Here is a 57,039-nt window from a genome sequence, read left to right as displayed (position 1 = left end):
GTCGCGGGTCCTTGACCTGAGCCATCACCTCGACTCGACGATCGAGGTTGCGGTGCATCATGTCCGCGCTACCGATCCAGAACTCGTCGGCACCCTGGAAGTGCAGCACTCGAGAGTGCTCGAGGAACCGGCCGAGGATGGAGCGAACCTCGATGTTCTCCGACAGCCCGGCAACACCCGGCTTGAGGGCGCAGATTCCGCGAACCACCACCTTGACCGGAACACCGGCGATGGACGCGCGGTACAGCGCATCGATGACCTGCTCGTCGACCAATGCGTTTGCCTTGAGGCGAATTCCGGCCGGGCGGCCTGCCATGAGGTGCCCGACCTCCGCCTCGATACGTTCGACGATTCCGCGGCGCACTCCGTACGGAGCCACCAGCAGGTTGCGGTACTCGGACTTTCGCGAGTAACCGGTGAGCGAGTTGAACAGGTCTGTCAGGTCGGCACCGATCTCGGGCGACGACGTCAGCAAGCCGACGTCCTCGTAGATGCGTGCTGTCTTGGGGTTGTAGTTGCCGGTTCCGATGTGGCAATAGCGACGAATGACAGATCCTTCTCGGCGTACCACGAGACACGTCTTGCAGTGCGTCTTGAGACCGACGAGGCCGTACACCACATGTACGCCTGCCTTTTCCAGCTTACGAGCCCACTCGATGTTGGCCTGTTCGTCGAAACGTGCCTTGATCTCCACCAGTGCGACGACCTGTTTACCCGCACCGGCAGCATCGACGAGCGCGTTGACGATCGGCGAATCTCCCGACGTGCGGTACAGAGTCTGCTTGATGGCAAGTACTTGAGGGTCTGCTGCCGCTTGCTCGATGAAGCGTTGGACGCTGGTGGAGAACGAATCGTAGGGATGATGTACCAGGACATCGCCGTCGCGCAGCGTGGAGAAGACGCTCTTGGGAGTTTCGCGCTCACCGAACGCCGGGTGGGTCGCGGGTACGAAAGGTGCGTCCTTGAGATTCGGACGGTCCACGCTGTAGACCTGCCACAGGCACGACAGATCGAGCAGTCCAGGTACCTGAATGACGTCGCCGGGGTCGACATCGAGTTCGCGCAACAACAATTCGAGCATGTGCTCGGTCATGTCGTCGGCGATCTCGAGACGGACCGGCGAGCCGAAACGCCGACGGGCCAGCTCACGCTCGAGTGCCTGCAGCAGATCCTCGTCGCGGTCTTCCTCGACCTCGAAATCGGCGTTGCGCGTGATGCGGAACGCGTGGGACTCGACGACCTCCATGCCGGGGAAGAGCACGTCGAGGTGCGCCGAGATCAGCTCTTCCATCGACAGGAAGGCGTCGATGCGGTGGGAGCCTTCGCCGCGCTTGACGCGCACGAAGCGATCGACGTTGTCGGGGACCTTGACGCGCGCGAAGTGTTCCCCGGTCGTGGAGTAATCCTTCACCGTCACAGCGAGATTGAGGCTCAGGCCGCTGATGTAGGGGAACGGGTGAGCGGGGTCGACGGCCAGCGGTGTCAGTACCGGGAAGACCTGTTCGGTGAAGTACTCCGACAGGCGGGCACGTTCGTCGTCGTCGAGATCCGACCACCGGATGATGGCGATGCCTTCGGCGGTGAGCTCGGGGAGGATCGAATCCAGCAGCACGCGCGCGTGTTTGAGCGCCAGTTCCTGGGTACGTTGGCCGATCACTGCGAGCTGTTCGCGGGGGGTCATTCCGTCGGCGGATCTGACCGAGAGCCCGGTTTCGTCGCGACGTTTGAGACCGGCCACTCGAACCATGTAGAACTCGTCGAGATTCGAGGCGTAGATCGCCAGAAACTTGGCCCGTTCCAGCAGCGGGAGCGACGAGTCCTCGGCCAGAGCGAGAACACGCGAATTGAAATCGAGCCAGCTCAATTCCCGGTTGAGGTAGCGATTTTCGGGGAGCACGGTGGCGCTGTCCACCGATTCCGGTGTGGCAGCCGGCAGTGCCGAGGGAATGCTCGGCATCGTTGCTGCGATCGGAGCGCTCCATACCGCTTCCGAACCGGGCTCGATCGACGAATCTTCGTTCGTTGGTTGTGCGTCGTCTCTGCTCACCGGACGATCATCCCCCATCGGCGGCGTGCGTGAAACTCCGATGGGCCAAACTCGATCACGCCGTTGTCGCCGATGCGTCGTCGACCCAACCGAGCGAACGCAGGACGGCCGCTGTCGCAGGTCCGACGCCGAGCCGGTGGGCTCTGCGGACGTCCACTGCGGTATCGACGTCGAGCCGTAGACCCGGCCAGTGGCCGTCGAGTTTCGGTGCGCCCGATTCGGCGTGTCGGCGGGCGGAATCGAGACCGAACAGCGGTTCGAGCTCGCCGGGAGAGTCCTTGAGTATCAACGCTGCGGTTCCGGTGCCGTGATGATCGACCACCAGTGATCTACCGCCCCGGTGGGCATCGGCATATGCCTGAGCGAGTTCGGCGGGACGCATGGCCGGTAGATCGGCTTGCAACGCGATGATGTCGACTCGGTCGTCGTGCCTGGATCGACCACCGCCGAGCGTCTCACGACGCACCACAGCCGCCGCAGACGCGAACGCGTTGTTCAGTCGCGCGTCCGGTGGCAGCGCCGGATCGCCGATCGGTTCGTCGAGCACCCGGGCACCGATTCTTCGGGCGGTGTCTGCGACGAGCGGGTCCGGAGTGACCACCGTCACCGAATCGACCACCGATACCGCGCCTGCGGCGGACACGGTGTCGCTGAGCATCGCGAGCACCAGTCGTGTCCGCTCGGGACCGGAGAATTCGGCGGACAGACGCGACTTGGCCGTCGCCAGATCCTTCACCGCGATGAGGACAGCGACGACGCTGCGGGCAGGGTCGGACGACGCGGGCTCTCGGCCACTGTCGTCGGATCGTGTTGCACCCATGATGGTCGATCCTGCCAGCGTGGTCGGATGTGTGCCGACTCCGACCGCCCGGGCGGGTCTGCGAGTTAGGGTGATGCGCGCGTGGACAGGGCATCGGCGAAGTAGGCGAGGGGTTGGCGGAATGAGCAGAGCAGCGGTACTGGGGTCGGGTTCGTGGGGGACCGCATTCGCCAAGGTATTGGCCGATGCCGGAACGGACGTCACCATGTGGGCCCGCCGCGAGGAACTTGCTGCGTCCATCACCGACGACCACGAGAACAAGGACTACCTGTCGGGAATACAGCTGCCGTCGTCGATCCGAGCCACGAGCGATCCCGTCCAGGCACTCGACGGAGCCGACATCGTGGTGTTGGCCGTACCGTCGCAGAGTCTGCGAGCCAATCTCGCGGTGTGGACCGACTCCATTCCCCAGCACGCGACGCTGCTCTCCCTGGCGAAGGGAATCGAGACCGGAACTCTCATGCGGATGAGTCAGGTGATCTCTCAGGTCACCGGCGCGGATCCCTCGCGGGTCGCGTGCCTGTCCGGGCCGAATCTAGCGCGTCCGATCGCCGAGGGGCAGCCCGCCGCGACCGTCATCGCGTGCGCCGACTCCCAGCGTGCCCTCGAGGTTCAGAAGTCCTGCGCGACCGGATATTTCAGGCCCTACACCAACAGCGATGTCATCGGTGCCGAGATCGGTGGTGCCTGCAAGAACGTCATCGCTCTCGCGTGCGGGATGGCCAGTGGTGTCGGATACGGCGAGAACACCCTCGCGTCGATCATGACCAGGGGTCTGGCCGAGATCATCCGCCTCGGCGTGGCGCTCGGTGCCAAGCCGTCGACGCTGTCGGGACTGGCGGGCGTGGGCGATCTGGTCGCCACCTGCTCGTCGCCGCTCTCGCGCAATCGCACGTTCGGAGAACGCTTGGGTTCGGGTGGCTCCCTCGAAAGTGCCCAGGAAGCAGCGCACGGACAGGTTGCCGAGGGCGTGAAGTCCTGCACCTCGGTGCGTGCGCTCGCCGAGAGCTACGACGTCGAGATGCCGCTCACCGATGCCGTCCACCGGGTGTGTCATGGGGGTATGTCCGTTCCTGACGCGGTCGGGCACCTGCTGGGACGGCGTATCAAGCCCGAGTGAGGCAGTGATCGCGGTCTGGCGACGAACAGGGCGAATCCGCGTTTCATGAGCCGCGGCGGTACGGTTTCTCATCGTGAGTACTCCCCGCATCAAAGTTGCCGTCGTCTTCGGTGGCCGCAGCAGTGAGCATGCTGTGTCCTGTGTATCGGCAGGTAGCGTGCTGCAGAACCTCGATCCGGCCAAGTACGAAGTGGTTCCGGTGGGGATCACCGCGGACGGTGCTTGGGTACTCGGCTCCTCGGATGTCGATGCGCTGACGATCCGGGACCGGGTGTTGCCGACCGTGGACAAGACTGGATCAGCGCTTGCCCTCAGCACGGACCCAGGCCACGCCGGCGCTCTGCTCGACCTCGGCGAGGGGGGAGGCGGGGCAGTGCTCGCATCCGTCGACGTCGTGTTCCCGGTTCTGCACGGACCGTACGGCGAGGACGGCACCCTGCAGGGTCTGCTCGAAATGGCCGGCGTCCCGTATGTCGGGCCGGGCGTGCTGGCGAGCGCTGCGGGGATGGACAAGGAATTCACCAAGAAGCTACTCGGTGCCGAAGGATTGCCGATCGGTCGGCAGGTAGTGTTGAGGCGCGCCGTCGACGACCTGACGGCGGCCGAGCGTGACCGAATCGGGCTGCCCGCATTCGTCAAACCGGCCCGAGGCGGGTCGTCCATCGGAATCTCGCGCATCACTGCGTGGGACCAGCTCCCGACCGCGATCGCCATCGCGCGCGAACACGACCCCAAGGTGATCGTCGAAGGCATGATCCACGGCCGTGAGGTCGAGTGCGGGGTGCTGGAATTTCCCGACGGCACCGTGCGTGCCAGCGCTGTCGCGGAGATCCGAATCCCCGACGCGGACATCGACGATCATGCGTTCTACGACTTCGACACCAAGTACCTCGACGACGTCAGTGAGTTCGACATCCCGGCTGCCCTCGACGACGCCACGAGCGACCGTATTCGTGAACTCGCCGTCGCCGCCTTCCGTGCGTTGGACTGTCAGGGCCTCGCGCGCGTCGATTTCTTCGTCACCGAGAACGGCCCGGTCATCAACGAGATCAACACGATGCCCGGGTTCACCTCGATCTCGATGTACCCCAAGATGTGGGCGGAATCCGGTGTCGACTATCCGACGCTCATCGCCACGCTGATCGACACCGCTCTCGCCCGCGGTACCGGTTTGCGTTAGAACTCCTGCCGCGCAGGGCTATCGATACGGCTCGGCGCTACTGCAACGGTGCCGGGTCGAGAGGTTGCTGGGGCAGCGTGTCCGACACTGCCGAGGACGCGTCCTGCAACGGAGTGGGACCCGAGTCGCCGGGAATCGTCAGAGCAACGTACACGCCGCGATCGACGACGAACCATGTGCTGGCATCGATTCCGTCGTCTGCACCGGACACCTCGAACCATTGCACGCCGTTGATCACCTGTAGCGGCGCAGCCACATCGAACCCGATCGGGCGGGGCAGACCGCAGCGCAGTACGACCGGCTCGGCGTTCTCCTCGTCCGACGCCCACGCACGGACTCCGACCGGTGCCGGGTCGGCCAACTCCGCTTGCGCGTAGTCGCCGAGGTTCTCGGGCAGGGCGTCGAGTAGGGATGTGCACTGCGCACTCGCGGCATCAGGGGAGTCGACCGGGCCCAGAGCGACCGGATCGCGGACCGGCGAACGGTTGACCGCAATGGCGGCGACCAGAACTCCGACGACCAGCGCGACGGGCAACGCGATCGCGGTGGCGATCACGGCAGGGTGTCGTTGTTCGCGAGTGCCTTCGGTGTCGTCGGTGCCTTCGGTGTCGTCGTGGGCGTCGGTGTCGTCGTTGCCGGCCTCGGTGGAGCTCACGAGTTATCCGACCGACGCGGTCGGCCGGGGAGCGACCGGGCAGGTGAGAGTACGGGTGATGGCATCCACCTTCTGGATGCGGGAGACGATCTCGGCGACGTCGGAGTCGGATGCACCGTCGGCGCGCGCAATCACGTCGTAGGGCCCGACCACGGCCTCCGCGGAGACCACTCCGTCCACGGCCTCGATCTGCTGCGCGACGGCGGTCGCGCGGCCCACCTCGGTCTGAACGAGAACGAATGCTTGCACCATCGGTGGTCCCTTTCCCTGCCGGACTTCTCGACTGTAAATTGGGGCGGCTACGTTCTGTGGGGACGTAACCTGCAGCGTCGGTGCTGTCCCGGCCGCCTCTGAAAGGTACCGCAGGCGGACTGCGTGCTCCGCGTGAGTCGGTCGCGTACGCACCGCTTTCTCGAGGAGGATCATCATCGACGACCACGGCATCGAGTCGGCCGCAGGCACCGAACGTACCGTCGCGCAGGTCGGCGAATTCGAGGTGATCGCCCGTGCCGTCGCCGACCGCGTTCAACCTGCGTCGACCATCGTCGGGCCCGGTGACGACGCCGCCGTCGTCGCTGCACCCGACGGAAGGATCGCTGCGACGACGGATATGTTGGTGCACGGCAGGCACTTTCGACTGGACTGGTCGAGTCCGGTGCAGATCGGACGGAAGGCGATCGCGCAGAACGGCGCGGATATCGCCGCGATGGGCGCTCGGTGTTCGGGCTTTCTCGTCTCTCTCGGATGTCCGGCGGAGACGCCGGTGCGGGTGACTGACGGTCTCAACGAGGGAATGTGGCTCGAGGCAGTGGCCGCGGGAGCACCCATCGTCGGTGGCGATGTGGTGCAGTCACCGGAGTTGGTGATCTCGATCACCGCGCTCGGTGATCTCGAGGGCAGGGCTCCAGTCCTTCGATCGGGAGCACGCGCCGGTGATCTGATCGCCTACGCCGGCCGCCTGGGCTGGTCTGCCGCCGGACTGGCCCTTCTGCTCGCAGACCGGGACGCGGCGGGCCACGATGCCGTGCTCGACGCGCACCGCGTTCCCGTCCCGCCGTATCGCGCCGGGATCGAGGCCGCCGAGGCGGGCGCGACGTCCCTGACCGACGTTTCCGACGGATTGTTGTCCGACCTGGGCCACATAGCCGATGCCTCGAACGTCGCGATGGCCGTCGATCCCGAGCTGTTCGACATCCCGGACGAATTGCATTCGGCAGCACAGGAAATGGGAGTGGATGCGTTGGATTGGATACTCACCGGCGGTGAGGATCATGCACTCGTCGGCACGTTCGGCAATCTCGACGCCGTTCCGGCGCACTGGACTGTCATCGGTCGCGTCGAGCATGCCGGTGACGATTCGGCGAATCGGGTGACCGTGGGCGGACGCGTCCACTCGGGCCGATCGGGATGGACGAGCTTCGAAGGTGAGTGAACGAGGTCGATCCCATTGCGTCGGCTAAGTTGCAGAGATGGCAATCTACGCACTCGGTGATCGCGAACCCGACATTCATCCCGACGCCTACGTCCATCCCGACGCGGTCGTCATCGGCGCGGTGACCCTGGCGGCCGGGTCGTCGGTGTGGCCCAACGCCGTTCTGCGGGGGGACTACGGCACCATCTCCATCGGCGCAGGAACCAACGTCCAGGACGGCACCGTGGTGCACTGCACCCCGATCGACGCGACCGTGATCGGCTCCGGATGCGTCCTCGGGCACAACGCGCACGTCGAAGGTGCGGTCATCGGAGACAATTGCCTGATCGCTTCGGGCTCGGTGGTGCTCAACGGCTCGAAGATCGGGGCGGGCTCGATCGTGGGGGCCGGCGCGGTGGTGCCGTTCAAGTTCGTGGTGCCCGAACGTTCGATGGCGCTGGGTGTGCCGGCAAAGATTCGGGAAGGGTTCCAGGTCCCCGAAGGCCACGTGGACATCAACGTACAGATGTACTCGGCGAACGCCGCCTACTACCGAGACGCGCTGCGTCGGATCGACCGGTGACGGCCCGGCCGTTGGCCGAGAGCGTCGAACCCGGGTGGGCTCGTGCGCTGGCCCCCGTCGAGACGAATGTTGCTGCGATGGGCGACTTTCTGCGAGAAGAGCTCGCCGCCGGAAGGCATTACCTGCCTGCGGGTGAGAACGTTCTGCGCGCGTTCCAGTATCCCTTCGACCAGGTGCGGGTCCTCATCGTCGGCCAGGATCCGTACCCGACACCGGGACATGCAGTAGGACTGAGCTTTTCCGTCGCACCGGACGTCAGACCCGTTCCCCGTAGCCTGAGCAACATCTTCAAGGAGTACTCCGACGACCTGGGGTTGCCCACGCCGAGTTCCGGTGACCTCACCCCGTGGTCGGACCGCGGCGTGATGTTGCTCAACAGAGTGCTCACCGTCGAACCCTCGCAGGCCGCATCGCACCGAAAGAAGGGCTGGGAAGCGGTGACGGAGCAGGCGATTCGCGCGCTCGTCGCCCGAGCCGAGAATCCGGACGCACCTGGTCTGGTCGCAGTTCTCTGGGGGCGAGATGCGGCGACTCTGAAGCCGATGCTCGGATCCGTGCCGTACATCGAATCTGCGCACCCATCACCGCTGTCCGCGTCACGAGGGTTCCTCGGGTCCAAGCCCTTCAGTCGCGTGAACGAGTTACTGGTCGAAGGTGGGGACGAACCGATCGACTGGACGCTGCCCTGATCGGATCAGGAAAAATCGGGTCGCCGCTTCTCGACGAACGCGTCGACGCCTTCTCGTCCGGTCGGTGACGATGCGGCCGCCGATATCGACGCGGCCTCCGCGTCCAACTGCTGTGTCAGAGTGGCCGATTCGGATGCGTGCAGCAGCGACTTGATCCCCCGGTACGCGGAGGTCGGACCGACGGCGAGGGTTCGAGCGAGGCGCTCTGCCTCACTGTCGACGATGTCGTCGCCCACCAGCCGGCTGAGGATGCCGAGTCGAACGGCTTCCTCCCCGTTGATGATCGAGTCGTTGATGAGAATGTCCATCGCGCGGCCCGAACCGACGATGCGGGGGAGCGTCCACGACATTCCACCATCGGGGGTGAAGCCGATCGACGGATAGGCGGGTCGCAATTTGGTGGACGGTCCGCCGATGGCGATGTCGGTGAGACACACCAGGCTCATCCCAGCACCGGCCGCCCAGCCGTGTACACCGGCGACGATCGGCACGGTGACGGACGCGAGTTCACGAACGAAAGCGTGGAACGCGTCTGCGACCGCACCTACGAAGGCACCGCGATCGTCCGCACCGGCGAAATCGCGCACGTTGCCGCCGGCGCAGAAGTTGGATCCGCGACCGATCAGCAGAACGCTTCCGATCGCAGTGGTGCCGGCATTGACGGACCGGAGAACCGAGGTGCCCTCCTCGATGCCTTCGAGATCGAGCGAAGCGCCGCCCGCTTCGGTGGCGACGACGACACGCAGTACGCCGTCCTCGATGCTCACTTTGTTGGACATGTCGGTGTCGGAATAACTCACCCGAGGAACTCTAATGGACGTCCGACTATTCGTCGCGCACATGACTGTGCCCCGCCCCCCATAACTCGGGGGCGGGGCACAGTTCTCGCACGCAGTCGAAGCCGTGGAGGAAAACGAAGAGCGAGGCTCGAATCAGCCCCGGACCACCTTGCCTGCCTTCAAGCAGGAGGTGCACACGTTCATGCGCTTGGAATTACCAGGCGCAACCTGAGCGTGCACGGTCTGGATATTCGGGTTCCAACGACGGTTGGTCCGTCGGTGCGAGTGCGAGACCGACTTACCGAAGCCGGGCCCCTTGGCGCATACGTCGCAGACGGCAGCCATAGTCGCGAACTCCTTGATAGATGTTGATCGATACATGTGGTCGAAGACATCGAAACGAACTGCGTGCAGATGCAAGGATTGCAATGCGTGAAGATCGCCTCGAGGCAACCCTGCAAGAATAGCGGCGCTGCACGCAATCACCAAACTGCCACCGCAGACGCTGCGCCGGGCTCACTGACAGCGCGCGCGAGTTTCCTGCCCGACTAAGCTCTGGGCACTGTCTGCGTCCGGAACACGGGCCAGGTTATCGGGTGCAACGGGGGGAGGCTGCTCGAGGTGGTCGACGTTCTCGATTCGATCGACGCCGCAGCCCTGCGCCGGTGGGCCTACCGATGCGTCGATTCTCTGACCGCGCGGTGCGACGAGATCAACGCACTCAACGTCTTTCCGATCCCCGACTCGGACACCGGTACCAATCTGATGTTCACGTTCCGGGCCGCGGTGGAATCGATGCGAGAAGCAGGGCCGGCAGCGGACACTCGCGCCATCGGGCGTGCATTGGCCGTCGGCGCGGTGGCGGGTGCCCGCGGCAACTCGGGGGTGATCCTCTCCCAATTACTGCGTGCAGTCGCCGAGGCTGCAGCGGACGGCCCACTCGACACCGTTTCCATCCAGGCGATGTTGCGACGCGCGCAGGTCCTGGTCTCGGATGCGGTGAGCGTTCCCGTCGAGGGCACGATGCTCACCGTTCTCGCCGCCGCCGACCGCGATGCCGCGGCGCACGACGCCAATGTCGACCTCGCCGCATTGGTCATCGACATCGCCGAGGCCACTGCTCGAGCCCTCGACAGCACGACGGACCAACTGGCGGAACTGCGCGAGGCCGGGGTCGTGGACGCCGGAGCGCTCGGGCTGTCGGTCGTGTTCGATGCGTTGGTGGAAGTGGTGACCGGTCGCATTCCGCCGCGCAGGCGGTACCGTCGCCCTCGCGATCGGACATCGGCACGTGCGTCCGATGGGTCGATCTCGGTGCACGATTGCACCGGCGGGCCCGAGACGGTGGTTCCCACACACGGCCGGCCCCTCGGATACGAGGTGGTCTATGTGGTCCACGGAATCGACGACGCGCAGGCCACCGCATTACGCGCAGCTCTCTCCGATCTCGGCGATTCGGTGGTGGTGGCCGGTGACGGATCGGGGGCCTGGTCCGCGCACGTCCACACCGCCGATCCAGGCGGTGCCGTCGAACTCGGCATCGGCACCGGAGCAGTCCGCGGGGTGCGCATCTCCTGTTTCGGTCTTGTCGACGTCAGGTCCGGGGTCGACGGTGACACCCGCCGCGCACCGGCGTTGTCGGTGGGTCGCGATATTTTGGCGTTGGTGGCCGGCGACGGTGCAGCGGATCTCTACGTTCGGGAGGGTGCGACGGTGGTGCGATGCGATGAGCCGATCGACTCCTCTGTACTGCTGCGAGCAATCGTCGCCGCGAAGCACCGCGAAGTATCGGTGTTGCCGAACGGAGCGTTGTCGGCGCAGGAACTCGTCGCTGTCGGTGCTGCTGCCCGCGCCGATGGGAAGGACGTGGTCATGCTGCCGTGCTCGGCGATGGTGCAGGGATTGGCCGCGCTCGCCGTGCACGATGCGGGCAGGGCCGCTGTCGACGACGCGTTCACGATGTCCGAGGCCGCAGCAGGCACGAGGTGGGGTTCATTGCGCATCGCCCGAGAGCGAGCACTCACCTGGGTCGGAACCTGTGAGCCGGGAGACAGCATCGGCCTGGCAGGCCAGGAGGTGGTGATCGTCGCCGCCCGTCCACTCGACGCGGGGTGCCGTCTGCTCGATCAGCTTCTGGCCACCGGCGGGGAGATGGTGACCGTACTGGTGGGGGCACTGGCGTCGGAGGATTTCGGTGATCGACTGGCCGAGTACGTGACCGGCGCACACCCCGGGGTCGACGTGGTGGTCTACGCGGGTGGGCAGCCGGGAGACCTCGTGCAATTCGGAGTGGAATAGGGAATTTCGGCTATGGCAACGCTGGTGGACCGGCTCGATCACGTTCTCGGAGTCGCGGCGGCGACTCCGCTCGCAGACACCTTCGGCATTCACACGGTCGAGGATCTGCTGCGGCACTACCCACATCGCTACATGACGCACGGTTCCGAGCTCGGCGAAACCGAGCCTCCCGAGGGCGACCACATCACCATCGTGGCCACGGTCGAGTCCGCGACGCTGCGCTCGATGAAGAATCGCAACGGGCAGTTCCTCGCGGTGACGCTCGCCGCCGACGGACAGCGGATCGACGCGACCTTCTTCAGTCCACACAAGCTCAAGCATGTTGTCGTGCCTGGTCGTCGGGGAATGTTCTCCGGCAAGGTGAAGTACTTCGGCAAGCGTTGGAACCTCACGCACCCCAGTTACGTCATCCTGGGCGGAGACGACAACGATGGGGCCGTCGTACCCGCGGGTCGCATCGTCGGCGGCGGAACCCTGGCCGGTCTGGCCCGCGGTGCGGTCGACGCGTCGGGAGCGGTCGACATGTCGGTGTTCGATCGGGCGTTCGTGCCCATCTACGCGGCGACCAAGGATGTCGAGAGCTGGACGTTCATGCGCTGCGTGCGTCAGGTTCTCGACCAGCTCGACGATGTGACCGATCCGCTACCCGAGTCGGTCCGTCGAGAACGCGGACTCGTCGACATCGACACCGCGCTGCGATCGGTTCATTTCCCGGATACCGCGCAGGACAAGGACTCCGCGCGTGAGCGGCTCAAATTCGACGAGGCGTTGGCCGTTCAGCTCGTGCTCGCGGACCGTCGACGCGACGCATCTACCCGGCTGGCCGCGCGCTGCCCACCGATCACCGACGGCATCGCGGTCGAATTCGATCGCCGACTGCCGTTCGAGTTGACCGCCGGTCAACGCGACGTCGCGGCCGAGATCGCCAACGATCTGTCGGCCCCGCAGCCGATGTCGAGACTGCTGCAAGGCGAGGTCGGTTCGGGCAAGACCATCGTCGCGTTGCGGGCGATGTTGCAGGTGATCGACGCCGGTCATCAATGTGCGCTGCTGGCACCGACCGAAGTGCTTGCCTCGCAGCACGCTCGGTCGATCAGATCGATGCTCGGTAGTCTCGCGGCCGGCGGGGAACTCGGCTCGCACGAGCTCGCGACCAAAGTCGCTCTGCTGACCGGTTCGATGTCCACCGCGGCCAAGCGGTCTGCGCTCCTCGACGCCGTGACCGGAGACGCCGGGATCGTGATCGGTACTCACGCCCTCATCGAGGATCGAGTGGAGTTCCTCGATCTCGCGATGGTCGTCGTGGACGAGCAACACAGATTCGGTGTCGAGCAGCGAGATGCGTTGCGAGCCAAGGCCCGCGGCAACACCAGTCCCCACTTGCTCGTGATGACGGCGACGCCCATCCCGCGCACCATCGCGATGTCGACACTCGGCGACCTCGAAACGTCGGTACTCACAGAACTTCCTCGTGGTCGATCACCGATCATCAGCAACGTGGTGCCGGCCCGAGCCAAGCCCGCGTGGGTGGATCGCGCGTGGCAACGCATCAGAGAGGAAGTCGCTGCCGGACGTCAGGCCTACGTGGTCTGTTCCAGGATCGGCGACGGCGACGACGCCGAGACGGGCAAGAAGAAGACTCCGAAACCGGAGGACGGACCCGAGACCACGGCCGCTGTGGACATGTACGACACCCTCTCGTCCGGGCCCATGCACGATCTGAGGGTCGGGTTGCTGCACGGGCGGCTCTCCGGTGACGACAAGGACATCACGATGTCCGAGTTCAACTCGGGCGAGATCGATGTACTCGTGTGCACGACGGTGGTCGAAGTGGGCGTTGACGTTCCCAATGCGACGGTCATGGTCATCATGGACGCCGACCGATTCGGGGTCAGTCAGCTCCATCAGCTGCGTGGTCGAATCGGTCGTGGCGGGCACCAGGGTCTGTGCATCATGATCAGCTACCTCAGCCCGATGGGTGGATCGTTCGCTCGGCTGGAGGCGGTGGCGGCGACCAACGACGGCTTCGAACTCGCGAAACTCGACCTCGCCACCCGGCGGGAAGGCGACGTGCTCGGGGCCGCGCAGTCCGGCTCGGTCAGCGGCCTGCGGCTGCTCTCGTTCATCGACGACGAAGAGATCATCGCCGACGCGCAGGACTGCGCGCGAACGTTGTTCGCACAGGACCCGTCGTTGGCCGACAACCCTGGAATCGCGTCGATGATGCGGTCGGCCTGGCGATCGGATCGCGTCGACTACTTGCAGAAGTCCTGAGGCGCGCTCGGTTCGGGCACTGCACCGTTTCAGTCGTCGAAATCGCACAATTCGTCCCGCATACTGGGATCAGTACGCCTCGGAGCACCACGCTGCCAGGTAAGTTGAGCCAATGTTCTCCAAAGTTTTGGTTGCCAACCGCGGCGAGATCGCCATCCGTGCCTTCCGCGCCTCCTACGAACTCGGTGCGTCCACCGTTGCGGTGTTCCCGTTCGAGGACCGAAACTCGGTGCACCGGACGAAAGCCGACGAGGCATATCAGATAGGGGAGAAGGGGCATCCGGTACGGGCGTATCTTTCCGTCGACGAGATCGTCGCAGCAGCCAGGCGTAGCGGTGCCGATGCGGTGTACCCAGGGTACGGATTCCTCTCCGAGAACCCCGATCTGGCCGCAGCGTGTGCCGACGCCGGCATCACCTTCGTCGGACCGTCCGCGGATGTACTGGAGCTGACCGGAAACAAGGCACGAGCGATTGCGGCAGCGAAAGCTGCAGGTCTACCGGTGCTGGCGTCGTCGGACCCCTCGTCCGACATCGACGAACTCGTCGCGGCGTCGGAATCGATGACCTTCCCGCTGTTCGTCAAAGCGGTGGCGGGCGGCGGTGGCCGAGGTATGCGTCGTGTTGCCGAAGCATCTCAGTTACGCGAGTCCATCGAAGCTGCTGCGCGCGAAGCGGAATCGGCTTTCGGAGACGCGACGGTATTCCTCGAGCAGGCCGTGATCGACCCCCGGCACATCGAGGTTCAGATACTCGCCGACGGCCAGGGCAACGTGGTGCACCTGTTCGAGCGTGACTGCAGCGTGCAGCGTCGCCACCAGAAGGTCATCGAATTGGCACCGGCACCGAACCTACCTGCGGAACTGCGGGAGAGAATCTGCGCAGACGCCGTGGCGTTCGCGAAGCAGATCAACTATTCCTGCGCCGGTACCGTGGAGTTCCTTCTTGACACCCGCGGCAATCACGTCTTCATCGAGATGAATCCGCGAATTCAGGTGGAGCACACAGTCACCGAAGAAGTGACCGATGTGGACCTGGTGCAATCCCAGTTGCGAATCGCCTCCGGCGAGACGCTTGCAGATCTCGGTCTGCAGCAGGAGAACATCGTTCTGCGCGGTGCGGCGCTGCAATGCCGCATCACCACCGAGGATCCGGCGAACGGGTTCCGGCCCGACGTCGGCCGCATCACCGCCTACCGCACTCCCGGCGGTGCCGGGGTTCGGCTCGACGGCGGCACGACACTGGGCGCGGAGGTCGGCGCGTACTTCGATTCCATGCTCGTCAAGCTCACGTGCCGTGGCCGTGATTTCGACACCGCCGTGGCGCGGGCCCGACGTGCGGTGGCAGAGTTCAGAATTCGCGGCGTCGCCACGAACATCCCGTTCCTGCAGGCGGTTCTGGTCGACCCGGACTTCACCGCAGGCCGGGTCACCACCTCGTTCATCGAGGAGCGACCGGAACTGTTGACGTCGCGATCCTCGGGCGACCGTGGCACCAAGATCCTCACCTATCTGGCCGATGTGACGGTCAACAAGCCGCACGGTGAGCGTCCGTCCCCGGTGTACCCCCACGACAAACTTCCCGCGGTCGATTTCTCCGCGCCTGTTCCCGACGGTTCGCGGCAGCGCCTGCTCGCCCTCGGGCCAGAGGGCTTCGCCCGAGATCTGCGCAACCAGAAGGCCCTCGGCGTTACCGACACCACCTTCCGCGACGCACACCAGTCGCTGTTGGCGACGCGGGTGCGCACGAGCGGATTGCTCGGTGTCGCCCCGTACGTGGCGCGTACGACGCCGCAGCTGCTCTCCATCGAGGCGTGGGGTGGCGCCACCTACGACGTGGCATTGCGATTCCTGCACGAGGATCCGTGGGAGCGACTGGCGAGCCTGCGAGAAGCGGTGCCCAACATCGCGATTCAGATGCTGCTGCGCGGGCGGAACACAGTCGGCTACACCCCGTATCCGGAGAAGGTGACCCGCAGCTTCGTTGCCGAGGCCACCGACACCGGGATCGACATCTTCCGCATTTTCGACGCGCTCAACAACGTCGATCAGATGCGTCCGGCCATCGACGCCGTGCGCGAGACCGGCACGGCGCTCGCCGAGGTGGCCCTGAGCTACACCGGTGATCTGTCGAACCCGAACGAGAAGCTCTACACGCTCGACTACTACATGAAGTTGGCCGAGCAGATGGTCGACGCAGGCGCGCACGTGCTCGCCATCAAGGACATGGCCGGACTGCTTCGCGCCCCCGCTGCCAAAACCCTGGTGACGGCGCTGCGGTCGAACTTCGATCTGCCCGTGCACGTCCACACGCACGACACACCCGGTGGTCAACTCGCGACGTACCTCGCGGCCTGGGAGGCCGGGGCAGACGCTGTCGACGGTGCCTGCGCCGCGATGGCAGGCACCACCAGTCAGCCTGCGTTGTCCGCGATCGTCGCGGCAGCGGCACACACCGAGCGCGACACAGGTCTGAATTTGCAGGCCGTCTGCGACCTCGAGCCGTACTGGGAGGCGGTACGAAAGGTGTACGCGCCGTTCGAGTCCGGGCTGCCGGCACCGACAGGTCGCGTCTACACCCACGAGATCCCCGGCGGACAGCTGTCCAACCTGCGGCAGCAAGCTATTTCGCTCGGACTCGGTGATCGTTTCGAGACCGTCGAGGCCAATTACGCTGCAGCCGACCGCATGTTGGGCCGCCTGACCAAGGTGACCCCGAGCTCGAAGGTCGTCGGAGACCTGGCGTTGGCTCTGGTCGGTGCCGGGGCTTCCGCGGAGGAGTTCGCCGAGAACCCCGGCAGCTACGACATCCCCGATTCGGTGATCGGATTCCTCCGCGGAGACCTGGGCACGCCGGCGGCCGGATGGCCCGAGCCGCTGCGCACGAAGGCGCTCGAAGGTCGGGGCCCCGGAAAGCCGGTCACGCCGCTCACCGAGGACGACGAGAAGAGCCTCGACGGCACGTCGGCTCAGCGCCGTGAGACTCTCAACCGTCTGTTGTTCCCCGGTCCCACAGCAGAACTCGCTGCCCATCGCGAGAAGTACGGCGATACGACGCGGTTGTCGGCCAATCAGTTCTTCTACGGCCTACGGCAGGGCGAAGAGCATCGGGTGGCACTGGAGAAGGGCGTCGAACTGCTCATCGGTCTCGAAGCCATCTCCGATCCGGACGAGCGGGGTATGCGCACCGTGATGTGCATTCTCAACGGTCAGCTGCGCCCGGTGTCGGTGCGCGACCGATCGATCTCGAGCGAGGCCCCCACGGTCGAGAAGGCGGATCGATCGAATTCCGGTCACATCCCGGCACCGTTCGCCGGAGTCGTCACGCTGTCCGTCGAAGAGGGGCAGAAGATCTCGGCCGGCGACACCATCGCCACGATCGAGGCGATGAAGATGGAGGCGGCGATCACTGCTCCCCGCGGAGGCACGGTGACTCGACTGGCGATCTCCGGCGTTCAGCAGGTCGAAGGCGGCGATCTGCTCGTCGTCGTCGGTGGGGGGTCGACGGGCGAGGAGGCCGGGAACGAATGACGCGGATCGTGGCCGGTACGGCACGAGGTCGACGACTGTCGGTTCCGGGCCAGGGCACTCGCCCGACGTCCGAGCGGGTTCGGGAGGCTTTGTTCAGCTCTCTCGAGAGCAGGATGGATTTCGACGGTGCCGCGGTTCTCGATCTGTTCGCAGGATCGGGTGCGCTCGGGTTGGAAGCCCTGTCGCGCGGAGCATCGTCGGCGGTACTGGTCGAATCGGACGCGCGAGCGGCGGCGGTGGTGCGCCGGAACATCGAGTCGGTCGGCTTGCCCGGGGCATCGGTCAAGTGCGCTCCGGTGGCATCGGTACTGGCCGGGGAACCGGATGCGGAATACGACCTGGTGCTGGCCGACCCGCCGTATGCCGTCACCGACGGAGCGGTGACGGCGCTGCTGGATCGGCTCGTCAGCGGGGGATGGCTCGCGTCCGATGCGATGGTCGTCCTCGAGCGATCGTCGCGTTCGCCGGAGACGGAGTGGCCGACCGGGCTGCTTCCGGAGAGGTCCAAGAAGTACGGGGAAAGTCGAATCGAGATCGCGGCACGTTCGTGACGATCGAGCCCGGGATCGGCTGATAGGTTCGCGGGCATGACTGGCGCACTGTGTCCTGGATCCTTCGACCCTGTGACCAACGGTCATCTCGATATCTTCGAGCGTGCCGCCGCCGCGTTCGACGAGGTGGTGGTCACGGTGATGGTGAACAAGAGCAAGAAGGGCATGTTCAGCATCGACGAACGGATCGAGATGCTCGAGGTCGCGACGGAGCATCTACCGAACGTCAGAATCGGATCGTGGTACGGCCTGTTGGTCGATTACGCTCGGCAAGAAGGCTTTTCGGCAATCGTAAAAGGTCTGCGAAGCTCGGTCGATTTCGACTACGAGCTGCAGATGGCGCAGATGAACAGAACACTCACGGGAGTCGACACGTTGTTTCTCCCGGCGAATCCGGCGCACAGCTTCCTGTCGAGTTCGCTCGTCAAGGAGGTCGCGACCTTCGGCGGAGACGTCACCGGAATGTTGCCACCGTTCGTGCAGGAACGACTGATCACTCGTCTCGCCGAGCGCGCCGCCGACTAGTTCGCGGGGCGACACACCGGGCGGGTATAGCGCCGACGCGGGCCCGGACAGGCAGACTGGCAACTGCAGCACTGTGTGGCTCGATCTCTTGTCGGTCGGCCCGAGCAGTGGCAGATTCGACGATTGGGGTAACCGGTGTACCGCGTATTCGAGGCGCTCGACGAACTCGTCGCCATTGTCGAGGAGGCGCGCGGCGTTCCGATGACTGCCGGGTGCGTCGTTCCACGTGGCGATGTCCTGGAACTGCTCGACGATGTTCGCGACGCCATTCCCGGCGAACTCGACGATGCCCAGGACGTGCTGGACCATCGCGACAATCTGGTAGGCGATGCCCGGGCCACCGCCGAAAAGACAGTCGGCACGGCCAACGCCGAGGCTCAGGACACGGTGGAGAACGCTCGCGATTCGGCCGATCGCATTCTGGCCGACGCCAAGGCTCAGGCAGATCGCATGGTGTCCGAGGCGTCGGCACACGCCGACCAGCTCGTGGCCGATGCCGAGTCGGAGGCCGAGCGGACGGTGCTCGAGGGCCAGCGTGAGTACGAGGCTCTGACCGTCCGAGCCCGCACCGAGGCCGATCGGATGATCGAGTCCGGTACCGCGTCGTACGAGCGGTCGGTCGCAGACGGCACCGCCGAACAGAACCGACTCGTGTCGGAAACCGAAGTGGTCCAGGCGGCTCACGCCGAGTCGGCTCGGGTGATCGACAGCGCTCACGCCGAATCCGATCGAATGCGTAGCGAATGCGACGTCTATGTCGACACCAAGCTGGCGGAGTTCGAGGAGTTCCTCAGCGGCACCATTCGCTCGGTCGGTCGTGGTCGCCAGCAGTTACGAACGGGTTCCGGTGTTCCGGAATACGGCAGCGAGCCGTACGGCGAACCCGTGTACGGCAGCCAGGACGGTCGACGCAGTCGACACTGAGGGCGTGATTTGCCCTCGTATGCGCGTATGCGTATCGTTGTGGGGTTGCTTACCGACAGTAGGCAAACCGACAGTTAGGAAGAACAGCCGTGCCCCCGCCCAAGAGAACGACGCGTCCCGAACTGGATGCTGGCTTCGTTCTGGACATCCTCAACCTCGGTCGTCGACCCGGGTCGACGAAGACCATCGAGCGTACGGTTCCGGCTCCTTCCCGAATCGGCCTCGATGCGATAGCGATCGAAGCCGGAGTGCCGGTCTCGCTCGATCTGCAATTGCAGGCGGTCTCGGAGGGCGTTCTCGTCACCGGTTCCGTGCGAGCTGCCACGGCCGGAGACTGCACACGCTGCCTCGACCCGGTCACCGGCAATGTCGACGTCTACTTGACGGAGCTGTTCGCATATCCGAACAGCATCACCGAGGAGACGACGGATGCGGACGAGATTCACCGCATCGTCGACGACCTGATAGATCTCGAACCCGTCATCGTCGACGCGGTCGGTCTGGAGCTTCCACTCCACCCCGTCTGCAGTGACGAGTGCGAGGGATTGTGCCCAGAATGCGGCGTTCGCCTGGCGATTGCTGAATCCGGCCACAGTCACGATACAATTGATCCTCGCTGGGCTGGTCTCGCAGCCAAATTTGGCGTGGATCCAGAACCGAGCACAGAACTTGTGAACAACGAAGCCGAGGAGAAGTAAGTGGCTGTCCCGAAGCGCAAAATGTCGCGTTCCAACACGAGGTCGCGTCGTGCACAGTGGAAAACCACTGCGCCCACCCTCGTGACGTGCCCCAACCGTGGTTGCGGTGAGAAGACGCTGCCCCACATCGCGTGCCCGTCGTGCGGTACCTACAAGGGCCGCCAGGTCGTCGCAGCGGTCTGATCTCCGCTTACGTGACCAACGAGGTAGTGGATCGGGCCAACGACGATTCACAGAAGAATAGTTCGACTGCCGTGAGCGGCGGGGACGACCGAGAGTCGCTCCTCGCCGCTATCGGTGTTTCCCTGGCCGAGCCGCTGTTGACGTTGGCTCTGACGCATCGTTCGTTCGCCTACGAGCACGGTGGCCTTCCCACCAACGAACGTCTCGAGTTCCTGGGCGATTCGGTTCTCGGCCTGGCGGTGACCGAGCACCTTTACGCGGTGCATCCCACCAAATCCGAGGGACAGCTGGCCAAGATCAGGGCGAGCGTGGTGAACATGCACGCTCTGGCCGAGGTGGCGCGTGGTCTCGGCGACGGCGGCCTGGGTAGGCACCTGTTGCTGGGCAAGGGCGAAGAACAGACCGGCGGACGCGACAAGCCGAGCATTCTCGCCGATGGCATGGAGTCGATGTTGGGTGCGATTCACCTCCAGCACGGTATCGACGTCGCTCGCACCGTCGTTCTGACCTTGTTTGCCGGCCTGCTGGACCGCGCCCCCAAACTCGGTGCAGGTCTGGATTGGAAGACGAGCCTGCAGGAATTGACTGCAGAGCGCTCGCTCGGTGTCCCGGCGTACGACATCTCGTCGACCGGACCTGATCACGACAAAGAGTTCACTGCCACCGTGTTGATCGGCGGATTTCCTCGCGGCGTCGGAGTCGGAAGATCCAAGAAGGAAGCCGAGCAGAAGGCTGCGAGCTTGGCGTGGAATGCGCTGTCGGGCACCGACATTGCTGCGTCAGACGCGCCGTCGATCAACCCTTCCTGATGCCAGAACTGCCCGAGGTCGAGGTCGTCAGACTCGGTCTGGAATCCCATGTGGTGGGCAAGACCATCGACTCGGTGGAGGTACTGCACCCCCGCGCCGTGCGTCGACACGATCTCGGCGGACTCGATCTGATCGGTCAGCTGCGGGGTCAGCGCGTCTCCTCGGTCCGGCGCCGTGGCAAGTACTTGTGGCTGGTGATGGAACCCGGCGACTTCGCGACCGTGGTGCACCTGGGCATGAGCGGGCAGATGTTGGTGCAACCCCCGTCGGCACCGGACGAAAAGCACCTGCGAATTCGGGCTCGACTCGACGACGGTACCGATCTTCGTTTCGTCGACCAGAGAACGTTCGGCGGCTGGGCGCTCGCCCCGATCGTGACGGTGGACGGTACACCGGTACCCGAGCCGGTAGCGCACATCGCGCGCGACCCGATCGATCCACTGTTCGACGCGGAATCGGTGGTGAACGTGTTGCGCGGCAAGCACACCGAGATCAAGCGGGCTCTTCTCGACCAGACCGTGCTGTCGGGCGTCGGCAACATCTACGCGGACGAAGCCCTGTGGCGCGCAAAGATTCACGGCAACCGAATAGCGGAAACACTGACCCGTCCTGCCCTCCGGCGACTGCTCACCGCCGTGCATGCGGTGATGGGAGAGGCCCTTGCGCAGGGCGGAACTTCGTTCGATGCGCTGTACGTCAACGTCAACGGGCAGTCCGGCTACTTCGACAGGTCACTCGATGCCTACGGACAGGAGGGCTTGCCCTGTTCGCGATGCGGAGCCCCGATCAGGCGTGAGAAGTTCATGAATCGCTCGTCGTTCAGCTGCCCCACCTGCCAGCCGCGACCCCGGCACGTGCGAACCTGACGGCGAACAGACCGTTCCGCGTTCATCCAAGGGTCACGCCTAGTATCTCCGTCATGGCAGAACAGAGCACGCCGACCAACCTCTGGGTCGAGCGCACAGGCACCCGTCGCTACACCGGCCGCAGCTCCCGTGGAGCCGAGGTGCTCATCGGGTCGGAGTCGGTGGAGGGCGTCTTCACACCCGGTGAGCTGTTGAAAATTGCACTTGCCGCATGCACCGGCATGAGCTCGGACCTACCCCTCTCGCGTCGACTCGGAGATGACTACTCCGCCACCGTCGAGGTGTCCGGTACCGCCGATCGGGAGAACGAGCGGTACCCGGAACTGAACGAGATCCTGCGAGTCGACCTCAGCGCGATGGACCCCGAGGCTCAGGAGCGTCTGCTCACGGTCGTCGAGCGCGCCATCGACAAGGTGTGCACCGTCGGGCGGACACTGAAGGCGGGTACGAAGATCACGTTGGACATCGACGTGGACGCCTGATGAAACCGAGGGCGGCGGTCGTCGTGGCGGGCGTGGTGCTGGGCGCATCGGTCGCCCTGGCTCCTGCCGCGGAAGCGTCGAGCACCTGCACGCCGTGGTCGGTGAGCACGGTGGCGTCCGGATTCGGAATGCTGGAGAATCTGGAGTTCGACGGCCGAGGCTCGATGATCGTCTCCGAGTCCTCCCCGATAGGGCCGGGCGCGCTCCGAACCGTCGCACCGAACGGAGAGCGGGGGACGCTCGCATCGGGCGTGGAGTCGCCCGGTGGACTGGTACGGCACGGAGATTCGCTGTTCTTCACGACCGGAAACAGCGCTGCCGCAGGGCTGTTCGATCTGCGCACCGGAACGATCGGGGAGATCGACCTCGGTACGGGGACCAGATCGACGTACGCGTCGGGCCTGACCATGCCCAACGGGCTGGCTCGCTCTGCGACAGGGGATCTGTTCTTCACGCGCAATCTCGGTGGAGCGTCGGGACTCGGTCGCATTGGCCTGGACGGCTCGGTGTCGACTGTGCGTACCGACCTGGGTTCGGCCAACGGCATCGGTTTTGCCGACGGAAAGGTTTTCGTAGCCAACACTTTCGATCCGGAAACAACGCTGACTGTGCTCGACGGGGCGGATCTTGCAGGGCAGTCCACGCGCATTCGCATCGACGGGTTCGGACCGCTCACGATGTCCGACGACCTGACGGTGGGTGACGACGGAATGGTCTATCTCGCGCAGAATCTGGCGGGACGAGTCGTTCGTGTCGATCCGCTGTCCGGAGCATCCTGCGTCATCGCGGAGGATGTGCCGTTGACTTCCTCCGTCGCATTCGGCGGAGTCGGGTTCGATCCGAAAGCGTTGTACGCAACCAGTTTCGACGGAACCGTCCGAAAGATCGATCCAGCATGAACGACGAACGGTTGACGGCGTGGGTGCACGGCCTGGTTCAGGGCGTGGGGTTCCGCTGGTGGACTCGTTCTCGCGCACTCGAGCTGGGACTGGTCGGACACGCGACAAACCACGCGGACGGACGGGTCCTGGTGATCGCGGAGGGGCCACGCGAGCGCCTCGAGGCGCTCCTGGAATTGCTTCGAGGCGGTGACACCCCGGGATCAGTCACGCTCGTGGTCGAGAGTTGGGAGAGCGCCCGGGGCGGACTCACGGGCTTCGTGGAACGGTGACCTGCCGCCGCTCGCGTACGGCTCGGCGCAGATCGCTGCGTGCTACCGGTAAAGTACGGACGCTATGTATCTCAAGAGTCTGACGCTCAAGGGCTTCAAGTCCTTTGCTTCGGCGACGACTCTTCGTTTCGAGCCCGGAATCACCTGTGTTGTCGGCCCCAACGGTTCCGGCAAATCGAACGTCGTGGACGCCTTGACCTGGGTGATGGGTGAACAGGGTGCCAAGGCGTTGCGCGGCGGGAAGATGGAAGACGTCATCTTTGCGGGTACGTCCGGCCGCGCCCCGCTCGGCCGCGCAGAGGTGACTCTGACGATCGACAACTCCGACGGCGCACTGCCGATCGATTACTCCGAGGTCTCGATCACCCGGCGTATGTTCCGCGACGGCGCGGGTGAGTACGAGATCAACGGCAGTTCGTGCCGCTTGATGGACGTCCAGGAACTGCTCAGCGATTCCGGTATCGGCCGTGAGATGCACGTGATCGTGGGGCAGGGTCGGTTGGCGGCAATCCTGGAATCGCGACCCGAGGACCGGCGGGCCTTCATCGAGGAAGCCGCCGGGGTGCTCAAGCACCGCAAGCGCAAGGAAAAGGCCGTCCGCAAGCTCGACGCGATGCAGGCCAATCTGGCGCGGTTGACCGACCTCACCACCGAATTGCGCCGCCAACTCAAGCCTCTCGGTAGGCAGGCCGAGGTTGCCCGTCGTGCGCAGACCGTCCAGGCCGACCTGCGCGATGCCCGGTTGCGACTGGTGGCCGACGATCTGGTGGCCAGACGGGAAGAATTCGCGAACCAGACCCAGGACGAGGAAGCGGCGCGCGAGCAGTACGCAATGGTGCAAGATGCCCTCGAAGCTGGCACCGTGGCGCTCGCGGAACACGAGCAGGCGGTGGCGCGGCTGACGCCGAGCGCCGAGGCGGCCGGGCAGACGTGGTTCCGCCTCTCCGCGTTGGCCGAACGCGTGAATGCGACGGTACGCATCGCGCACGAACGTGCTCGGCATCTGGACGCCGTCCAGAGCACCGGTCGGGGGCAGGACCCGGACGAGCTCGAAGCACAGGCCGAACGAGTGGCCGAGGAAGAGATGGAACTCGTCGAGGCCGTCGAGATGGCACGCGAAACTCTCGAGGCGGCACGAGAACAGTTGGCCGAGCGCGAGGCTGCGGCAGCGGCGGCCGAGCGTGCCCACCTCGCCGCCGTGCGCGCGGTGGCCGACCGCCGCGAAGGGTTCGCGCGCCTGTCCGGCCGAGTCGACACCTTCCGAACCAAGGTCGAGTCGATCGACGCCGAGGTGGCGCGCTTGTCGGTGGCTATCGACGAGGCCCGAGAGCGTGGCGAATCGGCTCAGCACGAGTTCGAGAGCGTGCAGGATCAGATCGGGACTCTCGACGCGAGTGAGCTCAGCCTCGACACTCACTACGAGCGAGCCGTCGCGGCACTACGTCATGCCGACGCCCGGGTGTCGGAACTTCAGGCCGAGGAACGTATCGCGGGTAAGAAGGTGGCGTCGTTCGAGGCCCGGATCGAGGCACTCACGATGGGGCTCGAACGCAAGGACGGTGCCGGTTGGTTGGTGGAGAACCAGCAGAACGGCCTGTCCGGGCTCCTCGCCGGCCACCTGACGGTGGAACCGGGGTACGAGATCGCGGTGGCTGTCGCCATGGGCCCGGCCGCCGATGCTGCACACGCCGAATCGTTCGATGCGGCGCGCGATGCCGTGCTGGCGCTGCGTGCCGCCGACGGCGGACGTGCGGCAATCGTGCACGGCAATGCCGTTGCAGGACAACCCATTCGCCGTTCGGATTTGCCGAGCGGCGCACGCTGGGTGCTGGACCTGATCGACTATCCGGATCGGTTGGCCGGGGCGATGACGGCACTGCTCGACGGCGTCGCTGCCGTCGATTCGCTCGACGCTGCGCACCGTCTCGTCTCGGACCACGGGAATCTGCGCGCTGTCACCAAAGACGGCGATGTCGTCGAACCCGGCTGGGTGACGGGCGGGTCCGACCGTCGACCCAGCACCCTCGAGGTGCAGTCGGCGATCGACACGTCGACGGTCGAGTTGACGGCCGCCGTGCGCCGCGCCGAGGAGCTCGACGCAGCGCTGGCGGGAGCGTTGGAAGAACAACGTGACCGGCGGGAATCGGCCGAGCAAGCACTCGCAGCCCTGAACGAATCCGATGCGGCAATGGCGGCGGTGTACGAGCAGTTGGGCCGCTTGGGTCAACTGGCGTGTTCGGCTCATGCGGAGTCGGCGCGATTGACGACGCAGCGTAGCTCCGCCGAGGCCAGCCGAGAAGAAGCGATCGCGCGGCTGGCCGAGCTCGAAGAAAATTTGCGGACGGCCGAGGACGAGCAATCCGGTTTCGCGGGAGACGGCGAGAGCGGTGATGCTGCGACCACCATGGAACGGGAGATGGCGGCAGCGGCTCTCACCGAAGTACGTGCCGTGGAGGTCGAAGCTCGGCTGAACGTGCGGACCGCCGAGGAGCGCGCACAGTCCGTGCGCGGCCGCGCAGATTCACTGCGACGGGCGGCGCGAGCCGAACGTGAGGCCAGGGCGCGAGCCGAACGCGAGAGTGCGGCCCGACGACACGCGGCGGCCGTGGCTGCGGCCGTCGGCGAATCGGGTGAGGAGGTCGCCGCTCGATTGGCAGCGGTCGTGGCTGCTGCGGCACGACGGCGTGACGAGTTGGCCGCCGAACGCACTACGCGCACAGCCGAACTCGACAGGGTCAAGGAACAGGTGCGGGCCCTGCAGGGCCAGCTTGCGTCGATCACCGATGCCGTCCACCGAGACGAGGTCGCCCGCGCGCAGGCAGCACTGCGAATCGAACAACTCGAGACGACCATTCTCGAGCAGCATGGAATCGGCCTCGACGATCTGGTGGCCGAGTACGGTCCGGATGCGACGCTGCCCCCGACCGAACTCGAAATGGCCGAGTACGAGGCCGCCAAGGAACGCGGCGAGCAGGTGGTGGCACCCGCCCCGATGCCGTTCGATCGCGCCACCCAGGAGCAGCGGGCCAAACGCGCCGAACGGGATCTCGCCACACTCGGCAAGGTGAACCCGTTGGCCCTCGAGGAGTTCGCGGCCCTCGAAGAGCGCTACAACTTCCTGTCCACTCAGCTCGAAGACGTCAAGTCCGCGCGCAAGGACCTGCTCGGCGTGGTCGCCGACGTCGACGATCGGATTCTGCAGGTCTTCACCGAAGCCTGGCTGGACGTCGAAAGAGAATTCACCGGAGTATTCGCCAAGCTCTTCCCCGGCGGCGAAGGGCGTCTGATCCTGACCGACCCGTCGGACATGCTCACCACCGGAATCGAGGTCGAGGCGCGCCCGCCCGGCAAGAAGGTCAAGCGGCTCTCGTTGCTCTCCGGTGGCGAGAAATCGTTGACCGCGGTGGCCATGCTGGTGGCCATCTTCCGCGCTCGGCCGTCACCGTTCTACGTCATGGACGAGGTCGAGGCAGCGCTGGACGACACCAACCTGCGGCGACTGATCGGGTTGTTCGAGCAGTTGCGCGAGAAGTCGCAGCTGATCGTCATCACGCACCAGAAGCCGACGATGGAAGTGGCCGACGCGTTGTACGGCGTCAGCATGCGCGGCGACGGTATCACTACGGTCATCTCGCAGCGATTGAACCGAGAACGCGTCGCGGTGGACGTAGCCGAGCCGGAGACACCACCCGTCGTCGAATCGGACACGGTCTCTTAGGGCCGGTCCAGATCGCCTACTGCTTAGGGTAGAGCTGATCCGAGTAGGACGGTCCGTAGTATTTCCGCAGCCCCTCGACGGTTTCGGGGGCCTGGGGAATCAGTGCCTTGGTCAGTGTCGCGACGTCGGGTAGGGCCTCCGCATCCCACGTTTCGGGCTGCCACAACTTGGACCGCATGAACGCCTTGGCGCAGTGGTGGAACACCTGCTCGATGTCGACGACGAGGCACATGATCGGACGGTGCCCCTTGACCTGCAGTTCGTCGAAGAACGGTGCGTCGGTCACCAACGACGCGCGACCGGCGATGCGCAGAGTGTCACCTCGGCCCGGCACGAAGAAGTTCAGTCCGACGAACGGGTTCTCGAGAATGTTCCGGTAGCCGTCCATCCGACGATTGCCTGGACGTTCGGCGAGTGCGATCGTGGCCTCGTCGATGACATGCACCAGGCTGCCGGGCGGGTCGCCCTTGGGAGAGACATCGCATCGTCCGCTCGCGTCCGAGGTGCCCATCAGGCAGAACGGGGAGGCGGCGAGCCACTGCACGTCCAGTGGATGCAATGTGCTGCGGTCCTTGTTCGCGGCTCGGAAGCTCGGCTGGCCGAACATCTCCGTCAATCGGGCTGCGTCACGAACCGTCGTCCACTCCATGACTTCAGATGCTATCGACACGGCCCGGCTGGGGGACAGTGCTTTTCTCGGGTGGAGCACCACCGGTGACCAACGGCCGTGAACGCCTGACAGGATGGGGTACGTGAGTAACCAAGCATGGATCATCGTCGCGGCGATCGCCGCTGTCCTACTGGTCGTTCTCGTCGTCGGGCTGGTGCTCTCCCGTCGACGGAGAGTCTCGCTCAAGTCGGACGAGGCCGCTCGCATCGAGGACGCGGCCACCAAGGACAGATCCGGTGGCTACACGGCCGGCAGTGGTTTCTCGTTCAGCCAGGGCACGGCGACCGCAGAGCCCGCCGTTCCGCCGGCTCCGAAGGCTCCCGAGACCGTCCCGGTCGAACCGACGCCGGTGCCCACGCCCACCCCGGACGAGCCGGAGGTGCTCGAACCCGAGCCCACCGCACCCGCTGAGCCCGCTGCACCCGTCGAGCCCGCTGAGCCCGCTGAGCCCGCTGAGCCCGTTCAGCCCACCGCACCCGCTGAGCCCACCCGGCCCGTGGTGCCGGAGCCTGCCCCCGAGGTCGTTGTACCGGAGCGGGTACCGGAGACCGAGGCTCCTGCTCCTCGACTGGACACCATCGATCCCACCGAGGGCCGGCTCGATCGTCTTCGCGGTCGTCTGGCTCGGTCTCAGTCCGCTGTGGGCAAGAGTCTGCTCGGATTGCTCGGCGGCGGTGATCTGGACGAGGATTCCTGGGAAGAGGTCGAGGACACCCTGCTGATCGCCGATATCGGCTCGGCCACGACTGCGGAAATCATGCGCACTCTGCGTGAGCAGATGGCGGCGCGCAGTATTCGCACCGAAGCCGATGCACGCGCGCTGCTGCGCGAGATCCTCGTCGCGCAGCTGCACCCCGAGTTCGATCGGTCGATTCGCGCGCTTCCGCATGCCGGCGCGCCTGCCGTGTTGCTGGTGGTCGGGGTCAACGGCACCGGCAAGACCACGACAACGGGGAAGCTGGCCCGGGTGCTGGTAGCGGACGGACGGCGCGTGCTCCTCGGAGCCGCCGACACGTTCCGTGCAGCTGCAGCCGATCAGCTGCAGACCTGGGCCGAACGCGTGGGTGCCGAGGTGGTTCGCGGCAAGGAGGCCGCGGATCCGGCCGCTGTCGCCTTCGACGCGGTGAGCAAGGGGATAGAGAACGGTGTCGATGTGGTGCTGATCGACACCGCGGGACGGTTGCACACCAAATCGGGTCTGATGGACGAGCTCAGCAAGGTCAAGCGGGTCATCGAAAAGCGGGCCCACGTCGACGACGTGTTGCTCGTTCTCGACGCAACCGTCGGCCAGAACGGGCTGACGCAGGCCCGGGTCTTCGCCGAGATCGTGAACATCACGGGAGTCGTACTGACCAAGCTCGACGGAACCGCGAAGGGTGGCATCGTGTTTCAGGTGCAGCGTGAACTCGGAGTGCCCGTCAAGCTCGTCGGTCTCGGTGAAGGTGCCGACGATCTGGCCCCGTTCGAGCCGGGCGCGTTCGTCGACGCGTTGCTCGGCTGACGGCAACTTTCGGGTAGTTCGCAAACCGGGAAAAAGCACAAACGCCAGCACGAAACCTTTTTGCAACAGAATTCGGTCATGCGTTCACATGTCCGAAACACCCGAGTGTCACGGATGAAACTTCGTGAAACCAGTCTTCTTGCGTAACGGCGCGCCAACCGGTGTGCAGGAGAATGGAGGGTGTACGTGAGTCCCGAGGATATGTTGGCCAACTCCGGCAACGCCGCGTGGATGCTGATGGCAGCATCGCTGGTACTGCTGATGACGCCGGGCTTGGCGTTCTTCTACGGCGGTATGTCGCAGCAGAAGTCCGTGTTGAACATGATGATGATGTCGTTCGGAGCCATGGCCGTCGTCTCGATCATCTACTTCCTGTGGGGCTGGTCGATGTCCTACGGCACCCAGGACATCGGTGGTGTCTTTGCCAACCCGTTCGAGTTCTTCGGTCTCAAGGACTCGATCACCGATGCCGACGGCAACTACATTGCCGGCGCATGGGGCTACGCCAACGTCATCGACGTGGCGTTCCAGGTGACCTTCGCCATCATCACGGTGGCATTGATCAGCGGCTCGATCGCCGGTCGTGTCAAGTACGGCACCTGGCTCGCGTTCGCCGGCATCTGGGTCACCCTCGCTTACTTCCCGCTGGCTCACATGGTCTGGGGCGGCGGACTGCTCTCCGGGTCCGAGGACGGCCTTGCTGCAATGATTTTCGGCACCACCGATGACGGTGACGGCGGACTCGTCGCCAGCGTGGCTCCGATCGACTTCGCCGGCGGCACCGTGGTGCACATCAACGCCGGTATCGCCGGCCTGATCCTGGCCATCATCATCGGCAAGCGGGCAGGCTTCGGTAAGGTCGCCTACCGCCCGCACAACCTTCCGTTCATCATGCTCGGCGCAGCACTGCTGTGGTTCGGCTGGTTCGGGTTCAACGCCGGCTCCGCTTTCGCCGCCGACGGCATCGCAGGCGTGGCCTGGGTCAACACCACCGCAGCCACCGCAGCCGCAATCGTGGGCTGGCTCATCACCGAGCGCATTCGTGACGGCCACGCCACCAGCCTCGGCGCTGCCTCGGGCATCGTTGCGGGTCTTGTTGCCATCACCCCGGCCGCAGGCACGCTCACGCCCGTCGGTGCCATGATTCTCGGCGTCATCGCCGGTGTGCTCTCCGCGCTCGCTGTCGGACTGAAGTTCAAGTTCGGCTACGACGACTCGCTCGACGTAGTGGGCGTCCACCTCGTGGCAGGCCTGTGGGGAACGATTGGAATCGGCTTCCTCGCATCCGAAACCGGCCTGTTCTACGGCGGTGACTACAAGCAACTCGTCGTGCAGATCGTCATTGCGCTGTTCGCTCTGGTCTTCACCGCCATCGTCACCGCGGTCGTCGCGTTTGCGCTCAAGCCACTCGGCTGGCGTGTGACGGACGAGGAGGAGGCGAACGGCATCGACGAAGCCGAGCACGCCGAGACTGCATATGATTTCGCCTGACAAGGTAGAGATAGAGATGAACGCTGCACCGTACGACAACGGGCACTCGAGGTCTTGTGAAGGGAATCAAAAATGAAGCTGATCACGGCAATCGTCAAACCGTTCACCCTGGAGGACGTCAAGACGGGGCTGGAGCAGGCCGGCGTACTCGGAATGACAGTCAGTGAAGTTCAGGGCTACGGCCGCCAGAAGGGTCACACCGAGGTGTACCGAGGTGCCGAGTACTCGGTCGACTTCGTGCCGAAGGTCCGTGTCGAGGTAGTCGTCGACGACGCCGCAGTGGACAAGGTCGTCGAGGTCATCGTCGAGGCAGCGCGCACCGGCAAGATCGGTGACGGCAAGGTGTGGGTTTCCCCGGTCGACTCGGTCATTCGAGTCCGTACCGGAGAACGTGGCGCTGATGCACTCTGACCCCACAGGGTCTCGGGCTGCAGGCCCCGGTTCTGGCGCGACAGCGTCAGGATCGGGGCCTTCGGTCTCCATGGGCTCTGCATCGAAAGGCACGAGCGATGCTGCAGCAGATCTTGCTCGCGCAAGAAAACAGCTACTCGACGGCGGCACGCGCAACCGTCGGCTCGATGCCCCGTCTCTGAGGCAGGCTCTGGTCGATCTTCACGAGTTCTGGCTGACGACCAAGGGTGCCGAACTGGGGATCAAACCGGACTCGGGCTTCGCGATCGTCGCGGTCGGTGGTCTGGCGCGCCGTGAGCTGCTGCCGTTCTCGGACCTGGATCTGATTCTGCTGCACGACGATCTCGACCCACGCATCGTGGCCGACGTCGCCGACAAGCTCTGGTACCCACTGTGGGACGCCCACATCAAGCTCGATCACAGCGTGCGCACGGTGCCGCAGGCTCTGCAGGTGGCTGCGGCCGACATGACGGCATCGCTCGGCATGCTCGAGGCCCGCCACATCGCCGGTGACGTGGAATTGAGCAACCTGTTGATCGGCGGCGTACGTCGTCAGTGGCGCACCGGAATTCGCGGACGCTTCGACGAACTGATCCAACAGACCCGCGGTCGGTGGGTACGCAGCGGTGAAATCGCGCACCGCGCCGAGCCCGATCTGAAGAGTGGTCGCGGCGGATTGCGCGACGTACAACTTCTCGACGCGCTTTCCATCGCTCAACTCACCGACGGAATGCCCGGTCTCGGACCCGAATCACCGGGTGGCGGTTTGGCTTTCGCGCACGGGAGGTTGCTCGACGTCCGTACCGAACTGCACCGCGTGGCCGGACGAGCGCGGGATCAACTGCGCGCGCAGGACGCCGACGAGATCGGTGCCGCGTTGCGAATCGGCGACCGTTTCGATCTTGCACGCGTACTGAGTGATTCGGCTCGCACGATCAGCTACTCGGTGGACGTCGGGTTGCGCACTGCCGGAAACTCGTTGCCGAGAAAAGGCCTTTCACGTCTCCGTCGAGTGCCGGTACGTCGTCCGCTGGACGAGGGGGTCGTCGAACACGCCGGTGAGGTCGTTCTCGCCCGTGACGCACGACCCAACAAGGACCCGGGTCTGATCATGCGCGTCGCGGCGGCATCAGCACAGACCGGAATGCCGATGTCGGCATCGACACTCAACCGATTGTCGGACAGTGCACCCGAACTACGCGAGCCGTGGCCCAAGGAGGCTTTCAACGATCTTCTCGTCCTGCTCGGATCGGGGCGAAAAGCCATCGCGGCCATCGAAGCGCTGGACCGAACGGGGCTGTGGGGCCGGCTGATTCCGGAGTGGGGCGCAGTGCGCGACCTACCGCCTCGAGATGCGGTGCACACGTGGACAGTCGATCGGCATCTGGTCGAAACCGCCGCGTACGCAAGCGCACTGACCACCAGGGTTGCGCGTCCGGACCTCCTGGTTCTCGGTGCCCTGATTCACGACATCGGCAAGGGGCGCGGCGGCGATCACAGCGTCGTCGGTGCAGACCTCGCAATTCAGATCGGTAACAGGCTCGGGCTGTGGCCATCCGACGTAGCCCTTCTGACGGCAATGGTGAGATATCACCTGCTGCTACCGGAGACCGCCACTCGACGCGACCTCGACGACCCTGCGACAGTGCAGACCGTCGTCGACGCGCTCGGTGCCGACACCATTCTGCTCGAGCTTCTCCATGCTCTCGCCGAGGCGGATTCACTCGCCACAGGCCCTGGTGTGTGGGGCGACTGGAAGGCGTCCCTCATTCGCGAGCTCGTGCGACGTTGTCGACTGGTGATGGCGGGGGAATCTCTACCCTCGCCGGATCCGCTCGACCCCGCCCACATCGAACTGGCGGCTCGGGGAGGCGTGCACGTCGACATCACTCCGACCGACGGGCTCCACACCTTCGTCGTCACGGTCGTCGCTCCCGACACCCCGGGTCTGCTCTCCGACGCTGCCGGAGTACTGGCCCTGCATTCACTTCGCGTGCTGTCCGCATCGCTCGGGAGTCACGAGGGTTCGGCGATCAACTCGTTCGACGTGGCACCGCTGTTCGGGGCTCCGCCGCAGGCCGGCCTGCTCCGGCAGGAAATCATTCGTGCCCAGGCCGGCGAGCTCGATCTCGTCGCGGTACTGGACGCCAAGGAACGCGACGCCAGAACCGAGACCGTCGAGGACGACGGAGAGGAGTCGGCGGTGCCGGTTCTGTATGCGCAGGCGCCGCCCCGGGTGCTGTGGTTCGACGACCACGAACCGGGCCAAGTGGTGCTGGAACTGCGAGCAGAGGATCGGCTCGGTCTGCTCTGTCGGCTTGCCAGTGCCATCGAGCAGCAGGGATTGGATATCCGGTGGGCGCGAGTCTCGACATTGGGCAGTTCGGTGGTCGACTCGTTCTGTATCGACTTGGCCGGAGCGGACAGCAGGGCCGTCAGGGAGGACCTCGAGGGAGCGATACTCGCAGTGGTACCGGCTCCCGAACCCCCCAAGCCCCCGGAGAAGCCCGAAGGCACCTGACTTCGGGTCCGAATGCAGTTGCATACCGACACGCCGTGGTGACTTCTCACTAACTTTCGGCCGATGGGTTTTCAATCGATGCCGTTTTGTTATGTTCGTCACCGAAGCACGAGCGGCCGTCGCGGTCGACTTCTGCGGACTCCACTGCTCGAGCGTCTCGACGTTCGTGCAGGCTCCACTTCTGATATTTCGAGAGGCGCGCACTGTGGGATCACACCGACGGTCGAACATCTACGCACCGGCCGACACGGCATCGAGTGCGCAGGGCGGCAAACATCGTGCCGCAGAAGAAGTCACGGAGTCAGGCCGGCGCGCGGCCACTATCGTTGCCGCCACCGGGGCCATCGTCGTCGGCGCGACGACGATGGGCGCAGGTACTGCAGGAGCGGCACCCGTCCCGGAACCGCCTGCGGCCGGATTCCCCTTCGCCGTCCCGGAAGGTCTGCTGCCTGTCGGATTCGAACTACCGCAGTTCGTGCCACCACAGTTCATGCCCCCGCAGTTCGCTCCACCGCAGTTCGCGCCACCGCAGTTCGTGCCACCGCAGTTCGTGCCCCCGCAGGCGGCACCGGACCAGGCTCCGACGCCACAGCCCGATCTGTCGGCAGTTCCGTCGGACACGGCCGCACAGGCACCCACTCCGGGACCGCTCGCCGCCCTCGGGCCCGAGGTGGACGCGGCGGCTCAGCAGTGGCTCGGCGACGTCGGATTCGGGGGAGCGGGGCCGGTGTCGCCGCTCGAGAGTCTGAAGACGTTGAAGAAGGCTACGGTCCAGCCGGTAGCGGGAGTTTTGACGTCCAATTTCGGATCGCGATGGGGTACGCAGCACAGCGGCCTCGATGTGGCGGCACCCATCGGAACACCGATTTACGCGGCCGCCGACGGTACGGTTTCCGACGCCGGCCCTGCTGCCGGGTTCGGTCTCTGGGTCAAGGTTCGGCACGACGACGGCACCGAGACGGTCTACGGGCACGTCAACGACTTCTCGGTGCAGCCCGGTCAGCGTGTCTCGGCAGGCGAGCAGATCGCCACCGTCGGCAACCGTGGCCAGTCGACCGGTCCGCATCTGCACTTCGAGGTGCACGATCCTTCCAGTGCCAAGGTCGATCCGGCGCAGTGGCTTTCGACGCGCGGAGTGGCATTGACGTGGAACGATTCCGCCCGCAAAGCCTGACCCGAGTTCGTCCGGGCACGACAAGCCTGTCCTGGAACGACACGACTGCTGCACGCCCCAGCGACGACGGCTCGTGCTGGCGCTAGTCTGGTGACTGTGCCGGATTCGGCTCGTTTTCGGTGATCGGCTAGCTCAGGAGTGCAATCGGTGTTCGAATCCCTTTCCGACAGGTTGGCCGGGACTCTCAAGGACCTGCGTGGCAAAGGTCGACTGTCCGGTGCGGATATCGACGCCACGGCCCGCGAGATTCGCCTGGCCCTTCTCGAAGCGGACGTGGCACTGCCCGTCGTGCGGGAGTTCATCAACCGCATCAAGGTTCGTGCCAAAGGCGCTGAGGTATCGGGTGCGCTCAACCCGGCGCAGCAGGTAGTCAAGATCGTCAACGAGGAACTCGTCGGAATTCTCGGCGGCGAGACCCGCAGACTCGTCTTCGCCAAGAACCCGCCCACGGTGATCATGCTTGCCGGCCTGCAGGGTTCGGGCAAGACGACACTGGCGGGCAAGCTTGCCAAATGGCTCAAGGGCCAGGGACATACTCCTCTGCTCGTCGCGTGCGATCTGCAGCGGCCCGGAGCCGTGAGCCAGCTTCAGATCGTGGGAGAGCGTGCCGGCGCAACCGTCTTCGCACCGCATCCCGGCACATCGATCGGCGGCGGCGAGAACGCACTCGGTGTCTCGGCCGCGGACCCGGTCGAGGTGGCCCGCGCAGGCGTTGCCGAGGCCCGCAGCAAGCAGTACGACGTGGTCATCGTGGACACCGCTGGCCGTCTCGGCATCGACACCGAGCTGATGAGCCAGGCTGCGGGGATTCGCGACGCAGTCGAGCCGGACGAAACTCTGTTCGTGCTCGACGCCATGGTCGGTCAGGATGCCGTCAGCACCGCCGAGGCGTTCCGTGACGGCGTTGGCTTCACCGGTGTCGTGCTCACCAAGCTCGACGGCGACGCTCGTGGCGGCGCGGCACTCAGTGTCCGTGAAGTGACCGGGCAGCCCATCATGTTCGCCTCGACCGGTGAGAAGCTCGAAGACTTCGACGTCTTCCACCCCGACCGTATGGCCAGCCGCATCCTCGGTATGGGTGACGTGCTCAGCCTCATCGAACAGGCCGAGCAGCACTTCGACGCCGAGCAGGCCGAGGCCACAGCCAACAAGATCGGCTCCGGCCAACTCACGCTCGACGACTTCCTCGAGCAGATGATGGCCGTCCGCAAGATGGGTCCCATCGGAAATCTGTTGGGTATGTTGCCCGGCGCGGGTCAGATGAAAGAACTCGCCAACGTCGACGAGAAGCAACTCGACCGCGTCCAGGCGATCATCAGGGGCATGACGCCGCAGGAGCGGACCGACCCGAAAATTATCAACGCGTCACGGCGGTTGCGCATCGCAAACGGTTCGGGCGTCAAGGTTTCCGACGTCAATCAGCTTGTCGATCGGTTCTTCGAGGCACGCAAGATGATGTCGGCGATGGCCGGCCGCATGGGTATGCCCGGCGCGCGCAAGCAGGTGCGCAACAACAAGAAGGGCAAGAAAGGCAAAAAGGGCGCACGTGGCCCTACGCAGCCGAAGGTCCGCGGTGGCTTCCCCGGAATGCCGGGTGGGATGCCGGCCGGAATGCCCGATCTGTCGTCGATGCCCAAGGGCCTCGACCAGTTGCCGCCGGGGCTCGAAGGCATCGATCTCTCGCAGCTGAAACTGCCGAAGAAGTAAGCGTCGCGGCGTGTCGGCGATGCGGGTGCGCGGCCGCGGACTGCCGGATGGGTCCGAGGTCGATCTGTGGATCGACCACGGTGTCCTGTCGGTGGCGCCGATCGCGGATGCGGATTTCGTTCACGATGGTGGTTGGGTCGTGCCCGGACTCGTCGATGCCCACTGCCATGTCGGAATCCGATACGGCGGCGGACACACGGACCTGCAGGGTTCGATAGAGCAGGCCGAGACCGAGCGAGGCGTCGGCGCGTTGCTGCTTCGCGATGCCGGGTCCCCGGTGGACACTCGTGAGTTGGACCAGCGCGACGACCTTCCTCGGATCATCAGAGCAGGCCGACACATCGCGTCGCCCAAGCGGTACATACCGGGTTTGGCAATCGACATCGAGGACGAGTCGCAGCTGCCCCAGGCGGTTGCTCAGCAAGCCCGATTCGGCGATGGTTGGGTCAAACTCGTCGGCGACTGGATAGATCGCTCGGTAGGTGATCTCCGACCGCTGTGGAACGACTCGATCCTCGTCGACGCCATAGACGCTGCTCATGCCGAGGGTGCCCGGGTGACTGCGCATGTTTTCGGCGAAGACGCTCTTCCCGGATTGATTGCGGCGGGAATCGATTGCATCGAGCACGGCACCGGTCTGACCGACGAGACCATCGCGATGATGGTCGAGCACGGAACCGCGCTGGTGCCGACTCTGATCAACATCGAGACGTTCCCCGGAATCGCCGATTCCGCCACCCGTTACCCGGTGTACGCCCGGCACATGCGGGCGCTGCACGCGCGCGTGGCGGACACGGTCGGACGCGCGCACGATGCGGGAATTCCCATCTACGCGGGCACCGATGCCGGTGGGTCGATCGCGCACGGCCGCATCGCCGACGAGGTCGCGGCGCTCGTGCGTGTGGGGCTCTCTCCGACGGACGCCCTCGGCGCTGCGTGCTGGGACGCGCGGTCCTGGCTGGGACGGCCGGGGCTCGTGGACGGCGCACCCGCAGACCTCGTCGTCTACTCCGAGGATCCCCGCGGAGGGCCGGACGTGCTGGCCGACCCGGAGCTGGTGATTCTGCGGGGGCGCGTGACCGACCGGCGCGGCCGCACGACCGGTGGATCGGCGACCCCAGGGTGACCGAACCGAAAAGCGCTGCGGAACAGTCCGATTCGGCACTTCCGAGCTGGTCCGGAATGGCACCGATGAATCACGTCCAGCAGCAGGGTTCGGGCCTGTCCCAGACCTATTGGCGGGCAGAACAGGCGGCTGAGCAGCGTCGACGCGGTCAGCGATGGGGATTACCCGCGGCGGCACTCGTTCTGGGCGTCAACCTGGCGGGCTTCCTGCTTCTCGGACTGGTCGTGACGACCCAGACCTCGGCACTGTTCGTCGTGGGCATCATGATTCCCAGCGTGCTCGCTGCCGGACTGGCCGTGGTGATCTCGGTATTGCGTGGCAACGGTCCCGTCCTGGATTTCGGTCTTCCCAGATCCAGTTCCGAACTGCTGGGCCAGCTTCGGTCCGGAGTGGCCTGGGGTGGTGTGGCGGTGGTCGGTGGACTGCTGCTCGCGCTGGTGCTTCTGTCGAGCCTCCAGTTAGACGACCGGACGCCGTTGGGCAATGTCACAGATACCGCAATGGGCTGGAAAATCGTTCTTGCCGTGTGGATCTGGATCGGCGCACCGATCTGCGAGGAGACGATGTTTCGCGGCATGCTCTGGGGAGCGCTCGAGAAGCGCACTCGCCCGATGCCGATGGCATGGCTGGGCAATCGGTGGGTGGTACTGGCGATCACGGCGGTCGTCTTCGCGATCTGGCACCGCGAATGGTGGCGCTTGTTGATTCTGCTGTGGGGCGGGCTGGCAATCGGTATCGCCAGGATGCGGACCGGCTCGATCGTCGCGTCGACCACCGCACACCCGATGAACAACACCCTGCCGGCTCTGGTGGTCCTGCTTGTCTGAGGGAGCCGGTTCGCAGGGCGATTCACCGATCGCCCGTCTCGTCTGGCACAATGAACAGCTGTTCGCCCGTCATCCGGTTACGTACCGAGCGGCGGTCACAACAACCCTCAACGCAAAACCGGGTTCGCATGCCGTGCGAACCGCTGAATTGCGCCGTGACCAACTTTCGAGAGGCTCCACCAGAACATGGCTGTCAAGATCAAGCTCATGCGTATCGGCAAGATCCGCACCCCGCACTACCGCGTCGTCATCTCCGATGCTCGCACCCGCCGTAACGGCCGTGCGATCGAGACGATCGGCACGTACGAGCCCAAGCAGGACCCCAGCATCATCGAGATCAATTCCGAGCGCGCGCAGTACTGGCTGGGTGTCGGCGCGCAGCCGACCGAGCCCGTCGAAGCGCTGCTGAAGATCACCGGCGACTGGCAGAAGTTCAAGGGCCTGCCCGGCACCGAAGGAACTCTTCGCGTCGCCGAGCCCAAGCCTTCGAAGCTCGACCTGTTCAACGCCGCGCTGGCTCAGGCCGATTCCGAGCCGCAGGGTGAGGCCACCACCGCAAAGAAGAAGAAGGCACCGAAGTCGGACGATTCGGCCGCCGCAGAGACCACCGACGCTGCAGCAACCGAGACGGCAGACGCGCCGGCCGCCGAGGCTGCTGAGAAGTGAGTGCCGTTGTCGCCGATGCTGTCGAACACCTCGTTCGCGGCATCGTCGCCAATCCCGATGACGTTCGCGTCGAGATGATCACCGGCCGTCGCGGCCGCACGGTGGAAGTCCACGTGCATCCGGACGATCTCGGTAAGGTGATCGGACGCGGTGGTCGCACCGCGACGGCCCTGCGCACACTCGTCTCGGGTATCGGTGGGCGCGGCATTCGCGTCGACGTGGTCGACACGGATCACTAGGTCACGTACCCACCATGGAGCTCGTCATCGGCCGTGTTGCGAAGTCGCACGGCATCAAAGGAGAAGTCGTAGTCGAGGTCCGTACGGACGACCCCGACGACCGCTTCGCCGCCGGCACAGTACTTCGTGGCCGCAGGCCGCGATCGACCGCACTGCCGGATTCGTACATAGTGGACGCCGTCCGGGAACACTCCGGGCGGCTTCTGCTGCGTCTGAACGGAATCGACGACAAGACGGCTGCCGACCAACTGCGCGGCATACTGTTCGTCGTCGAATCCACCGATCTTCCACCGTCCGACGACCCGGACGAGTTCTACGATCACGAACTCGAGGGCCTCACGGTGAAGCTGACCGACGGTTCGACCGTAGGAACGGTTCGCGAGGTGCTGCACTCGGCAGCCGGCGAGTTGCTCTCCATCACACCTGACGGCGCGACTCGCGCCGAAATTCTCGTGCCCTTCGTGGCCGCGATCGTGACGTCGGTGTCGTTGTCCGACAAGACGATCGAGATCGATCCGCCCGAGGGTCTGCTGGATCCGGAGTAGATCGTGCGTCTCGACGTTGTCACCATCTTTCCGGAGTACCTGACACCACTGCGCACTGCGTTGCTGGGCAAGGCGATCGACCGCGGCCTTGTCTCGGTCGAGGTTCATGATCTTCGATCGTGGACCCACGACGTGCACAAGGCCGTCGACGATTCGCCCTACGGCGGTGGACCGGGAATGGTCATGAAGCCGACGGTATGGGGCGACGCGCTCGACGACGTGCTGACGAGCGATTCACTGCTCGTCGTCCCGACTCCGGCCGGAGTGCCGTTCACGCAGCGAACAGCCGAGCGATGGTCCTCGGAGCAACATCTCGTGTTCGCCTGCGGCCGGTACGAGGGCATCGATCAACGCGTGTTCGACGACGCCGCACGCCGCGTCCGTGTCGAGGAAGTAAGCATCGGAGACTACGTGCTCATCGGCGGCGAGGCGGCCGTCCTCGTCATGGCCGAGGCCGTAGTGCGGCTGATGCCGGGAGTACTGGGCAATCAGCGCTCGCATCAGGAGGATTCGTTCTCCGACGGTCTGCTCGAAGGGCCGAGTTACACGCGCCCCGCTCAATGGCGAGATCTCGATGTACCGCAGATACTGCTGTCGGGTGATCACGCGAAGATCGCCGCGTGGCGTCGAGAGCAATCACTGCACAGAACCGCCGAGCGTCGTCCGGACCTGCTGCAGGACTGAGCGATTCAGCTGACGGTACCGCCGGGGAAGAGCATCGAGACGAACCCGGTGAGAGTGTCCCTGGCGTGCCGCGCGCTGCCGTCGTCGCTGACGTCGACAACCGCGGTGTCCGGATAGCTCTCCATGTCGTCGGTGTAGAAGATGTCCTCGCGCGAGGACAGAGCCAGAACGTACCGGTTGGCGACACCGATCGTGCCGGTGGACAAGTGCACCCAGCGATCGGCAACACAGCACATCCAGCCCTGTTTGACAGCGTGCACGCTCTCGCCGGGCAGCCCGTCGACAATCCCGAAGTGCTGTGCGTAGCCGTCAGTGGCGATCGGTGCCGATTGTCGGAGCATGCCGACGATGACGTTAGTCGATGCCGTTGTCAGCCCACCGCCACCGTTGAGTAGGCCCGCGTAGTAACCGACCAGATCACCCGGTGTGGTTTCGGTGTTGTACCACTGGTCGTCGGCCGGCGGGGTGGTGCTGGTCAGGCCGTATCGGGCAGCGACCGTACGGATGATCTCGGACGAGCCGTAGCGGTACCAGAGTGTGTATGCAGCGTTGTCGTCGGACGACTCGAGCATGTCGGCCATGGTGGCGATGTCGTCGGCGGATACCGGGCGGTTCTCCGACTGCGCTCGGAACAAGACCTCGTCGGCGATGAAGAGCTTGGACACCGACGCAGTTTCGACCTGTACGTCGGCGTTGCTGCGGTAGAAGGAACCGGTCTGGCGGTCGAGTAGTGCGAAGTCGACGTCTGCACCGCGGGCTCGAGCCGACGCGATGGCCATCGGGATGCGAGCGTCGAGAGCGACGCCGTCGACCTTGTCGATATCGGGAAAGGGCGATGCCGACGTCTCGGCGGTGTCCTTCGAGGCGGAGTCTCCGATCTGATCGTCGGGAGGAGCCGAGCACCCCGCCAACACCAGACAGGCGCAGGTCGCAGCCAGGAAACGGGACCCCCTGACCATCCGCGTCTCTCTCTCACACGTTGAACCGCCGACCGACTCGTCCCACAGTAGCGGTAGGGTCCATCGCCGTGACCACTGCTCTGAAATCTGTGAACAAGCGCATAGCCGAAGAACTCGATGTTCGCGAAGAACAGGTTCGTGCCGCCGTGGAACTGCTCGACGGCGGTTCGACGGTCCCGTTCATCGCGCGCTACCGCAAGGAAGTCACCGGCACCCTCGACGACACGCAGCTGCGTCAACTCGACGAGCGGCTTCGGTACCTGCGGGAGCTCGACGAGCGCAGAGACGCCGTCATCGAGTCCATTCGCTCGCAGGGCAAGCTCGACGCCGCGCTCGAGCAGTCGTTGATGTCGGCCGACACCAAGGCGCGCGTCGAGGACATCTATCTGCCGTTCAAGCCGAAGCGCCGAACCAAGGCCCAGATCGCGAGGGAGGCCGGGCACGAGCCCGTCGCCGATGCGCTGTTCTCCGACCCCACCACCGACCCGGCGGGGTTCGATCAGGAGCAACTCGACGGTGCGCGCGCGATTCTCGTCGAGCGTTTCGCCGAGGACGCCGACCTGGTCGGTGAACTCCGTGAGCTGATGTGGACGTCCGGCAAGCTGGTCGCGTCGGTTCGCAAGGGCAAGGAGGAGGAAGGCTCGAAGTTCTCCGATTATTTCGAGTTCTCCGAATCGTTCACGAGCCTGCCCTCGCATCGCATCCTCGCCACGCTCAGAGGTGAGAAGGAGGAGGTGCTCTCGCTCGGGTTCGAGCCAGAGCGTGACGAACCGACGCCAGGGGTGCCGAGCGCCTACGAGGGCCGGATCGCCACCAAGTTCGGGATCGCCGATCGGGGACGTCCCGCCGACAAGTGGCTGCTCGATACCGTCCGATGGGCGTGGCGCACCAAAATGCTGGTGACGGTATCCCTCGATACTCGAATGCGGCTGCGCCAATCCGCCGAGAAGGACGCCGTCGACGTGTTCGCGAGCAACCTCAAGGACCTGCTGCTCGCGGCTCCGGCGGGCAACCGCACCACGATGGGTCTGGACCCGGGCTTCCGTACCGGCACCAAGGTCGCCATCGTCGACGCCACCGGAAAGGTCGTCGATTACGACACGATCTATCCCCACAAGCCACAGGGCAAGTGGGATCAGGCCGTGGCCACGCTCGCAGGCCTGGCCGCCAAGCACAAGGTCGAACTGATCGCCATCGGTAACGGCACCGCATCGCGTGAAACCGACTCGCTGGCAGCAGAATTGATCACCAAGTTCCCGGCCGCGAACCTGACGAAGGTGGTGGTGTCCGAGGCCGGAGCGTCGGTGTACTCCGCGTCTGCGTACGCGTCGAGTGAGTTGCCCGAGCTCGATGTCTCGATTCGCGGAGCGGTCTCGATCGCCCGCAGGTTGCAGGATCCGCTGGCCGAGCTGGTCAAGATCGATCCCAAATCCATCGGCGTCGGGCAGTATCAGCACGACATATCGGAGACATTGCTGGCCCGTTCTCTCGGTGCCGTCGTCGAGGACGCGGTGAACGCGGTCGGTGTCGACGTGAACACGGCGTCGGTCCCGCTTCTGTCGAGGGTCTCCGGCATCGCCGGTTCACTCGCCGAGAGCATCGTGGCGCATCGCGACCAGAACGGGCCGTTCGCCAGCCGCAGCAAGCTCAAAGAAGTACCACGACTGGGGCCCAAGGCGTTCGAGCAGTGCGCTGGGTTCCTGCGCATCTCCGGCGGAGAAGATCCACTCGATCGGTCGAGCGTGCACCCGGAGGCATACCCCGTCGTGCGCCGTATCGTCGGAAAGGCGGGAGTCGGGGTGCGTGAGGTTGTCGGCAACACGACACTCCTGCGCAGACTCGATCCCGGTGAATTCGTCGACGAGCGATTCGGTCTGCCCACGGTCACCGACATCATCGCCGAGCTCGAGAAGCCCGGACGCGACCCTCGCCCGGAATTCAAGACCGCTACTTTCGCGGCCGGTATCGAGAAGGTGGCCGATCTGAAGCCGGGGATGACGCTGGAGGGTGTCGTGACCAACGTGGCGGCATTCGGTGCTTTCGTCGACGTCGGCGTGCATCAGGACGGACTCGTGCATGTCTCTGCGATGTCGCACAACTTCGTCAAGGACCCTCGTGAGGTCGTCAAATCCGGTGACGTCGTTCGCGTCAAGGTCATGGAGGTCGACCTTCCGCGTCAGCGCATCGGATTGAGTCTGCGTCTGGACGACGAGCCGGGGGGTACCGGCGGCAAGGACGCCGCACGCGGACAACAGAGCGAGCGACCCCGAGGTCAGGGGCGAGCTGCCGGTCCCGACCAGGGCAATCGGCGTGACGCACGGCCCCAGCGTGACCGCCGCGGTGGTGGACAGCAGGCCGCACCGGCGGCCGGTTCGATGGCAGACGCGTTACGGAAGGCGGGATTCGGAAAGTAGCGAGCGGTTCCTCGGTCGATGCTGCCCTCCGTGGCTCGGATCACGAATAGTGTGAAATCCGATGCACCGACCGGTCGTCAGGAAGGACGTGGGTCGCACGTGAGGTGGTTGCAGCACGGGGTCGTCGATCACGGCCGACTGCCACTTCTGTGTTTCCTGATGGGACTGCTGGTCGGATTTCTGCTGATTCGTCTCAGCGTCAGGATGATTCGCGCGGATGTGAAGTGGTGGCCCGGCAACATCACTCCCGGTGGGCAACACATACATCACGTCGTGTTCGGGATCGTGCTGATGTTGTTGGCGGGGATCGGTTTGATCGCGGTGTACGTCGACGGTTCCGAGTCGGTCGGGGCGGTGCTGGCGGCGATCTTCGGTATCGGTGCCGCTCTGGTCCTCGACGAGTTCGCGTTGATCTTCTATCTCCGCGATGTCTACTGGTCCGAACAAGGCCGTACGTCGGTGGATGCCGTGTTCGCCGCGGTGGCGTTCACCGGCCTGCTGCTGCTGGGCTTTCACCCGCTGGAGCTGTTGAGCCCGGCCGACTTTCGAGCCGACCCCGATCCATGGGTGCGCAGTGCGCTGGCAGTCCTGGCGCTGATCAACCTGGCCCTGTGCGTCGTTGTCCTGCTCAAGGGCAAGATCTGGACCGGGCTGCTCGGGCTGTTCGTCCTGCCGATTCTCGTTCTGGCCGCCCTGCGTTTGAGCAGGCCGAGCGCCCCGTGGGCAAGGTGGCGCTACACGACCAGGCCGAAGAAGATGGAACGGGCGCTGCGCCGAGAGAAGCGGTGGCGACGGCCGATCATCCGGGCCAAGATCTATCTCCAGGACGTGATCGCAGGCAAGCCGAGCATGGTGCATGCCCGTGAGGCCACCGAGCACGAATTGTCGCGGACGGTGTTACCTGCGCCGATGGCCGGCGGTTCGGCTGCACGCTGTGAATCGTCGATTTCGTCGAACGCCTGATGGTCTGGCACAATGGTCGGGTTGCCTCTAGCAGGCACGGACCTCACTCGGAGTACGAACCAGTCGAGCCGTTGATTCGACGAGCCGCTCGGTTCCTCTACTCATGCGCAGAACGCAAGGATGGCATTACCGATGAACACTCTGGACTTTCTCGACAATCAGTCGCTGCGTGGCGACATCCCCGATTTCCGCCCCGGCGACACACTGAACGTGCACGTCAAGGTTATCGAAGGCTCCAAAGAGCGCATTCAGATCTTCAAGGGCGTCGTCATCCGGCGTCAGGGCGGTGGCGTTCGCGAAACGTTTACGGTCCGCAAGGTCTCGTTCGGTGTCGGCGTCGAGCGCACCTTCCCGGTGCACAGCCCCAACATTGCGCAGTTCGAGGTCCTCACCCGTGGTGACGTCCGTCGCGCCAAGCTGTACTACCTCCGCGATCTGCGTGGCAAGGCCGCCAAGATCAAGGAAAAGCGCTGACCGGTTCCGCCCGGCTCCTCGTAGTTCCTTCATGCCGCGTCGCCCATTCGGGCGACGCGGCATGATGCGTTTCGGGTGCGGTTGCCCTCGGCCTCGCTGTCCTCAGTGAGGCACACGGCCGTCCGAAACACCGGTGCACACACCGTCCGGCAGTGCAGACGATCGTTCCGGCTAACCTGTTGACGTGACGCAGTCCCCACAGGATCCCATCGATGAATCCGACGACGAGTCTTCGCAGAGCAAGCGTCGGGAGCGCAAGCCCCGCTCGTTCTGGCGTGAGCTTCCCATCCTCATTCTGGTAGCGCTGGTGTTGAGTTTTCTGCTCCAGACATTCGTCGCCCGGGTGTATCTGATCCCGTCCGAATCGATGGAGCCGACCTTGCACGGCTGTATCGGCTGCACCGGTGACCGAATAGTGGTGGAGAAGATCGGCTACCGGTTCGGCGACCCGAAGCCCGGGGACATCGTCGTCTTCCGTGGACCGGATTCGTGGAACGACGAATTCGTATCGCAGCGCTCCGACAATTCCGTCGTTCGCGGGGCCCAAGAGGTGGGTGCCTTGATCGGAGTCGTCGCTCCGGACGAGAACGATCTGGTCAAGCGCGTCATTGCCACCGGTGGTCAGACAGTCGAATGCTGTGACGACCAGGGCCGAGTTCTCGTGGACGGGCAACCGCTGGACGAGCCGTACATACAGATGGATTTCCCGTTCACTCCGGGAACGATGACGTGCGACACCGAATTGAAGTCCGGACGATGCTTCGACCCCGTCACGGTGCCGGACGGCAACATCTGGGTGATGGGTGACAATCGGAGCAACTCGCGAGATTCTCGTTACCACGTCACCGACGAGTTCATCGGCACCGTTCCTCTCGACAACGTGATCGGCAAGGCCGTGTTCATCGCGCTGCCGCCGTCGCGGACCGGGCTCCTGGACTCTCCCGACATTCAAGGTCGATGACGGCGGCCCCCCGCCGCGTGCCGCGCGCACGAGCGACTCTGACTCGGTCGTCGTGGCCGCCACGTCCGGTCATTCGGAGAGCCTCTGGCTTACGGACGATGGAATCTGCTCTGGAACGCAGCGGCCTCGGCCCGGTCGCAGGTGTGGACGAGGCCGGTAGGGGAGCGTGCGCCGGCCCGCTGACGGTGGCGGCATGTGTACTCGGAGCGCGTGCCCACGCGGCTCTGGCCGACCTCGACGACTCCAAGAAGCTCACCGAGCGTCGCAGGGAGGAGCTGTTCCCGAAGATCCAGAAGCTCGCAGTGTCATGGAGCGTGGTGTTCATCGACGCTGCCGAGGTCGATCGCATCGGGGTGCACGTCGCGAACATCGAGGGAATGCGTCGCGCCGTCGCCCGGCTGGGTGTGACCCCCGGGTACGTGCTCACCGATGGCTTTCGGGTGCCCGGCCTGCCTGTTCCGTCTCTGCCGGTGATCGGCGGCGACGCCACCGCCGCGTGCATCGCTGCCGCCAGCGTGTTGGCGAAGGTCTCGCGCGATCGATTGATGGTGCAGCTGGACGACGAGATTCCCGGCTACGGATTCGCCGTGCACAAGGGGTACAGCACTCGCGCGCATTCCGCCGCGATGACGGCACTCGGGCCGAGCCGGGAACACCGCATGTCCTATGCCAACGTTGCCGCGGCGGCCGCGGGCATGTCACGCTATTTGTCCGGGAGTCGTTCCGCAGGCTCCACTCCTGGGGTCGACGCCCTGGGGCGAATGGACTGCCGCGACGCCGGTGCGCGATGATGGCCATTCACGCCCGACTGGAGGATGAAAGAGACCGATGAGTGCCGAAGATCTCGAAAAGTACGAAACCGAGATGGAGCTCTCGCTGTATCGCGAGTATCGGGACATCGTAGGTCAGTTCAACTACGTCGTCGAAACCGAACGTCGGTTCTATCTGGCGAACTCCGTCGAACTCATTCCGCACGACGCCGACGGTGAAATCTACTTCGAGTTGAGAATGTCCGACTCGTGGGTGTGGGACATGTATCGCCCCGCCCGTTTCGTCAAGCACGTCCGAGTGATCACGTTCAAGGACGTCAACATCGAAGAGTTGGACAAGCCGGACCTTCGCCTCCCCGAATAGCCGGCTCCGCCCGAACTCGGCGGGCCGGCGCGGTAGACGACGCCTCGCACCCGATCGAACACATCAGGTTTTCGAGCCGCCGAGCGGGCAGCAACGGTCTCGGCGGCAATCCTCATAGAAGCTGGACATCCGACCAAATAGTTCCGAAGGCCCTGTTTTCCTGTTCATCCGACGGACGGCTCGGTCCAGACCGGTCTGGCAGCGGCCATTCTCTCGTCGAAGATGGTTGTGCAGCAAGAGTATTGGATTTAGACGACTATTCTCTGGAAATTTCTCGAGATATCCACACGGTAATTCGTCGATTCGACACGTCGCACAAAGCGCGAAGTTCTTTGCGCCGATCCAAGAATGGGTGGTACAACTTGAATATCGCATCCCCCAGACGTGTAAGAGGTACGAGATGGCACGCAAGACACTTGTGCAGATGATCGACGATGTCGATGGTTCGGTTATCAAAGACGGCCAAGGTGAATCCATCGAATTCGGCATCGGTGGAAACCAGTACCGCATCGATTTGAATCTCAAACATGCCAACGAATTGCACGAACAGTTGGCTTTCTGGATCGAACATGCCGAGAAGATCTCCGGCCGCCGCACCCGTAAGGGCAGTGCCGCTCCGGCACCGGCTCGTGGCAAGGTCGATCTTCAGGACATTCGGGCCTGGGCACGCGAGAACGGCCACGAGGTCAGTGCCCGCGGCCGGATCAGTCAGGACGTGCAAGCAGCGTACGAAGCTGCTCACTGAATCGTTCGGTAGCGCCTACGTTCGGCGTTGCCCACTACATCTCTTCGGCACCTGACTCGACGTGCCGACGCTCTGCATCAGCTCCGTCCGAATTCTGAATTCGGGCGGAGTTTCGTGCGTGGACAGGCCATTTGCTCGAGGCCGTGGAATTCTGGACCGCCCTGACACGAAGGTCCGACACACTCGGCAACTCGTCGCCGCACATGTTCTGCCTTTGTCCACAGGGGAGCAGTTGTCCACAGGGCAATCGCCCACCTGCAGTTTCCCTCTCTCTTCCTGATTCGGACGTGCCACCTTCGGTACACCGAATCGGCCGTGCAGCACGGCCGGGAAGTGGAGGAATCGGGTATGGCGACCAATCAGGAACTCGGGGCGCGAGGTGAGGACCTCGCGGTGCGCCACCTCGAGGACATCGGACTCGAGGTGATCGAACGGAACTGGCGACATCGATCCGGTGAGCTCGACATCATTGCGCGCGACGGCGACACCATGGTTTTCGTCGAGGTCAAGACGCGGTCGGGAATCGGTTACGGCACACCGGCCGAGGCCGTGACGTACAGCAAGCAGACCCGAATTCGAGGACTGGCACTGTACTGGCTCGCGCTGCAGCAGGGACCATGGGTGCAGATCAGATTCGACGTGATCGCAATCGTGGTCGGTCGGGACGACAACCCGGTGATCACGCACGTGCGGGCTGCGTTCTGATGCCCCTCGGCAGAGCGCACTCGGTTGCGGTCAACGGTGTCGACGGTGTGCTGGTGGAAATCGAAGCCGATATCGGGCAGGGTCTGCCGGGCACACACCTGGTCGGTTTGCCCGACACCGCGTTGAACGAATCGCGAGATCGAGTCAAAGCCGCTGTGAAGAACTCGGGTGGGACGTGGCCGGACAGTCGGGTGATACTCGCGCTGTCACCCGCAACGTTGCCCAAGGGCGGATCGGTGTACGACCTCGCTCTCGCCCTGTCGGTTCTCGATGCGGCGAAGGCCATTCCGCGCGGAAGTCTTTCCGAGACGGTCTTTTTGGGAGAGTTGGCTCTGGACGGCAGGTTGCGCGCGGTGCGCGGAGTTCTGCCCGGAGTGCTCGCGGTCAAGGCCGCGGGGTGGCGGCGAGTGATCGTGCCGAGTCGGTGTCTGGCCGAGGCGGGGCTGGTGGACGAGATCGAGGTGTTGGGTGCCGACTCGCTGGGCGATGTCGTCGCGTGGCTTCGCGGTGAGCACACCCTGGAATCGCCGGTGGCGTCCGAGTGGCACCAGGAGATCTACCCGGATCTCAGCGATGTGGCCGGACAGGCGGATGCGCGGTGGGCTCTGGAAGTGGCAGCGGCCGGAGCTCATCACATCATGTTGACCGGGCCGCCGGGGATCGGTAAAACGATGCTGGCCCAACGTCTTCCGGGAATCCTGCCGCCGCTGACGGAGTCCGAAGCGCTGGAAGTGACGGCCATTCATTCGGTAGCGGGTCTGCTGACCAGCGCGCGGCCCCTGATCACGTCGCCGCCGTTCATCGCACCTCACCATTCGACATCGGTGAGCGCCTTGGTGGGTGGTGGAACCGGAATGGCGAAGCCGGGAGCGGTCAGTCGCGCGCATCGGGGAGTGCTGTTTCTGGACGAGTGCGCCGAGATGAGCGTTCGCGTACTCGAGGCGTTGCGGACACCCCTGGAGGACGGCGAAATTCGCATCGCACGTCGAGACGGTGTGGCCCGATACCCAGCTCGATTTCAATTGGTTCTGGCGGCGAATCCATGCCCGTGTGCACCTGCGCGACAGGTCGATTGCGTCTGCGCACCCACTGCCCGGCGCAAGTATCTCGGGAAGCTCTCCGGGCCGCTGCTCGATCGTGTCGATCTCCGTATACAGATGATGGGCGTCGCTACGGGAGCATTGGTGGACGAAGTGGGGGAGGGAACGAGCGAGATCCGTGCACGCGTGACGGGAGCCAGGGACGCGGCCGCCGGGCGTTGGCAGGACTTCGGCTGGAGAACGAATGCAGAGGTCCCGGGACCTGCTCTGCGGCAACGCTTTCGATTGGCGCGGCCGGCGCTCGCGCCGGTGGAGCGTGCACTGCGAAACGGGTCGTTGACCGCGCGAGGTGCGGACCGAGCGATACGAGTGGCGTGGACGTTGAGCGACCTCGCCGGTCGTACGGTTCCGGGCCCCGACGAGGTCGGAGCGGCACTGGATTTTCGTGACAGGGGAGTGGCATGACGCCCGACGCACGACGCCTCGCGTGGGCGTATCTCTCTCGGGTGGCGCAAGGCCCGCATCGACTCGTGGTGGACCATGCGGCGGCGCACGGCCCGGAAGCGGCAGCCTCGGCGGTGCGGGCCGGCCGATTGGGGGAGCGGCTCGCGGTGCGCGCCCACATCGACACCGCTGCTGCGGATCTCGACCACATTGCCGCACTGGGCGGCCGGTTGATCACGCCGGACGACGACGATTGGCCCGCGTGGCGATTTCTCGGCTTCGATGGGTCGGGTCTGACCGCCGGGGTGGACACGTGCCCGCCGATCGCGTTGTGGGCGCTCGGACACCGCCCCGTCGCCTCTGCCACCGAGCGGTCGGTGTCCATCGTCGGGACTCGTGCATCGAGCCCCTACGGTGATCACGTCACTGCAGAAATTGCGTCGGACCTGGCTCTCGACGGCTGGACCATCATCTCGGGTGCGGCCTTCGGAATCGACGCCGCCGCTCACCGCGCGGCTCTCGGAGTGGACGGTACGACCATTGCGGTGCTGGCCTGTGGCGTCGACCGTGCGTACCCGGCGGGCCACTCTCGACTGCTGCGACAGATTGCCGATCACGGGCTGGTCCTGAGCGAGTACGCACCCGGAACCACTCCGGCCAAGCATCGCTTTCTGGCCCGCAACAGACTCGTCGCCGCTCTCGGATCGGCCGTGGTGGTGGTGGAGGCCGGGTGGCGAAGCGGCGCTCGAAACACTGCGGCGTGGGCAGCGAAACTGGGCCGTCCGGTGCTGGCGGTCCCCGGCCCGGTCACCTCACCGACGTCCAAGGGGTGCCATCGCATGATTCGCGACGGGGAGGCGGTACTGGTGTCGAGTTCACACGATGTGGTTGCCGAGGCCGGTGCGCTCGGATCCCCGGAGGAGCCACGACCGGACCTGTTTCGCGAGACCGACGTGCTCTCGGAGACCGGATTGTTGATCTACGACGCACTGCCGGCGACCGGGTCCCTGTCGAGTCGCGAATTGTCCGAGCACTCCGGTGTGCCGATCGGCAAGGTACGTGCGGCGCTTCCGGTGCTGGAATTGGACGGTTTCGTGGCGAGCGACGAAACGGGCTGGTTTCGCGTCGTACGGGGATGAACACCACCCGCACGAAACCTCGACGCTAGAGTGTTAGGCAATGCTTAGTCTATGCGCCGCGCATCGGCGTTGTTCGCTCGAAGAAGGGTCCTCAGTGGCACGCAAGAAAACCACCCTGTCCGTCCTCCGCACCGAGGCGCTCACTCCACACATGTACCGGGTCTATCTCGGCGGTGACAATTTCGACGACTTCGACGCGATCGACGAGACCGACGCCTACGTCAAGCTCTTCTTCGGAACCGACGACGATCCGATCATGCGCACCTATACCGTGCGATCCGTCGACGCCGGTGCGCGGGAGATCGCGATCGACTTCGTGGTGCACGGCGACGAGGGCGTGGCCGGTCCGTGGGCCACGCGGGCCGCCCCGGGAGACAAGATGTCGTTCTTCGGTCCGTCCGGAGGTTACGCCCCGCGACCCGACGCGGACTGGCATCTCTTCGCCGGCGACGAATCGGCGATTCCGGCGATCTCGGCCGCCGTGGAGGCTCTGCCGGAAGACGCGATCGCCAAGGTATTCATCGAAGTAGCGGATCGTCACGACGAGATCTACATGGAGACCCTCGCCGTCGTCGACGTCACCTGGGTTCACCGGGGAGCGTCTTCGAATGAGGTCGGCGACGATCGAGCCGGGGACAACGCGCCCTTGATCGCGGCAGTGCGGGACACGGAATGGTTGCCCGGCCAGGCGCAGGTTTTCGTCCACGGTGAGGCACAGGCGGTCATGCACAACATCCGGCCCTACATTCGCAAGGAGCGCTGTGTGGGTGCCGAGTGGGCCTCGATCTCGGGTTACTGGCGTCGAGGACGAACCGAGGAGACGTTCCGAGTGTGGAAGCGAGATCTGGCGCAGGCCGAAGCCGGAGTCGACGCCTGAACGGGCGACGGCTCGGGTCGAGCGGCGTGTCCGTTTGTAGAGGAGCTTCGGACCGCTCAAGCTGAGGCGATGACCGATTCGTTGCCGCCCCACCTCGGCATCCACGTCGAAGAGTTCGCCGAACACCTTCGACTCGGTCGAGAGCGCTCGGAGCACACCATTCGTGCTTACGTGACCGACGCTCGATCGCTCCTTGCACACCTTGCGGGCAGCGCGCCCGAGGCGACCATCGCCGATCTGGACCTGCGCACGGTGCGATCCTGGTTGGCGACGTACTCGGCGGGCGGTTCGGCCAGAACCTCGATGGCCAGGCGAACCTCGTCTGCGCGGACTTTCGGCAAATGGCTGGAGCGGGTGGGGGCGGTGCAGATCGGGCCGGCGGAACGTCTGGCAGCACCGTCGAGTCATCGGACACTGCCCGGTGTCCTGCGCCACGATCAAGCGTCTCAGGCGTTGGCGGCTGCAGAATCTGGTGCTGCAGAGCTCGATCCGATCGCGTTGAGGGACCGTCTCGTCGTCGAGCTTCTGTACGCGACCGGAGTTCGGGTCGGAGAGCTGTGCGGACTCGACATCGACGACGTGGACACCGATCGCCGTCTGGTTCGTGTACTGGGCAAAGGCAACAAGGAACGTTCTGCGCCGTACGGCGTGCCGGCAGCGCAGGCATTGGACAACTGGCTCGTCAGCGGCAGGCCGACACTGGCCAACGACCGGTCCGGTGCTGCGCTGCTGCTGGGGAAGCGAGGCGGACGACTCGACCAGCGGCAGGCCAGAACGGCCGTTCATGCGGTACTCGACAGCGTTCCCGGTGCCCCCGGCCTCGGTCCGCACGGCTTGCGTCATACGGCAGCGACCCATCTTCTCGAGGGCGGTGCCGATCTGAGGGTGGTCCAGGAATTGCTCGGACATGCTTCCCTCGCGACCACACAGATCTACACGCACGTGTCGGTCGAACGGTTGCGTGCTGTGCACGATCAGGCTCACCCCCGGGCGTGAGCCGAGCGTCGACGGCGCTACCTTTGGTAGCGTCATCACCGACCGACCAGACCGAATACGGGGGACCGTGGACCGCGACCGACCGCAGGGCACTTCGCAGCCGTGGTCGATGCATGTGCGTTCGAGTTCTGCCGCGGAGCGCCAGGAGTCCGACGCCGGACGCGGTACGGAACCGGAGGACAGTCCCCGGGATACATCCTCGGACCCGAATTCCCGATCTCGCTCGACGTCCCGGCAACCCCCGCCCTGGCAAACGCCCGATTCGATCGACCGACGGACCGCACCCCCGCGGTACAACCCGCCGGTACCGCTGCAACCGGGGCCGCTCGAGCCCGGGCCGGTCTCCGCGCAACCCGACAGACACCTGCCTGCCCACCCGCGTGCCGAAGAATTTCCGGCGTCAGCGCCGGGCTGGTCTCCTCAGCCGTGGGCGGGCGCACCGAATCCGTATCGGCCCAACAGTGCCGACCTGGGCGCGGATTCGCTGCTCAAGCGCCCCAAGAGGACATCCAGTTCCGGATGGCGTCGAGGCGTCCACCGACTCACTGGTGGCGTCATCAATCCGGGTGAGTCGACGGCGGAGGAGCGGTACCGAAATCAGGTCGAGCGCATCCGGCAGCCCGTTCTCGGTGATTATCGGATCGCGTTCCTGTCGCTCAAGGGCGGGGTCGGCAAAACCACTACCACTCTCGGCCTCGGCTCGACCTTTGCGTCGTTGCGGGGAGATTGCGTCATCGCCGTGGACGCGAACCCCGATTTCGGCACCCTGGGTGAACGCGTTCCACGGCAGACGTCGTCGACCGTGCGCGACCTGTTGGCCGCAGCACCGAACATTCGGCGATACTCCGACATTCGGGAGCACACCTCGCAGGCCCCGAGTCGGCTGGAAGTACTGGCCGGAGAGCGCGACCCCGCAGCGTCCGAGATGTTCGGCGAGGACGACTACCGATCGGTCATCGACATGCTGCAGGTGTACTACAACCTTATTCTGACCGATTGCGGAACAGGCATCATGCACTCGGCGATGAACGGAGTTCTGCAACTCGCGAACGCGCTGGTCCTGGTCAGCTCGCCGGCAGTCGACGGTGCGCGCAGTGCAGCGGCGACGTTGGACTGGCTAGAGCTGCACGGATACGGGCATCTGGTCGAGCGGACGGTGGTCGTGATCAGCTCGGTCCGACCCGGCTCGTCGGCGGTCGACATGAACGTTCTGCAGCAGCACTTCCTGGAACGGTGCCGCGCGGTGTTGGTGGTTCCGTTCGACGAGCATCTTGCCGAGGGTGCCGTTGTCGATCTGGAGAAGTTGCGCCCACAGACGAGGAGCGCCTTCGTCGAGCTCGCGGCCATGGTCGCCGATGATTTTCCGGCCGCGTCCGGCCGACACTCCGGCCCGCCGCGCTGACAATCACCGGGTCGGTTCCCCGACCGGCTTCAACCTGATCGGACGGGCACCCACCAGGGCCGTCGGATCGAGATATTCTCGGCCCCGCCTGATGCCCCAGTGCAGACAGGTCGCCGCGCATCCATCATGACCCGCCGCCAACGAACCCAGCACCGACCCGCGTCCGACCCGGGTTCCGGCTGCTACCGAGGCCGTCACCGGCTCGTACGTCGATCGCAATCCGCCCGAGTGGTCGACCGACACGACGGGTCTTCCGGCGACCGAACCGGCGAACACCACGATGCCGTCGGCGACGGCCAGCACCGGTCCGCCCTCGTCGCCGGCCAGGTCGACCCCGCGGTGGCCGGGTAGCCAGTTCTGCTCGGGACGGTCGAACGGGGTCACGACGCGAGGCTTCGGTTGCAATGGCCAGGCGAACCCACCAGGTGCAGCCGAGGCCACCGACGTCGAGAGCGAGACGGAGGTGACGACGGCCATCGTTGCCGCTCGAAGCGCGAGACAGAAGTTCACCCGTCGACCATCTCTCGAAACCGAGCACCCGAACCAACGCGAAGGGCAATTGTGGACGACGGTTTTGTTTGTCCACAGGTAGCGGAATCCCTTGACAGTCGAGCCTGGTTATGACGGGGACTGCGGCAGGTCTACACTCGTCACTGCGGCCTGTGCGTGCACGGGTCGACTTCGCGCGTCCGCGTCATCGCATCGACTGCTTCGGCAGATCCACCGATACGAAAACCGGTTGTCGGCGGTCCTGAAACCGTGCGATTCCAGGTCCGGCAACTTCCGCGGGCGCCAGGGCAGAGGTCACCGACACTCTGCGTCAACCGCACCATCGAAAGAGAGTTCTTCAGCCATGGCTGTAGTAACAATGAAGCAGCTGCTCGACAGCGGCACACACTTCGGACACCAGACCCGTCGCTGGAACCCGAAGATGAAGCGATTCATCTTCACCGACCGCAACGGCATCTACATCATCGACTTGCAGCAGACTCTGACCTTCATCGACAGGGCTTACGAGTTCGTCAAGGAGACCGTTGCCCACAACGGCACGGTTCTGTTCGTCGGCACCAAGAAGCAGGCGCAGGAGTCCATCGCCGCCGAGGCGACCCGCGTGGGCATGCCCTACGTGAACCAGCGCTGGCTCGGTGGCATGCTCACCAACTTCCAGACTGTCCACAAGCGTCTGCTCCGCCTCAAGGAGCTCGAGGCAATGGAGCAGACCGGTGGCTTCGAGGGACGCACCAAGAAGGAAATCCTCATGCTCACGCGTGAGATGACCAAGCTCGACCGCACCCTCGGTGGCATCCGGGACATGTCCAAGGTCCCGTCGGCCATCTGGATCGTCGACACCAACAAAGAGCATCTCGCGGTTGCCGAGGCTCGTAAGTTGAACATCCCGGTCATCGCGATCCTCGACACCAACTGCGATCCCGACGTGGTCGACTACCCGATCCCGGGTAACGACGACGCGATCCGTTCCGCTGCGCTGCTGACCAAGGTCGTCGCGTCGGCAGTCGCCGAGGGCGTGCAGGCGCGAGCAGGTCAGAACACTGCATCCGACGCCAAGCCCGAGGTCGGCGCAGGCGAGCCCCTCGCCGAGTGGGAGCTCGAGCAGCTCCAGCAGGCATCGCCGGCAGCAGAGGCAGCTCCGGCAGCCGACGCACCGGCGGCAGAAGCAGCTCCGGCAGCCGACGCTCCCGCGGAGCAGGCCCCGGCCGCAGAGGAAGCTCCGGCCACTCAGGCTTGATCGAATTCGGTCCCGGTTCACCCTCAGGGGTGGGCCGGGGCCGCTTCGGTCTGTCAGGGTTGTGGTCGGCACGGCTCGGCAGCGAGCCCGCTGATCACGCCCTGAGAACAGCATTTTCGTCAATGTCCGTACCCAGACTTTTGAGGAGGCTCGCCCACGATGGCG

Annotated in this window: 55 protein-coding genes (2 of these 55 running past the window's edge); 46 read left to right on the top strand and 9 right to left on the bottom strand. The window is 65.0% G+C overall.

Features of this window, described 5'->3' with window-relative positions; translation table 11 throughout:
- Together ACIGGF_RS12180 and cofC are read right to left on the bottom strand one after the other, a co-directional pair.
- On the bottom strand, positions 1–1,957 hold the 5' portion of the coding sequence (locus tag ACIGGF_RS12180) for an RNA degradosome polyphosphate kinase (protein WP_397521585.1). The gene continues 164 nt to the left of window position 1, outside the view; only the first 1,957 of its 2,121 coding nucleotides appear in the window; it begins with the start codon at positions 1,955–1,957; its stop codon lies off the left edge, out of view.
- A 145-nt stretch (positions 1,958–2,102) separates the two neighbouring features.
- Positions 2,103–2,867, bottom strand: a complete 765-nt coding sequence (gene cofC, locus ACIGGF_RS12175) for a 2-phospho-L-lactate guanylyltransferase (protein WP_397521554.1) — start codon at positions 2,865–2,867, stop codon at positions 2,103–2,105.
- A 121-nt stretch (positions 2,868–2,988) separates the two neighbouring features.
- Between cofC and ACIGGF_RS12170 the strand changes: the two genes are divergently transcribed.
- Both ACIGGF_RS12170 and ACIGGF_RS12165 read left to right on the top strand, forming a co-directional pair.
- Positions 2,989–3,987 carry an NAD(P)H-dependent glycerol-3-phosphate dehydrogenase gene (locus ACIGGF_RS12170; RefSeq protein WP_397521553.1) on the top strand — a complete coding sequence of 333 codons (999 nt, stop codon included), beginning with the start codon at positions 2,989–2,991 and terminating at the stop codon, positions 3,985–3,987.
- 73 nt (positions 3,988–4,060) lie between these two features.
- Positions 4,061–5,167 carry a D-alanine--D-alanine ligase family protein gene (locus ACIGGF_RS12165; RefSeq protein ID WP_397521552.1) on the top strand — a complete coding sequence of 369 codons (1,107 nt, stop codon included), beginning with the start codon at positions 4,061–4,063 and terminating at the stop codon, positions 5,165–5,167.
- Positions 5,168–5,204: 37 nt separating this feature from the next.
- Here the strand turns inward: ACIGGF_RS12165 and ACIGGF_RS12160 are convergent, their stop codons facing one another.
- Together ACIGGF_RS12160 and ACIGGF_RS12155 are read right to left on the bottom strand one after the other, a co-directional pair.
- Entirely contained in the window at positions 5,205–5,822 is a 618-nt protein-coding gene (locus tag ACIGGF_RS12160; protein ID WP_397521551.1) for a DUF3515 domain-containing protein, read from the bottom strand.
- Positions 5,823–5,825: 3 nt separating this feature from the next.
- Positions 5,826–6,074, bottom strand: coding sequence for an Lrp/AsnC ligand binding domain-containing protein (locus ACIGGF_RS12155; RefSeq protein WP_397521550.1), 249 nt, complete (start codon positions 6,072–6,074; stop codon positions 5,826–5,828).
- Between the two features lie 169 nt (positions 6,075–6,243).
- Between ACIGGF_RS12155 and ACIGGF_RS12150 the strand changes: the two genes are divergently transcribed.
- The 3 genes from ACIGGF_RS12150 to ACIGGF_RS12140 are packed head-to-tail and all read left to right on the top strand — an operon-like array spanning position 6,244 to position 8,505.
- Entirely contained in the window at positions 6,244–7,254 is a 1,011-nt protein-coding gene (locus ACIGGF_RS12150; protein WP_397521584.1) for a thiamine-phosphate kinase, read from the top strand.
- A 37-nt stretch (positions 7,255–7,291) separates the two neighbouring features.
- Positions 7,292–7,816 (top strand): gamma carbonic anhydrase family protein, encoded by a 525-nt coding sequence (locus tag ACIGGF_RS12145; RefSeq protein WP_397521549.1) that lies wholly within the window; start codon positions 7,292–7,294, stop codon positions 7,814–7,816.
- Complete coding sequence (locus ACIGGF_RS12140) at positions 7,813–8,505, top strand: uracil-DNA glycosylase (RefSeq protein WP_397521548.1); 693 nt, start codon at positions 7,813–7,815, stop codon at positions 8,503–8,505. Before ACIGGF_RS12145 ends, ACIGGF_RS12140 begins: the two co-directional genes overlap by 4 nt.
- A gap of 5 nt (positions 8,506–8,510) precedes the next feature.
- On the opposite strand, the gene ACIGGF_RS12135 is transcribed toward ACIGGF_RS12140, so the two are convergent.
- Together ACIGGF_RS12135 and rpmB are read right to left on the bottom strand one after the other, a co-directional pair.
- A complete protein-coding gene (locus tag ACIGGF_RS12135) occupies positions 8,511–9,284 on the bottom strand; it encodes an enoyl-CoA hydratase/isomerase family protein (RefSeq protein ID WP_397521583.1) in 774 nt (257 codons plus the stop codon).
- A 153-nt stretch (positions 9,285–9,437) separates the two neighbouring features.
- Positions 9,438–9,629 carry a 50S ribosomal protein L28 gene (gene rpmB / locus ACIGGF_RS12130; RefSeq protein ID WP_008717389.1) on the bottom strand — a complete coding sequence of 64 codons (192 nt, stop codon included), beginning with the start codon at positions 9,627–9,629 and terminating at the stop codon, positions 9,438–9,440.
- Positions 9,630–9,905: 276 nt separating this feature from the next.
- Between rpmB and ACIGGF_RS12125 the strand changes: the two genes are divergently transcribed.
- The 14 genes from ACIGGF_RS12125 to smc all read left to right on the top strand — a co-directional run bounded on the left by ACIGGF_RS12125 (position 9,906) and on the right by smc (position 27,312).
- Positions 9,906–11,582, top strand: coding sequence for a DAK2 domain-containing protein (locus ACIGGF_RS12125; RefSeq protein WP_397521547.1), 1,677 nt, complete (start codon positions 9,906–9,908; stop codon positions 11,580–11,582).
- A gap of 12 nt (positions 11,583–11,594) precedes the next feature.
- Positions 11,595–13,856, top strand: a complete 2,262-nt coding sequence (recG, locus tag ACIGGF_RS12120; protein ID WP_397521546.1) for an ATP-dependent DNA helicase RecG — start codon at positions 11,595–11,597, stop codon at positions 13,854–13,856.
- 112 nt (positions 13,857–13,968) lie between these two features.
- Positions 13,969–17,385 carry a pyruvate carboxylase gene (locus ACIGGF_RS12115; RefSeq protein WP_397521545.1) on the top strand — a complete coding sequence of 1,139 codons (3,417 nt, stop codon included), beginning with the start codon at positions 13,969–13,971 and terminating at the stop codon, positions 17,383–17,385.
- The gene (gene rsmD / locus ACIGGF_RS12110) at positions 17,382–17,936 is read left to right on the top strand and encodes a 16S rRNA (guanine(966)-N(2))-methyltransferase RsmD (RefSeq protein ID WP_397521544.1); all 555 of its coding nucleotides are present in this window, start codon (positions 17,382–17,384) and stop codon (positions 17,934–17,936) included. Before ACIGGF_RS12115 ends, rsmD begins: the two co-directional genes overlap by 4 nt.
- Before the next feature lie 36 nt (positions 17,937–17,972).
- Complete coding sequence (gene coaD / locus ACIGGF_RS12105) at positions 17,973–18,461, top strand: pantetheine-phosphate adenylyltransferase (RefSeq protein WP_397521543.1); 489 nt, start codon at positions 17,973–17,975, stop codon at positions 18,459–18,461.
- Between the two features lie 135 nt (positions 18,462–18,596).
- The gene (locus tag ACIGGF_RS12100) at positions 18,597–19,385 is read left to right on the top strand and encodes a DivIVA domain-containing protein (protein ID WP_397521542.1); all 789 of its coding nucleotides are present in this window, start codon (positions 18,597–18,599) and stop codon (positions 19,383–19,385) included.
- Positions 19,386–19,474: 89 nt separating this feature from the next.
- The gene (locus ACIGGF_RS12095) at positions 19,475–20,083 is read left to right on the top strand and encodes a YceD family protein (RefSeq protein WP_397521541.1); all 609 of its coding nucleotides are present in this window, start codon (positions 19,475–19,477) and stop codon (positions 20,081–20,083) included.
- The gene (gene rpmF / locus ACIGGF_RS12090; protein WP_032397784.1) at positions 20,084–20,266 is read left to right on the top strand and encodes a 50S ribosomal protein L32; all 183 of its coding nucleotides are present in this window, start codon (positions 20,084–20,086) and stop codon (positions 20,264–20,266) included.
- 26 nt (positions 20,267–20,292) lie between these two features.
- Positions 20,293–21,075 carry a ribonuclease III gene (rnc, locus tag ACIGGF_RS12085; RefSeq protein ID WP_397521582.1) on the top strand — a complete coding sequence of 261 codons (783 nt, stop codon included), beginning with the start codon at positions 20,293–20,295 and terminating at the stop codon, positions 21,073–21,075.
- The gene (gene mutM / locus ACIGGF_RS12080) at positions 21,075–21,941 is read left to right on the top strand and encodes a bifunctional DNA-formamidopyrimidine glycosylase/DNA-(apurinic or apyrimidinic site) lyase (protein WP_397521540.1); all 867 of its coding nucleotides are present in this window, start codon (positions 21,075–21,077) and stop codon (positions 21,939–21,941) included. Before rnc ends, mutM begins: the two co-directional genes overlap by 1 nt.
- Before the next feature lie 53 nt (positions 21,942–21,994).
- Positions 21,995–22,423, top strand: a complete 429-nt coding sequence (locus ACIGGF_RS12075; RefSeq protein WP_397521539.1) for an OsmC family protein — start codon at positions 21,995–21,997, stop codon at positions 22,421–22,423.
- Positions 22,423–23,322 (top strand): SMP-30/gluconolactonase/LRE family protein, encoded by a 900-nt coding sequence (locus ACIGGF_RS12070; RefSeq protein WP_397521538.1) that lies wholly within the window; start codon positions 22,423–22,425, stop codon positions 23,320–23,322. Before ACIGGF_RS12075 ends, ACIGGF_RS12070 begins: the two co-directional genes overlap by 1 nt.
- Positions 23,319–23,594, top strand: coding sequence for an acylphosphatase (locus ACIGGF_RS12065; RefSeq protein ID WP_397521537.1), 276 nt, complete (start codon positions 23,319–23,321; stop codon positions 23,592–23,594). The genes ACIGGF_RS12070 and ACIGGF_RS12065 overlap by 4 nt, the downstream gene beginning before the upstream one ends.
- Positions 23,595–23,658: 64 nt before the next feature.
- Positions 23,659–27,312 carry a chromosome segregation protein SMC gene (gene smc / locus ACIGGF_RS12060; RefSeq protein WP_397521536.1) on the top strand — a complete coding sequence of 1,218 codons (3,654 nt, stop codon included), beginning with the start codon at positions 23,659–23,661 and terminating at the stop codon, positions 27,310–27,312.
- 16 nt (positions 27,313–27,328) lie between these two features.
- On the opposite strand, the gene ACIGGF_RS12055 is transcribed toward smc, so the two are convergent.
- Positions 27,329–27,961: an MSMEG_1061 family FMN-dependent PPOX-type flavoprotein gene (locus ACIGGF_RS12055; RefSeq protein WP_397521535.1), complete on the bottom strand. Its 633-nt coding sequence runs from the start codon at positions 27,959–27,961 to the stop codon at positions 27,329–27,331.
- 94 nt (positions 27,962–28,055) lie between these two features.
- On the opposite strand from ACIGGF_RS12055, the gene ftsY reads away from it, so the two are divergent.
- From ftsY to trmD, 12 genes are all read left to right on the top strand, one after another.
- Positions 28,056–29,483, top strand: a complete 1,428-nt coding sequence (ftsY, locus tag ACIGGF_RS12050; protein WP_397521534.1) for a signal recognition particle-docking protein FtsY — start codon at positions 28,056–28,058, stop codon at positions 29,481–29,483.
- Positions 29,484–29,684: 201 nt separating this feature from the next.
- The gene (locus ACIGGF_RS12045; RefSeq protein ID WP_397521581.1) at positions 29,685–30,974 is read left to right on the top strand and encodes an ammonium transporter; all 1,290 of its coding nucleotides are present in this window, start codon (positions 29,685–29,687) and stop codon (positions 30,972–30,974) included.
- Between the two features lie 72 nt (positions 30,975–31,046).
- Positions 31,047–31,385 carry a P-II family nitrogen regulator gene (locus tag ACIGGF_RS12040; protein ID WP_276139341.1) on the top strand — a complete coding sequence of 113 codons (339 nt, stop codon included), beginning with the start codon at positions 31,047–31,049 and terminating at the stop codon, positions 31,383–31,385.
- On the top strand, positions 31,375–33,906 hold the full coding sequence (locus ACIGGF_RS12035; RefSeq protein ID WP_397521533.1) for a [protein-PII] uridylyltransferase: 2,532 nt from the start codon (positions 31,375–31,377) through the stop codon (positions 33,904–33,906). Before ACIGGF_RS12040 ends, ACIGGF_RS12035 begins: the two co-directional genes overlap by 11 nt.
- Before the next feature lie 205 nt (positions 33,907–34,111).
- Positions 34,112–35,080, top strand: coding sequence for a peptidoglycan DD-metalloendopeptidase family protein (locus ACIGGF_RS12030; RefSeq protein WP_397521580.1), 969 nt, complete (start codon positions 34,112–34,114; stop codon positions 35,078–35,080).
- A 147-nt stretch (positions 35,081–35,227) separates the two neighbouring features.
- Positions 35,228–36,787 carry a signal recognition particle protein gene (gene ffh / locus ACIGGF_RS12025; RefSeq protein ID WP_397521532.1) on the top strand — a complete coding sequence of 520 codons (1,560 nt, stop codon included), beginning with the start codon at positions 35,228–35,230 and terminating at the stop codon, positions 36,785–36,787.
- Positions 36,788–36,806: 19 nt separating this feature from the next.
- Positions 36,807–37,913: an amidohydrolase family protein gene (locus tag ACIGGF_RS12020; protein ID WP_397521579.1), complete on the top strand. Its 1,107-nt coding sequence runs from the start codon at positions 36,807–36,809 to the stop codon at positions 37,911–37,913.
- Entirely contained in the window at positions 37,910–38,740 is an 831-nt protein-coding gene (locus ACIGGF_RS12015) for a lysostaphin resistance A-like protein (RefSeq protein ID WP_397521531.1), read from the top strand. Before ACIGGF_RS12020 ends, ACIGGF_RS12015 begins: the two co-directional genes overlap by 4 nt.
- A gap of 186 nt (positions 38,741–38,926) precedes the next feature.
- The gene (gene rpsP, locus ACIGGF_RS12010; RefSeq protein ID WP_397521530.1) at positions 38,927–39,406 is read left to right on the top strand and encodes a 30S ribosomal protein S16; all 480 of its coding nucleotides are present in this window, start codon (positions 38,927–38,929) and stop codon (positions 39,404–39,406) included.
- Positions 39,403–39,645 carry an RNA-binding protein gene (locus tag ACIGGF_RS12005; RefSeq protein ID WP_008717313.1) on the top strand — a complete coding sequence of 81 codons (243 nt, stop codon included), beginning with the start codon at positions 39,403–39,405 and terminating at the stop codon, positions 39,643–39,645. Before rpsP ends, ACIGGF_RS12005 begins: the two co-directional genes overlap by 4 nt.
- Positions 39,646–39,659: 14 nt before the next feature.
- The gene (gene rimM / locus ACIGGF_RS12000) at positions 39,660–40,190 is read left to right on the top strand and encodes a ribosome maturation factor RimM (RefSeq protein WP_397521529.1); all 531 of its coding nucleotides are present in this window, start codon (positions 39,660–39,662) and stop codon (positions 40,188–40,190) included.
- 3 nt (positions 40,191–40,193) lie between these two features.
- The gene (trmD, locus tag ACIGGF_RS11995) at positions 40,194–40,874 is read left to right on the top strand and encodes a tRNA (guanosine(37)-N1)-methyltransferase TrmD (protein WP_397521528.1); all 681 of its coding nucleotides are present in this window, start codon (positions 40,194–40,196) and stop codon (positions 40,872–40,874) included.
- A 5-nt stretch (positions 40,875–40,879) separates the two neighbouring features.
- Here trmD and ACIGGF_RS11990 read toward each other — a convergent pair whose 3' ends face one another.
- Positions 40,880–41,833 (bottom strand): hypothetical protein, encoded by a 954-nt coding sequence (locus tag ACIGGF_RS11990; RefSeq protein WP_397521527.1) that lies wholly within the window; start codon positions 41,831–41,833, stop codon positions 40,880–40,882.
- 68 nt (positions 41,834–41,901) lie between these two features.
- Between ACIGGF_RS11990 and ACIGGF_RS11985 the strand changes: the two genes are divergently transcribed.
- The 13 genes from ACIGGF_RS11985 to ACIGGF_RS11925 all read left to right on the top strand — a co-directional run bounded on the left by ACIGGF_RS11985 (position 41,902) and on the right by ACIGGF_RS11925 (position 55,127).
- The gene (locus ACIGGF_RS11985; protein ID WP_397521526.1) at positions 41,902–44,247 is read left to right on the top strand and encodes a Tex family protein; all 2,346 of its coding nucleotides are present in this window, start codon (positions 41,902–41,904) and stop codon (positions 44,245–44,247) included.
- Between the two features lie 159 nt (positions 44,248–44,406).
- Positions 44,407–45,210 (top strand): hypothetical protein, encoded by an 804-nt coding sequence (locus ACIGGF_RS11980; RefSeq protein WP_397521578.1) that lies wholly within the window; start codon positions 44,407–44,409, stop codon positions 45,208–45,210.
- Between the two features lie 132 nt (positions 45,211–45,342).
- Complete coding sequence (gene rplS / locus ACIGGF_RS11975; protein WP_032378188.1) at positions 45,343–45,684, top strand: 50S ribosomal protein L19; 342 nt, start codon at positions 45,343–45,345, stop codon at positions 45,682–45,684.
- 208 nt (positions 45,685–45,892) lie between these two features.
- Complete coding sequence (gene lepB / locus ACIGGF_RS11970) at positions 45,893–46,645, top strand: signal peptidase I (RefSeq protein ID WP_397521577.1); 753 nt, start codon at positions 45,893–45,895, stop codon at positions 46,643–46,645.
- Positions 46,642–47,436, top strand: coding sequence for a ribonuclease HII (locus ACIGGF_RS11965; protein WP_397521525.1), 795 nt, complete (start codon positions 46,642–46,644; stop codon positions 47,434–47,436). The genes lepB and ACIGGF_RS11965 overlap by 4 nt, the downstream gene beginning before the upstream one ends.
- 37 nt (positions 47,437–47,473) lie before the next feature.
- Positions 47,474–47,779: a DUF2469 domain-containing protein gene (locus ACIGGF_RS11960; protein WP_397521524.1), complete on the top strand. Its 306-nt coding sequence runs from the start codon at positions 47,474–47,476 to the stop codon at positions 47,777–47,779.
- Positions 47,780–48,179: 400 nt separating this feature from the next.
- Positions 48,180–48,524 (top strand): Lsr2 family protein, encoded by a 345-nt coding sequence (locus tag ACIGGF_RS11955; protein WP_397521523.1) that lies wholly within the window; start codon positions 48,180–48,182, stop codon positions 48,522–48,524.
- A gap of 348 nt (positions 48,525–48,872) precedes the next feature.
- Complete coding sequence (locus tag ACIGGF_RS11950; protein WP_397521522.1) at positions 48,873–49,229, top strand: YraN family protein; 357 nt, start codon at positions 48,873–48,875, stop codon at positions 49,227–49,229.
- Positions 49,229–50,734, top strand: a complete 1,506-nt coding sequence (locus ACIGGF_RS11945; RefSeq protein WP_397521521.1) for a YifB family Mg chelatase-like AAA ATPase — start codon at positions 49,229–49,231, stop codon at positions 50,732–50,734. Before ACIGGF_RS11950 ends, ACIGGF_RS11945 begins: the two co-directional genes overlap by 1 nt.
- Positions 50,731–51,852: a DNA-processing protein DprA gene (dprA, locus tag ACIGGF_RS11940; protein ID WP_397521520.1), complete on the top strand. Its 1,122-nt coding sequence runs from the start codon at positions 50,731–50,733 to the stop codon at positions 51,850–51,852. Before ACIGGF_RS11945 ends, dprA begins: the two co-directional genes overlap by 4 nt.
- 94 nt (positions 51,853–51,946) lie before the next feature.
- The gene (locus tag ACIGGF_RS11935; protein ID WP_397521519.1) at positions 51,947–52,729 is read left to right on the top strand and encodes a siderophore-interacting protein; all 783 of its coding nucleotides are present in this window, start codon (positions 51,947–51,949) and stop codon (positions 52,727–52,729) included.
- A gap of 69 nt (positions 52,730–52,798) precedes the next feature.
- Positions 52,799–53,725: a tyrosine recombinase XerC gene (locus ACIGGF_RS11930; RefSeq protein ID WP_397521518.1), complete on the top strand. Its 927-nt coding sequence runs from the start codon at positions 52,799–52,801 to the stop codon at positions 53,723–53,725.
- Between the two features lie 364 nt (positions 53,726–54,089).
- Complete coding sequence (locus ACIGGF_RS11925; RefSeq protein WP_397521576.1) at positions 54,090–55,127, top strand: MinD/ParA family protein; 1,038 nt, start codon at positions 54,090–54,092, stop codon at positions 55,125–55,127.
- A gap of 3 nt (positions 55,128–55,130) precedes the next feature.
- Here ACIGGF_RS11925 and ACIGGF_RS11920 read toward each other — a convergent pair whose 3' ends face one another.
- Positions 55,131–55,604 carry a murein hydrolase activator EnvC family protein gene (locus tag ACIGGF_RS11920; protein WP_397521575.1) on the bottom strand — a complete coding sequence of 158 codons (474 nt, stop codon included), beginning with the start codon at positions 55,602–55,604 and terminating at the stop codon, positions 55,131–55,133.
- A 376-nt stretch (positions 55,605–55,980) separates the two neighbouring features.
- Here ACIGGF_RS11920 and rpsB point away from each other — a divergent pair, with 376 nt between their 5' ends.
- Positions 55,981–56,874 (top strand): 30S ribosomal protein S2, encoded by an 894-nt coding sequence (gene rpsB, locus ACIGGF_RS11915; protein ID WP_397521517.1) that lies wholly within the window; start codon positions 55,981–55,983, stop codon positions 56,872–56,874.
- Positions 56,875–57,033: 159 nt separating this feature from the next.
- On the top strand, positions 57,034–57,039 hold the beginning of the coding sequence (gene tsf / locus ACIGGF_RS11910) for a translation elongation factor Ts (protein WP_397521516.1). The gene runs 819 nt beyond the window's last position; 6 of the gene's 825 nt are visible here — the first part of the coding sequence; it begins with the start codon at positions 57,034–57,036; its stop codon lies beyond the right edge, outside the window.

It is taken from the genome of Rhodococcus sp. NPDC078407 (assembly GCF_044542515.1).
Classification (GTDB): domain Bacteria; phylum Actinomycetota; class Actinomycetes; order Mycobacteriales; family Mycobacteriaceae; genus Rhodococcoides.
The sequence above is the reverse complement of the archived record's forward strand: the minus strand, read 5'-3'. Positions and strand labels throughout refer to the sequence as shown.

What these genes read in the sequence shown, in the direction of transcription:
- ACIGGF_RS12055 (WP_397521535.1), bottom strand. Translation starts at nt 27,961, where the DNA reads ATGGAGTGGACGACGGTTCGTGACGCAGCCCGATTGACGGAGATGTTC.
- ACIGGF_RS12145 (WP_397521549.1), top strand. Translation starts at nt 7,292, where the DNA reads ATGGCAATCTACGCACTCGGTGATCGCGAACCCGACATTCATCCCGAC.
- rsmD (WP_397521544.1), top strand. Translation starts at nt 17,382, where the DNA reads ATGACGCGGATCGTGGCCGGTACGGCACGAGGTCGACGACTGTCGGTT.
- ACIGGF_RS11965 (WP_397521525.1), top strand. Translation starts at nt 46,642, where the DNA reads ATGACGGCGGCCCCCCGCCGCGTGCCGCGCGCACGAGCGACTCTGACT.
- ACIGGF_RS12035 (WP_397521533.1), top strand. Translation starts at nt 31,375, where the DNA reads ATGCACTCTGACCCCACAGGGTCTCGGGCTGCAGGCCCCGGTTCTGGC.
- ACIGGF_RS11980 (WP_397521578.1), top strand. Translation starts at nt 44,407, where the DNA reads ATGGGACTGCTGGTCGGATTTCTGCTGATTCGTCTCAGCGTCAGGATG.
- ACIGGF_RS12040 (WP_276139341.1), top strand. Translation starts at nt 31,047, where the DNA reads ATGAAGCTGATCACGGCAATCGTCAAACCGTTCACCCTGGAGGACGTC.
- rplS (WP_032378188.1), top strand. Translation starts at nt 45,343, where the DNA reads ATGAACACTCTGGACTTTCTCGACAATCAGTCGCTGCGTGGCGACATC.
- smc (WP_397521536.1), top strand. Translation starts at nt 23,659, where the DNA reads ATGTATCTCAAGAGTCTGACGCTCAAGGGCTTCAAGTCCTTTGCTTCG.
- ACIGGF_RS11990 (WP_397521527.1), bottom strand. Translation starts at nt 41,833, where the DNA reads ATGGTCAGGGGGTCCCGTTTCCTGGCTGCGACCTGCGCCTGTCTGGTG.
- rimM (WP_397521529.1), top strand. Translation starts at nt 39,660, where the DNA reads ATGGAGCTCGTCATCGGCCGTGTTGCGAAGTCGCACGGCATCAAAGGA.
- ACIGGF_RS12155 (WP_397521550.1), bottom strand. Translation starts at nt 6,074, where the DNA reads ATGGTGCAAGCATTCGTTCTCGTTCAGACCGAGGTGGGCCGCGCGACC.
- rpsP (WP_397521530.1), top strand. Translation starts at nt 38,927, where the DNA reads ATGGCTGTCAAGATCAAGCTCATGCGTATCGGCAAGATCCGCACCCCG.
- ACIGGF_RS11945 (WP_397521521.1), top strand. Translation starts at nt 49,229, where the DNA reads ATGCCCCTCGGCAGAGCGCACTCGGTTGCGGTCAACGGTGTCGACGGT.
- mutM (WP_397521540.1), top strand. Translation starts at nt 21,075, where the DNA reads ATGCCAGAACTGCCCGAGGTCGAGGTCGTCAGACTCGGTCTGGAATCC.
- ACIGGF_RS12020 (WP_397521579.1), top strand. Translation starts at nt 36,807, where the DNA reads ATGCGGGTGCGCGGCCGCGGACTGCCGGATGGGTCCGAGGTCGATCTG.
- ACIGGF_RS11960 (WP_397521524.1), top strand. Translation starts at nt 47,474, where the DNA reads ATGAGTGCCGAAGATCTCGAAAAGTACGAAACCGAGATGGAGCTCTCG.
- cofC (WP_397521554.1), bottom strand. Translation starts at nt 2,867, where the DNA reads ATGGGTGCAACACGATCCGACGACAGTGGCCGAGAGCCCGCGTCGTCC.
- ACIGGF_RS12170 (WP_397521553.1), top strand. Translation starts at nt 2,989, where the DNA reads ATGAGCAGAGCAGCGGTACTGGGGTCGGGTTCGTGGGGGACCGCATTC.
- ACIGGF_RS11955 (WP_397521523.1), top strand. Translation starts at nt 48,180, where the DNA reads ATGGCACGCAAGACACTTGTGCAGATGATCGACGATGTCGATGGTTCG.
- recG (WP_397521546.1), top strand. Translation starts at nt 11,595, where the DNA reads ATGGCAACGCTGGTGGACCGGCTCGATCACGTTCTCGGAGTCGCGGCG.
- ACIGGF_RS12065 (WP_397521537.1), top strand. Translation starts at nt 23,319, where the DNA reads ATGAACGACGAACGGTTGACGGCGTGGGTGCACGGCCTGGTTCAGGGC.
- rpmB (WP_008717389.1), bottom strand. Translation starts at nt 9,629, where the DNA reads ATGGCTGCCGTCTGCGACGTATGCGCCAAGGGGCCCGGCTTCGGTAAG.
- ACIGGF_RS12115 (WP_397521545.1), top strand. Translation starts at nt 13,969, where the DNA reads ATGTTCTCCAAAGTTTTGGTTGCCAACCGCGGCGAGATCGCCATCCGT.
- ACIGGF_RS11930 (WP_397521518.1), top strand. Translation starts at nt 52,799, where the DNA reads ATGACCGATTCGTTGCCGCCCCACCTCGGCATCCACGTCGAAGAGTTC.
- rpsB (WP_397521517.1), top strand. Translation starts at nt 55,981, where the DNA reads ATGGCTGTAGTAACAATGAAGCAGCTGCTCGACAGCGGCACACACTTC.
- ACIGGF_RS12070 (WP_397521538.1), top strand. Translation starts at nt 22,423, where the DNA reads ATGAAACCGAGGGCGGCGGTCGTCGTGGCGGGCGTGGTGCTGGGCGCA.
- ACIGGF_RS12135 (WP_397521583.1), bottom strand. Translation starts at nt 9,284, where the DNA reads ATGTCCAACAAAGTGAGCATCGAGGACGGCGTACTGCGTGTCGTCGTC.
- coaD (WP_397521543.1), top strand. Translation starts at nt 17,973, where the DNA reads ATGACTGGCGCACTGTGTCCTGGATCCTTCGACCCTGTGACCAACGGT.
- dprA (WP_397521520.1), top strand. Translation starts at nt 50,731, where the DNA reads ATGACGCCCGACGCACGACGCCTCGCGTGGGCGTATCTCTCTCGGGTG.
- ACIGGF_RS12045 (WP_397521581.1), top strand. Translation starts at nt 29,685, where the DNA reads ATGTTGGCCAACTCCGGCAACGCCGCGTGGATGCTGATGGCAGCATCG.
- ACIGGF_RS11920 (WP_397521575.1), bottom strand. Translation starts at nt 55,604, where the DNA reads ATGGCCGTCGTCACCTCCGTCTCGCTCTCGACGTCGGTGGCCTCGGCT.
- ACIGGF_RS11950 (WP_397521522.1), top strand. Translation starts at nt 48,873, where the DNA reads ATGGCGACCAATCAGGAACTCGGGGCGCGAGGTGAGGACCTCGCGGTG.
- ACIGGF_RS12075 (WP_397521539.1), top strand. Translation starts at nt 21,995, where the DNA reads ATGGCAGAACAGAGCACGCCGACCAACCTCTGGGTCGAGCGCACAGGC.
- ftsY (WP_397521534.1), top strand. Translation starts at nt 28,056, where the DNA reads ATGGGGTACGTGAGTAACCAAGCATGGATCATCGTCGCGGCGATCGCC.